50 protein-coding genes (1 of these 50 only partly in view) are annotated in these 57,671 nt (G+C 60.9%); 21 read left to right on the forward strand and 29 right to left on the reverse strand.

The features are described from left to right. A complete protein-coding gene (gene sucD / locus V474_RS20250) occupies nucleotides 1-891 on the forward strand; it encodes a succinate--CoA ligase subunit alpha (RefSeq protein WP_043971047.1) in 891 nt (296 codons plus the stop codon). 134 nt (nucleotides 892-1,025) lie between these two features. Here sucD and V474_RS20255 read toward each other — a convergent pair whose 3' ends face one another. Both V474_RS20255 and V474_RS20260 read right to left on the reverse strand, forming a co-directional pair. Continuing rightward, on the reverse strand, nucleotides 1,026-1,817 hold the full coding sequence (locus V474_RS20255) for a helix-turn-helix domain-containing protein (protein WP_059153212.1): 792 nt from the start codon (nucleotides 1,815-1,817) through the stop codon (nucleotides 1,026-1,028). A 228-nt stretch (nucleotides 1,818-2,045) separates the two neighbouring features. Beyond that, a complete protein-coding gene (locus tag V474_RS20260; protein WP_059153213.1) occupies nucleotides 2,046-3,203 on the reverse strand; it encodes an epoxide hydrolase family protein in 1,158 nt (385 codons plus the stop codon). 128 nt (nucleotides 3,204-3,331) lie between these two features. Here V474_RS20260 and V474_RS20265 point away from each other — a divergent pair, with 128 nt between their 5' ends. From V474_RS20265 to V474_RS20295, 7 genes are all read left to right on the forward strand, one after another. Beyond that, nucleotides 3,332-3,835: a nuclear transport factor 2 family protein gene (locus tag V474_RS20265; protein WP_082699920.1), complete on the forward strand. Its 504-nt coding sequence runs from the start codon at nucleotides 3,332-3,334 to the stop codon at nucleotides 3,833-3,835. Nucleotides 3,836-3,928: 93 nt separating this feature from the next. Then, nucleotides 3,929-4,255, forward strand: a complete 327-nt coding sequence (locus V474_RS20270) for a hypothetical protein (RefSeq protein WP_148649488.1) — start codon at nucleotides 3,929-3,931, stop codon at nucleotides 4,253-4,255. 117 nt (nucleotides 4,256-4,372) lie between these two features. Continuing rightward, nucleotides 4,373-5,527, forward strand: coding sequence for an amidohydrolase family protein (locus V474_RS20275; protein WP_059153216.1), 1,155 nt, complete (start codon nucleotides 4,373-4,375; stop codon nucleotides 5,525-5,527). 87 nt (nucleotides 5,528-5,614) lie between these two features. Next, nucleotides 5,615-6,664 (forward strand): MDR family NADP-dependent oxidoreductase, encoded by a 1,050-nt coding sequence (locus tag V474_RS20280; protein ID WP_082699921.1) that lies wholly within the window; start codon nucleotides 5,615-5,617, stop codon nucleotides 6,662-6,664. 28 nt (nucleotides 6,665-6,692) lie between these two features. Further along, on the forward strand, nucleotides 6,693-8,189 hold the full coding sequence (locus tag V474_RS20285) for an aldehyde dehydrogenase family protein (RefSeq protein ID WP_082699922.1): 1,497 nt from the start codon (nucleotides 6,693-6,695) through the stop codon (nucleotides 8,187-8,189). A 48-nt stretch (nucleotides 8,190-8,237) separates the two neighbouring features. Then, on the forward strand, nucleotides 8,238-9,836 hold the full coding sequence (locus tag V474_RS20290; RefSeq protein WP_059153218.1) for a GMC family oxidoreductase: 1,599 nt from the start codon (nucleotides 8,238-8,240) through the stop codon (nucleotides 9,834-9,836). A 256-nt stretch (nucleotides 9,837-10,092) separates the two neighbouring features. Then, nucleotides 10,093-10,290: a hypothetical protein gene (locus V474_RS20295; protein WP_059153219.1), complete on the forward strand. Its 198-nt coding sequence runs from the start codon at nucleotides 10,093-10,095 to the stop codon at nucleotides 10,288-10,290. A 3-nt stretch (nucleotides 10,291-10,293) separates the two neighbouring features. Here the strand turns inward: V474_RS20295 and V474_RS20300 are convergent, their stop codons facing one another. From V474_RS20300 to V474_RS20330, 7 genes are all read right to left on the reverse strand, one after another. Continuing rightward, nucleotides 10,294-11,847, reverse strand: coding sequence for an MFS transporter (locus V474_RS20300; RefSeq protein ID WP_169795119.1), 1,554 nt, complete (start codon nucleotides 11,845-11,847; stop codon nucleotides 10,294-10,296). 225 nt (nucleotides 11,848-12,072) lie between these two features. Beyond that, on the reverse strand, nucleotides 12,073-12,885 hold the full coding sequence (locus V474_RS20305) for an IclR family transcriptional regulator (RefSeq protein ID WP_059153220.1): 813 nt from the start codon (nucleotides 12,883-12,885) through the stop codon (nucleotides 12,073-12,075). A gap of 146 nt (nucleotides 12,886-13,031) precedes the next feature. Beyond that, a complete protein-coding gene (locus V474_RS20310) occupies nucleotides 13,032-13,913 on the reverse strand; it encodes an alpha/beta hydrolase (protein WP_059153221.1) in 882 nt (293 codons plus the stop codon). 5 nt (nucleotides 13,914-13,918) lie between these two features. Then, entirely contained in the window at nucleotides 13,919-14,743 is an 825-nt protein-coding gene (locus V474_RS20315; RefSeq protein WP_059153222.1) for an SDR family NAD(P)-dependent oxidoreductase, read from the reverse strand. 71 nt (nucleotides 14,744-14,814) lie between these two features. After that, nucleotides 14,815-16,002: an LLM class flavin-dependent oxidoreductase gene (locus V474_RS20320; protein ID WP_059153223.1), complete on the reverse strand. Its 1,188-nt coding sequence runs from the start codon at nucleotides 16,000-16,002 to the stop codon at nucleotides 14,815-14,817. A gap of 249 nt (nucleotides 16,003-16,251) precedes the next feature. Then, nucleotides 16,252-17,283 carry an alpha/beta hydrolase family protein gene (locus V474_RS20325; RefSeq protein WP_059153224.1) on the reverse strand — a complete coding sequence of 344 codons (1,032 nt, stop codon included), beginning with the start codon at nucleotides 17,281-17,283 and terminating at the stop codon, nucleotides 16,252-16,254. A 90-nt stretch (nucleotides 17,284-17,373) separates the two neighbouring features. Beyond that, the gene (locus V474_RS20330; protein WP_236711358.1) at nucleotides 17,374-18,483 is read right to left on the reverse strand and encodes an aromatic ring-hydroxylating dioxygenase subunit alpha; all 1,110 of its coding nucleotides are present in this window, start codon (nucleotides 18,481-18,483) and stop codon (nucleotides 17,374-17,376) included. 192 nt (nucleotides 18,484-18,675) lie between these two features. Between V474_RS20330 and V474_RS20335 the strand changes: the two genes are divergently transcribed. Next, on the forward strand, nucleotides 18,676-20,184 hold the full coding sequence (locus tag V474_RS20335) for a class I adenylate-forming enzyme family protein (protein ID WP_082699938.1): 1,509 nt from the start codon (nucleotides 18,676-18,678) through the stop codon (nucleotides 20,182-20,184). Nucleotides 20,185-20,273: 89 nt separating this feature from the next. Next, nucleotides 20,274-21,248: a phosphotransferase family protein gene (locus V474_RS20340; protein ID WP_169795120.1), complete on the forward strand. Its 975-nt coding sequence runs from the start codon at nucleotides 20,274-20,276 to the stop codon at nucleotides 21,246-21,248. Nucleotides 21,249-21,282: 34 nt separating this feature from the next. On the opposite strand, the gene V474_RS20345 is transcribed toward V474_RS20340, so the two are convergent. The 7 genes from V474_RS20345 to V474_RS20375 form a co-directional block, all read right to left on the reverse strand. Beyond that, complete coding sequence (locus V474_RS20345) at nucleotides 21,283-22,194, reverse strand: LysR substrate-binding domain-containing protein (protein WP_148649489.1); 912 nt, start codon at nucleotides 22,192-22,194, stop codon at nucleotides 21,283-21,285. Nucleotides 22,195-22,295: 101 nt separating this feature from the next. Next, complete coding sequence (locus tag V474_RS20350) at nucleotides 22,296-23,633, reverse strand: alpha/beta fold hydrolase (protein ID WP_059153228.1); 1,338 nt, start codon at nucleotides 23,631-23,633, stop codon at nucleotides 22,296-22,298. 73 nt (nucleotides 23,634-23,706) lie between these two features. Then, on the reverse strand, nucleotides 23,707-24,687 hold the full coding sequence (locus tag V474_RS20355) for an NAD(P)H-dependent flavin oxidoreductase (protein WP_059153229.1): 981 nt from the start codon (nucleotides 24,685-24,687) through the stop codon (nucleotides 23,707-23,709). A 138-nt stretch (nucleotides 24,688-24,825) separates the two neighbouring features. Beyond that, on the reverse strand, nucleotides 24,826-25,308 hold the full coding sequence (locus V474_RS20360) for a glutathione peroxidase (RefSeq protein WP_059153230.1): 483 nt from the start codon (nucleotides 25,306-25,308) through the stop codon (nucleotides 24,826-24,828). A gap of 30 nt (nucleotides 25,309-25,338) precedes the next feature. Beyond that, nucleotides 25,339-25,815: a MarR family winged helix-turn-helix transcriptional regulator gene (locus V474_RS20365; protein WP_059153231.1), complete on the reverse strand. Its 477-nt coding sequence runs from the start codon at nucleotides 25,813-25,815 to the stop codon at nucleotides 25,339-25,341. 7 nt (nucleotides 25,816-25,822) lie between these two features. Beyond that, nucleotides 25,823-26,242 carry an organic hydroperoxide resistance protein gene (locus V474_RS20370; protein ID WP_059153232.1) on the reverse strand — a complete coding sequence of 140 codons (420 nt, stop codon included), beginning with the start codon at nucleotides 26,240-26,242 and terminating at the stop codon, nucleotides 25,823-25,825. A gap of 92 nt (nucleotides 26,243-26,334) precedes the next feature. Further along, nucleotides 26,335-27,279 (reverse strand): GlxA family transcriptional regulator, encoded by a 945-nt coding sequence (locus V474_RS20375; RefSeq protein ID WP_059153233.1) that lies wholly within the window; start codon nucleotides 27,277-27,279, stop codon nucleotides 26,335-26,337. Nucleotides 27,280-27,464: 185 nt separating this feature from the next. Here V474_RS20375 and V474_RS20380 point away from each other — a divergent pair, with 185 nt between their 5' ends. From V474_RS20380 to V474_RS20390, 3 genes are all read left to right on the forward strand, one after another. After that, nucleotides 27,465-28,754: a cytochrome P450 gene (locus V474_RS20380; RefSeq protein ID WP_059153234.1), complete on the forward strand. Its 1,290-nt coding sequence runs from the start codon at nucleotides 27,465-27,467 to the stop codon at nucleotides 28,752-28,754. A gap of 82 nt (nucleotides 28,755-28,836) precedes the next feature. Then, nucleotides 28,837-29,151, forward strand: a complete 315-nt coding sequence (locus V474_RS20385) for a hypothetical protein (RefSeq protein ID WP_059153235.1) — start codon at nucleotides 28,837-28,839, stop codon at nucleotides 29,149-29,151. A gap of 51 nt (nucleotides 29,152-29,202) precedes the next feature. Next, the gene (locus V474_RS20390; protein ID WP_059153236.1) at nucleotides 29,203-29,967 is read left to right on the forward strand and encodes an SDR family NAD(P)-dependent oxidoreductase; all 765 of its coding nucleotides are present in this window, start codon (nucleotides 29,203-29,205) and stop codon (nucleotides 29,965-29,967) included. A gap of 66 nt (nucleotides 29,968-30,033) precedes the next feature. On the opposite strand, the gene V474_RS20395 is transcribed toward V474_RS20390, so the two are convergent. Both V474_RS20395 and V474_RS20400 read right to left on the reverse strand, forming a co-directional pair. Then, a complete protein-coding gene (locus V474_RS20395) occupies nucleotides 30,034-32,730 on the reverse strand; it encodes a glycoside hydrolase family 3 C-terminal domain-containing protein (protein WP_059153237.1) in 2,697 nt (898 codons plus the stop codon). A gap of 94 nt (nucleotides 32,731-32,824) precedes the next feature. Beyond that, nucleotides 32,825-34,543, reverse strand: a complete 1,719-nt coding sequence (locus V474_RS20400) for an alpha-N-arabinofuranosidase (protein ID WP_059153285.1) — start codon at nucleotides 34,541-34,543, stop codon at nucleotides 32,825-32,827. 225 nt (nucleotides 34,544-34,768) lie between these two features. Between V474_RS20400 and V474_RS20405 the strand changes: the two genes are divergently transcribed. After that, a complete protein-coding gene (locus V474_RS20405) occupies nucleotides 34,769-35,488 on the forward strand; it encodes a TetR family transcriptional regulator (RefSeq protein ID WP_059153238.1) in 720 nt (239 codons plus the stop codon). Here V474_RS20405 and V474_RS20410 read toward each other — a convergent pair. The 3 genes from V474_RS20410 to V474_RS20420 are packed head-to-tail and all read right to left on the reverse strand — an operon-like array spanning nucleotide 35,485 to nucleotide 39,879. After that, on the reverse strand, nucleotides 35,485-36,747 hold the full coding sequence (locus V474_RS20410) for an alpha/beta hydrolase (RefSeq protein WP_059153239.1): 1,263 nt from the start codon (nucleotides 36,745-36,747) through the stop codon (nucleotides 35,485-35,487). The two genes, V474_RS20405 and V474_RS20410, sit on opposite strands and share 4 nt — an antisense overlap. Further along, a complete protein-coding gene (locus V474_RS20415) occupies nucleotides 36,747-37,655 on the reverse strand; it encodes a GDSL-type esterase/lipase family protein (protein ID WP_082699928.1) in 909 nt (302 codons plus the stop codon). The genes V474_RS20410 and V474_RS20415 overlap by 1 nt, the downstream gene beginning before the upstream one ends. A 25-nt stretch (nucleotides 37,656-37,680) precedes the next feature. Then, the gene (locus V474_RS20420) at nucleotides 37,681-39,879 is read right to left on the reverse strand and encodes a glycoside hydrolase family 3 N-terminal domain-containing protein (protein ID WP_236711360.1); all 2,199 of its coding nucleotides are present in this window, start codon (nucleotides 39,877-39,879) and stop codon (nucleotides 37,681-37,683) included. Nucleotides 39,880-40,251: 372 nt separating this feature from the next. Between V474_RS20420 and V474_RS20425 the strand changes: the two genes are divergently transcribed. Further along, nucleotides 40,252-40,809 (forward strand): TetR/AcrR family transcriptional regulator, encoded by a 558-nt coding sequence (locus tag V474_RS20425; protein WP_059153242.1) that lies wholly within the window; start codon nucleotides 40,252-40,254, stop codon nucleotides 40,807-40,809. 86 nt (nucleotides 40,810-40,895) lie between these two features. Here the strand turns inward: V474_RS20425 and V474_RS20430 are convergent, their stop codons facing one another. From V474_RS20430 to V474_RS20445, 4 genes are all read right to left on the reverse strand, one after another. Continuing rightward, entirely contained in the window at nucleotides 40,896-41,939 is a 1,044-nt protein-coding gene (locus V474_RS20430) for a phosphotransferase (RefSeq protein WP_059153243.1), read from the reverse strand. Nucleotides 41,940-41,953: 14 nt separating this feature from the next. Next, on the reverse strand, nucleotides 41,954-42,613 hold the full coding sequence (gene npdG / locus V474_RS20435) for an NADPH-dependent F420 reductase (protein WP_059153286.1): 660 nt from the start codon (nucleotides 42,611-42,613) through the stop codon (nucleotides 41,954-41,956). Between the two features lie 4 nt (nucleotides 42,614-42,617). Continuing rightward, nucleotides 42,618-44,993 (reverse strand): 5-amino-6-(D-ribitylamino)uracil--L-tyrosine 4-hydroxyphenyl transferase CofH, encoded by a 2,376-nt coding sequence (cofH, locus tag V474_RS20440; RefSeq protein WP_059153244.1) that lies wholly within the window; start codon nucleotides 44,991-44,993, stop codon nucleotides 42,618-42,620. Nucleotides 44,994-45,212: 219 nt separating this feature from the next. Next, nucleotides 45,213-46,421: a CaiB/BaiF CoA transferase family protein gene (locus tag V474_RS20445; protein WP_059153245.1), complete on the reverse strand. Its 1,209-nt coding sequence runs from the start codon at nucleotides 46,419-46,421 to the stop codon at nucleotides 45,213-45,215. A 442-nt stretch (nucleotides 46,422-46,863) separates the two neighbouring features. Here V474_RS20445 and V474_RS20450 point away from each other — a divergent pair, with 442 nt between their 5' ends. The 3 genes from V474_RS20450 to V474_RS20460 all read left to right on the forward strand — a co-directional run bounded on the left by V474_RS20450 (nucleotide 46,864) and on the right by V474_RS20460 (nucleotide 50,880). Continuing rightward, nucleotides 46,864-49,119 carry a TonB-dependent receptor gene (locus V474_RS20450; RefSeq protein ID WP_059153246.1) on the forward strand — a complete coding sequence of 752 codons (2,256 nt, stop codon included), beginning with the start codon at nucleotides 46,864-46,866 and terminating at the stop codon, nucleotides 49,117-49,119. 619 nt (nucleotides 49,120-49,738) lie between these two features. After that, nucleotides 49,739-50,584 carry an oxygenase MpaB family protein gene (locus V474_RS20455; protein ID WP_059153247.1) on the forward strand — a complete coding sequence of 282 codons (846 nt, stop codon included), beginning with the start codon at nucleotides 49,739-49,741 and terminating at the stop codon, nucleotides 50,582-50,584. After that, complete coding sequence (locus V474_RS20460; RefSeq protein WP_059153248.1) at nucleotides 50,584-50,880, forward strand: UvrB/UvrC motif-containing protein; 297 nt, start codon at nucleotides 50,584-50,586, stop codon at nucleotides 50,878-50,880. The genes V474_RS20455 and V474_RS20460 overlap by 1 nt, the downstream gene beginning before the upstream one ends. A 122-nt stretch (nucleotides 50,881-51,002) precedes the next feature. On the opposite strand, the gene V474_RS20465 is transcribed toward V474_RS20460, so the two are convergent. Further along, nucleotides 51,003-51,449: a response regulator gene (locus tag V474_RS20465; protein WP_059153249.1), complete on the reverse strand. Its 447-nt coding sequence runs from the start codon at nucleotides 51,447-51,449 to the stop codon at nucleotides 51,003-51,005. Then, complete coding sequence (locus V474_RS20470) at nucleotides 51,446-52,552, reverse strand: PAS domain-containing protein (RefSeq protein ID WP_059153250.1); 1,107 nt, start codon at nucleotides 52,550-52,552, stop codon at nucleotides 51,446-51,448. The genes V474_RS20465 and V474_RS20470 overlap by 4 nt, the downstream gene beginning before the upstream one ends. Nucleotides 52,553-53,069: 517 nt before the next feature. On the opposite strand from V474_RS20470, the gene V474_RS20475 reads away from it, so the two are divergent. After that, nucleotides 53,070-53,918 (forward strand): transglutaminase-like domain-containing protein, encoded by an 849-nt coding sequence (locus tag V474_RS20475; protein WP_059153251.1) that lies wholly within the window; start codon nucleotides 53,070-53,072, stop codon nucleotides 53,916-53,918. Nucleotides 53,919-53,925: 7 nt separating this feature from the next. Here V474_RS20475 and V474_RS20480 read toward each other — a convergent pair whose 3' ends face one another. Continuing rightward, the gene (locus V474_RS20480; RefSeq protein ID WP_059153252.1) at nucleotides 53,926-55,287 is read right to left on the reverse strand and encodes an ABC1 kinase family protein; all 1,362 of its coding nucleotides are present in this window, start codon (nucleotides 55,285-55,287) and stop codon (nucleotides 53,926-53,928) included. A 461-nt stretch (nucleotides 55,288-55,748) separates the two neighbouring features. Then, a complete protein-coding gene (locus V474_RS20485; protein ID WP_236711361.1) occupies nucleotides 55,749-56,375 on the reverse strand; it encodes a carbonic anhydrase in 627 nt (208 codons plus the stop codon). 351 nt (nucleotides 56,376-56,726) lie between these two features. Between V474_RS20485 and V474_RS20490 the strand changes: the two genes are divergently transcribed. After that, a complete protein-coding gene (locus V474_RS20490) occupies nucleotides 56,727-57,641 on the forward strand; it encodes a dihydrodipicolinate synthase family protein (RefSeq protein WP_059151119.1) in 915 nt (304 codons plus the stop codon). 10 nt (nucleotides 57,642-57,651) lie between these two features. After that, nucleotides 57,652-57,671: the 5' end (the start) of a 4-hydroxyproline epimerase gene (locus V474_RS20495; RefSeq protein ID WP_059153254.1), read on the forward strand. 979 nt of this gene lie beyond the right edge of the window; only the first 20 of its 999 coding nucleotides appear in the window; the start codon lies at nucleotides 57,652-57,654; its stop codon lies off the right edge, out of view.

The following is a 57,671-nucleotide window of genomic DNA, read 5'->3' on the forward strand; positions in this document are numbered from 1 at the left end:
ATGTCCATTCTCATCGACAAGAATACCAAGGTCATCACCCAGGGCATGACCGGCGCGACCGGCACTTTCCACACCGAGCAGGCTCTCGCCTACGGCACGCAGATGGTCGGCGGCGTCACCCCCGGCAAGGGCGGCACGACGCATATCGGTCTGCCCAACTTCAACACCGTCGCCGAAGCCAAGGCTTCGACCGGTGCGACCGCATCGTGCATTTACGTTCCGCCGCCGTTCGCCGCCGACTCGATCCTTGAGGCGATCGACGCCGAGATGGAACTGATCGTGTGCATCACCGAGGGCATTCCCGTCCTCGACATGGTTCGCGTCAAGCGCGCCCTTTCGGGCTCGAAGTCGCGCCTTATCGGCCCGAACTGCCCCGGCGTCCTGACCCCCGGCGAATGCAAGATCGGCATCATGCCCGGTTCGATCTTCTCCAAGGGTTCGGTCGGCGTTGTGTCGCGTTCAGGCACGCTCACCTATGAGGCGGTCTTCCAGACGACCAACGCAGGTCTGGGTCAGACCACCGCAGTCGGCATCGGCGGCGACCCGGTCAACGGCACCAACTTCATCGACGTGCTGGAACTGTTCCTGGCCGACGAAGCCACCCAGTCGATCATCATGATCGGCGAAATCGGCGGTTCGGCTGAAGAAGAAGCGGCTCAGTTCCTCAAGGACGAAGCCAAGCGCGGCCGCAAGAAGCCCATGGCAGGCTTCATCGCCGGCCGCACGGCGCCTCCGGGCCGCCGCATGGGCCACGCCGGCGCCATCGTTTCGGGCGGCCAGGGCGGCGCCGAAGACAAGATCGCAGCCATGGAAGAAGCCGGCATCAAGGTGTCGTCCTCGCCGTCGCTGCTGGGTGAGACCCTTGTGGAACGCCTGAAGGAACTCGCCTGATACGAAAAGGGTGCCCTCATCTAATGAGGGCACCCCTTTTCAAACTACGCTGCTTCGGGCACCGCCTTGGAGGCCGCAGATCAACGAGAATCCACGAATTTTCCAAGATTTTTAAGGTTGCCCGGCCGAGCCGTTCACGACACGCCTCGCAGAAGATCGACTGGACCGGCCTTGTCGACATCACCCAGGTGAGCCAGCCCGTGCTTAAGCGTCGACGCCAGCGCCGTAGCGTCGATCCGCGCCGTATCCGGATATATGACACCTACTGCCAACCGATGCCTCGATCGTAGATCGGGGATGATCGCCGCGGTAACCTGAGTGCGTTTGGAAAAGCCGAACGTACCCGTTACGCAGCCCTTCTCCGACATCAAAGCCACCTCTTCGGTGACTTTCTTCAAGTCAAACCGGTCGTTCTCCAAGGCTTCAGCTTGCAGGCGCCAGAGCAGGCCATTCGAATGCGCTACAGGCAACGTCGATAACAGGAGCCTTCCTACTGCACTTGCCGATAGCAAGGCGCTTGATCCGGTTTCATGCTCCATCAGCGCTTCGTCAGGCCCATCAATCTTGTGAAACATTTGCACACGGGTGCCCACTATTCCGAACAAGCCCACTTCACAGCGCGTAGTCTGGGCAAGTCTGTTCATATATTTATAGACTTGGCCGTCGCGAATGAAGTCTGGCTGACCGATTCGTCCGAGTTCAGCCAGCCGCGGAGTGGGGGAGTACGAGCGCGTTTCGATATCGCGGTACAGCAGCCCCATTTCGACAAGCGCCATCAGCAGTTCCGAAGTGCTCGATTGCGGGCGGCGGAATTGTCTTACGATGTCCATCACAGTGGCGCGTTCGTGGCCGGCGGCGAAGAACTCGAAGATTTCGATCACGCGCACTGCGGATTTGGCGCGACGCGGTTCGACGACAAATGTCATTATGAAACTCCCTTGCGGTGTTGCATTAATCCGATGCCGGGGCGGTCTAGTCAATGAAAATCTCCGGGGTGGTCCCCCCGGCATCGCCCGTTCCCCCTTCGCGCAACGTGCTCATGCAGGGCCGATGAGGCCTCCGCACGGGCCAAGTATCGGCGTTCGCATCGCCTAGCCGAGTGCGGTGAACGGCGCGACCGCACCCCGCCGAGGCAGCCTCGCCGAGGGCAGGTATCAGCGAAGCGCGCGGCAGAACTTTCGGACGTCGTCCACCAACAGCGCTGGTTGTTCCAGCGCGGCAAAATGCCCCCCCTTCGCAAGCTCGTTCCAGTACACGATATTGTACATCTGCTCTGCCCACAGGCGCGGCGTGGGCCGGATTTCCGCCGGAAAGCGGGCATGTCCCGTAGGCACTTCTATCTTTTGCCATTCAGGGGTGGCAGCCCGGTCGGGGCCGATGGATTCGTAGTACAGGCGCATTGCCGAGTTGATCGTGCCGGTGACCCAGTACAGCATGATGTTTTCCAGCATGCGGTCCATGCCCAGCAGAGCCTCGACATCGCCGTCGCAGTCCGTCCATGTGCGAAACTTCTCGATGATCCAGGCTGCGAGGCCCGCCGGCGAATCCGTCAGCCCATAGGCCAGCGTCTGCGGCTTGGTGCTCTGGATTGACTGATAGCCACTTTCCCGCTCGTCGTAATGGCGCTTCCACTGCAGGGCCGCGGTCTCCTTTTCCGTCAATCCGGCCAGGGGTTTATCGGGATCGGCGGGTTGTCCCAGGATGAAGTTCAGATGCAACCCGATCATACGATCGGGGTGGAGCATCGCCATTCTGCTCGAGATGGCGGACCCGAAGTCGCCGCCTTGTGCAAAGTAGCGGTCGTAGCCGAGTATCTCCATGATCCTGCTGTTGACGGCCGCAGCGCGCATCAAGCCAAAGCCTTTCGTCCTGGTGGGACCAGAGAAGCCGTAGCCGGGGATCGACGGAGCGACGACGTGGAACGCGTCCCGCCTGTCACCCCCGTGGGCAGCAGGGTCGCTGAGTGGTCCGATTATGTCCAGAAACTCGGCCACCGAACCCGGGAATCCATGCGTGATGATTAGCGGCACGGCGTCCGGCTCGGGAGACCGTACGTGATAGAAATGGACATTCTCACCGTCGATCTGCGTGGTGTACTGCGCAAAGCGATTGAATCGCGCTTCGGCCGATCGCCAGTCAAATTCGTCGCGCCAGTAGGCGCACAGCCGATCGAGGAAACCGCGCTCCGTTCCATAATCCCATCCCGCATCGGTCAGCTGGTCCGGAAGGCGGGTCCGTTGTAATCGCGCCTTCAGGTCGTCCAGCATGCTCTGGGGTACATCGCAGCGGAACGGTTCGATGCTCTGGGTCATGGGGTGTCCTTCCTTGCGGTGACCCGCAAAATCGAGATGAAACCGCAACTGGCCGCAACGCAGTGGCATGCAACGGAGGGGCTGGCGCTCGGCGCGCCGAGTCGGTATGCACATGTGCTATTGCATAAATGCGGGCGGTCAAGGCAAGTGCCGGGCACGGCCGCAACGGGAAGAGGGAAGCGGCATTGACCGACCGATCCAATGATGTGAGCGCCATGCTGGATGAAATGGCAATCCGTCGCTTGCTCGACGAATATTGTCTCCGGCTCGAGATCAACCAGTTCGAGGACTGGCTCGACCTGTTCACCCACGACACCGTCTACGATGTATTCCGGCAAAGCCTGCGAGGCCGGGAAGAAGTGGCCGCGATGTTGTCGCAGGCGCCGCACGGCATTCATTTGCCAGGGGCTACCCGCATCGAACTCGGTACGGACACTGCGCAGACGGTTCAGAGCTATCTGTTCCTTTCCGCAAGCGAGGACACCTGGAATGCCGGTTGGTACCAGCGCACGGTCGTTCGGACCGGGGAGGGCTGGAAAATCGCGCACACGCGCGTCAAGATCGGCAGGCTGGGCAACCTCGCGCCGGAAGAGAAAGCGCGGATGCTCGCATTCCCGGTGCAGTTCGCCTGAATTGACGCCATGTCATCGACATAAACAAGGTGGTTCGGCGACGAGCCGTCCGACTGCCGCCAAGGCAAACGAATGTGCGACAGGAGAGAATACATGCACAAGATGGTAGTCCTCGCAAAAGCGGTTGAAGGAAAAATCGAGGAGCTCCAGCGGTGGTACGATGATCGTCACATACCCGATCTTCTCGCCGTTCCCGGATTCGTCAGTGCGGAGCGGCACCGGGTGTTTCCAGTCAAACCACTCGAAGGCATGCCGGCATGGGACTTCATGCTGATTTACGAGATAGCCGGCGATCCGATGCCGGTGCTCCAGTCCATGGGCGGCATGATGGGAACGGAACGCATGCCGGTAAGTGACGCCCTGGCAAGCACGCACACGTTGTCGCTGGTGGGCATCTCGGAGCATCATCAGGCGAACTGAGAGCAGGTTCAGCCGCCTCGCTATATCTCCATGATATCAAGATGAGGCATTTTGATATTTGATAAGAATGCGCGGTGCGCCCAAAGTCGGCGGCAGAATAGAACAAGGAATCGTCAAATGGATGCTATGACCCGGGCCAACCCGATCGTTGACGCCGATGCCCACGTTAATCCTTCGCACGACATGTGGGCCGACTATCTGTCAGAGCCGTTTCGCGAGATGGCGCCCCAGATCGAGCATGGCGAAGACTGTGACTACATCGTCTTCGAAGGGCGCCGCAGGAAGCTCAACCTGATCAGCGCGCAGGCGGGGCGTGACGGCAAGGACTTCAAGATGCACGGTCGTGCAGCGGATGCCCGCGCCGGTGGCTGGATGCCCAAGGCACGCCTGGACGACATGGATTCCGATGGCATCGATACAGCCGTGCTGTTTGGCGGCGGTCCGCTCGGCACCACCAATAACGAACTGTTCCTCGCCAGCTTCGAGGCATACAATCGCTGGCTGGCCGATTTCTGTGCCTACGCGCCGTCGCGTTTCGCCGGTGTCGGCTATGTGCCGATGCAGGACGTCGATGTGGCGATCCGGATGATGCGCGATTTCGCGGCACGCGGGCTCAAGGCCGTGAACATACCCGCTTTCCCGATGGCAAAGGTGGACGTTGCCGGCGCGACGGGCCTGGATGCGCAGACCCGCGCGCTCACCGGCGACGTCAATGGTGACCGCAGCTATGCCGATCCGGAGTTCGACCCGTTCTGGAAGGCGGCGTGCGACCTCGGCATTCCGGTAACGATCCACCTGGGCGGACGCGCGGTGCGCTTCACCGAGCCGAAGTTCTTCCTTTCCGACCTGCTGATGTCGAAGTTCGGGATGGGCGAACCCATCGCCATCATGATCTACGGCGGCGTATTCCAGCGCTTCCCCGACCTCAGGCTGGTTTCGGTGGAGAGCGGCGTGGGCTGGTTCGCGTTTGCGGCCAACTACATGGACGAGACCTGGGACAAGCAGCGCCACTGGGTTAACAGCGTTCTTGAACATGCGCCCAGTTATTTCTGGGAGCGCAACATCTTCGGTTCATTCATTCATGACCGCGCCGGTATTCTGATGCGTGAACTGCCAGGCGCAGGCAACATCATGTGGTCGTCGGACTACCCGCACTCGGAAACGACCTTCCCGCACTCGCTCGCCAAGATTGAAGAGCTTTTTGCGGGCGTTCCGGAAGACGAGAAGAACATGATCATCGGTGGACGGGCCAAGGCGCTGTTCAATCTTTGATCGAATGCGGCAATCGACCAGGGACCGGCTGCGTTGTGCGGCCGGTCCGCGTTCTCTTGCCGCATTCCAGGTAAAAAAGGACAGAGGATGAGTCTCGAAAACGAGGCATCAAGGCGAGTGACGCTTTCGCGCTATCCCGAAGGCCGATTGCGCGCGGACGACTTCAAGATCGAGACGGGCGCCATACCCGAGGTTGCCGAAGGCAGCTTTCTCGTCCGTAATCTGGTCGTCTCCGTCGATCCGATGCTGCGGATTTTCATCGACCGCAAACCGCTCGGCATCAGCAGCATGCCTTCGCTGCCGTTGGGTGCGACCATTCCCGGCGCGGCAGTCGGCGAGGTCGTGGAATCGCGGCATCCCGATTACCAGCCAGGCGACATCGTCGAAGGGCGCTTCGGTTGGCAGGATCATGCCGTGTCCAACGGGCAAGGCGTGAACCGGGTACCCCGGGGCCTTGGCGGGGTCGAGAATGCGCTGGGCATCGGGGGGCTCCCCGGCTTCACCGCATATATCGGGCTCGAGACGGCAGGCGGCGTCAAGCCGGGCCACACATTCCTGGTGAGCGGCGCGGCCGGTGCGGTCGGTTCCGCAGTCGGTTCGCTGATTCGTGCCAGAGGCGGCCGTGCGGTGGGGATCGTCGGCGGCGAGGACAAGCGCCGCTATCTGCTGGACGAGGTCGGCTACGACGCTGTCGCCGACCGGCTTTCGCCCGATTTCCATGCGCAACTGGCACAGGCCCTGCCCAATGGGGCCAATGTATATTTCGATAACGTCGGCGGCCCGCTGCTGGCGGAAATGATGCCTTACGTGGCGTTCGGGGGGCTCGTTCTGATCTGCGGCCTGATGTCGCAGTATCAGGACGGCGGCGCGGGCGGTGACCGCGACAACCTGCCGTCTGTGCTGCATGCGGTCATGGGCAAGGGCATACGTATCGAAAGTTTCAGCCAGTACGGCAGGGATGCCTTGCGCCCTGCGTTCGAGGCGGAGATCACCGATCTGCTGGCAAAGCGCAGTATAAAGCCCCTAGTCCATATCGTGGACGGGCTGGAACGCTTGCCACAAGCACAGATCGATCTTTTCGAAAACAGCACGACCGGCAAGGTCGTGGTCCGCGTGGCCGAAGCCGGCGCCCGCTGAACGAAGCGGAATTAACGGAGTGAATAATATGGCAACGCTCGCACCAGAAGCTGCGGTATCATGGCTTCCGACCAAGCTGCTTGTCGCAGGGCAGCTGGCGGCAGGTGAGGGCCCGGAAATGACGGTGCGCAATCCGTCGTCGGGTGAAGTCACCGCATCGTTCCCAGGCGCGTCGCTCGCGCAGTTCCATAGCGCGATCGCCGCGGCCCGTGCCGCCGCCGACAAGGGCGAATGGGCGAACACGCCGCTGGTGCGGCGCGTTGCGAAATTGCGGGCGTTGCTGGATCTCATGGTCGCCCGCAGCGATGATCTGCGTTCGCTGATCGTCACCGAGACCGGCATACCCATCAAGTCCTTCGCGCTGGAGGCGCAGGTAGGCTCTCCGCTCAAGCAGATGGAGGTCATGCTGGACCTCTGCCTCAAGCTGCCCGAGCTGGAAGAAAACCCCATCTCGCTCGATGAGCGGATCAACGCACAGGGGGGCTTCGTCCAGAGCATCCGCCGCTATGTTCCGGTCGGCGTCGTGGCGGCGATTTCGGCATACAATTTCCCGCTGCACATCAACTTGTGGAAACTGATGCCGGCGCTTGCCACCGGTAACAGCGTGATCCTGCGGCCCAGTCCCCTCACGCCGTTCAGTGCCTTCGCGCTTGCCGAGATCGTCGCGCAGGCCGGTTTGCCCGAGGGAGTCGTCAGCATTCTCGCCGAAGCCGGTGCGGAAGGTGCGCAATTGCTCACCACCGATCCGCGCATCAATATGGTCAGCTTCACAGGCTCGACCGAGGTCGGGGGCATCGTGGCCGGCCAGGCCGCGCCGTCCATGAAGCGCCTTCAACTGGAGCTGGGCGGAAAATCGGCGCAGATCTATCTTCCCGATCGGGTCGAAGCGGCGGCGACTGCGGCGATCGGTGTATGTATGGCGCACGCCGGACAGGGCTGCGTTCTGGGAACGCGCATTTTCGTGCCGCAAGAGCGCAAGGCCGAAGTCCTCCAGGCCATGAAGGCCAGCCTTGCCTATGCCGTCATCGGCGATTCCACCGACCCGGCAACCACGATGGGTCCCGTCATCAGCGAAAGCCAGGTGAACCGCTGCGCGCGGTACGTCGAACTGGCCGTGGCGGCAGGTGCGTCCGTGGTCGCGGGCGGCAAGCGCGCGGACCGTCCGGGCTATTTCTTCGAACCGACGATCCTTGACGTTCCCGACAATTCGAACCCGGCCGCGCAGGATGAAATCTTTGGACCGGTCGTCGCGGTGATCGGGTATCGCGATGTCGACCATGCCGTCGAGATGGCGAACGATTCCCCGCTTGGGCTTTCGGGGTACGTCTACGGCAAGGATGCCCGCCAGGCGCTGGACGTCGCAAAGCGGATTCATACCGGCACGATCAACGTGAATGCCTTCTTCGCCAGCGCCAATTCGTCTTCCGGGGGGCACAAGATGAGCGGTATCGGCCGTGAACGCGGTGTCGAAGGTATCCGCGCGTTCCAGGACGTTCAGGTGATGAACCTGGGTTCCGCCACCTGAGCGCCACTGCCGTATACACGTAGCCGGAAAGAACTGGGCGGAATTGCCATGACTATCGAAGCAGCCGATTACGTGATCGCCGGAGGCGGGAGTGCGGGGTGCGTCCTGGCCGCCCGTCTTTCGGAAGACCCTGGTTGCCGTGTGGTTCTTCTCGAAGCCGGCGGTGAAGGTGATCGTTTCATGGCGAACATGCCATCGGGCTGTTACACCATGCTCGCCAAGCCGGCGGCGGACTGGATGTACATGACCGAGCCCGATCCCTCGCTGGGCGGCAGGCAGGTCATGTGGAGCGCCGGCAAGATGCTGGGCGGCGGATCTTCGATCAACGGCATGATGTACATTCGCGGCTCGCGCGCGGATTACGATAGCTGGGAACGCGATCTGGGCTGCGATGGCTGGGGCTGGGATGCGGTCCAGAGCTATTTCAGGAAATCGGAAGATTTCAACGGGGCGCCCGGGCAATCGCATGCGGTCGGCGGGCCACTTGGCGTCACGCTGCCGCGCCGCGTCCATCCGCTGTCGCGGGCGTTCATCGCGGCCTGCGGCGATGCCGGTCTGCGCAAGGTCGATGACTACTGTTCAGGTGACATCGACGGAGCGTTCCTCTCATTCGTCACGCAACGGGCGGGGCAGCGATCCAGCACGGCCCGGGCTTTTCTTTCCAAAGCCACCAAACGCCCGAACCTGACCGTCCTGACGGGCGCCCTGGTGGACAAGGTCCTGATCGACGACGGACGAGCGACCGGGGTGCAGTTCATTCAGGATGGCGAGGTGAGGACGGTTTCGGCGCGCCGCGAAGTGATCGTCAGCGCAAGCACCATGCAGTCGCCCGCGATCCTTCTGCGCTCGGGCATCGGCCCGGCCGATGCCTTGCAGGCTCAGGGCATACCCGTAGTTGTAGACGCGCCCGAAGTCGGCAAGAACTTGCAGGAACATGCCAGCGTCGCGACCAGCCTGCTGGTCGATATTCCCACCGTGAATACGCGGATGGGGCCGGTGAGGCTGGCGCTGGGCATGGCCGGGTATCTCCTTGCGCGGCGGGGCATCATGACGATCACTCCCGTCGAAGCGATGGCGTTTCTGCGCTCGGAACCCGGATTGAAAGAGCCGGACATCAAGCTGCAGTTCGGACCCCTGGCATTCGATCCAGCCACGCACGGCCCGCACAAGAAGCCGGGCGTGGTGATCTACGCCAACGTCGCCAAGCCGCGCAGCCGCGGGGAAATCCGTCTGCGCAGTGTCGATCCGCGCGATGCGCCGGTGATCGACCACAGGCTGCTTGGCGCGCCCGAGGATGTCGCCGCGCTGATCAAGGGCCTCAAGCAGGTCGACAGTATCATGCGCGAACCCAGCTTCCGGGGCCATCTTCGCGGGCGGATCGCGCCAGCGGACATTCCTCGCAATGATGAGGAGTGGGAGCAGTCGATCCGCAGCAGGGCCGGGATCGGATATCATCCGGTCGGCACCTGCCGGATGGGCGGGGATGCCGCTTCGGTGGTCGATCCGCGCCTGTCTGTCCGCGGGGTTGCAGGACTGCGTGTGGCGGATGCCTCCGTCATGCCGATCATGCCCTCGGCCAATACCAATGCACCCGCGATCATGGTGGGTGAAAAGGCGGCTGACCTTATCCGCGCAGACGCGGCGTGATTGCCGGCGGTGCCGGATAGGGGGCTTCCCGGTCGCCAGATCGCGGCGCCATCCTGCCCCTGCAAAGGCTGTTGCCCCGGTCTTGTGGGAACGCGGATCGCCAACCGTGTCGGGGCGGCCCCGCTGCGAGGTGGCGATTGCGTTCGTTCGCACTGATGCCGCCGCGAACTTTTCCGAACGGACATGTAGACGAGGGGCCGATCCGGCCCCCGACTTGCGACGCCTTGACCATTTACCAGAAGGAACTCGAACTGTGATGGAACCCGATACCGCCCGCATCGAACTGCGCCGGGCAACGCACGATTTCAACGAATCCCTCGTCGATCTTGTTGTCAGGCTGACGCCGGTCGATGGGGACGCGGCGGCGGCCGTGAAGCGGGCCCGGTCGGCGCTGTTCGAGGCATGGACCATCCTGTGTTCGCCGCCGGAAGACGACGACGACCACGATCATTGAGGTTCAGCCCGGGATCGGCTCGCCTGCCTCCACGGCAAGAGCGAGCCGATGCGCCGCGCTCTCGTGCGGCAGCCGCTTTGCCGCCAGCCAGAGCACCAGGAGCGTTAATGGGGCAAGCAGCAGGATGCTGACAATGCCGGTGGCCAATGACCCCGTCATTTCGCTGACCTTGCCCGTCCAGTAAGGACCGATTCCGGAAGCGACCACGATGGCGACCAGCGAGTAGCAGGCCGCGGCCGCGCCCCGCATGCGCGGCAAGACCAGGTCCTGGACAAGGGCGGCGATGCCCCCGCTCCACAGCGATGCGAAAATGCTCAGGAAGAAGTAGGCGCCGAAGAACACTTCCACCGATTTCGTGGTGGCGATGACCGCGATGCTCGGGACCAGGCCCAGCAACGTAATCGCGGACATGTGGAGCGGCGCGCGGGCATCGCTCGCCTTCCACTTGTCGGTCAACCACCCGCCAAGCACGACACCGAGCAGGGACCCCAGGACGAACACCGAGCCAAGGCCGATGCCGATCTTGACCGGAGAGATCGCGAACGTACGCATGGCCAGAGGCGCTGCCCAGACGCTGATCCCGGCGATGATGCAGGCGACCAGCGCGGTCGAGACGATGCTCAGCAAGAACGTCGGGTCGCCGTAGGTCAGCCTGTACAGCGGCTTGTCGCCATAGCTTTGTACCTGGCCCCAGGTGGCTATCGAATATGCGCCCAGACCACAGGCGATCCACTGCGCCGCATCGCCGCTGAGCCATGTCAGCACGCCCGAAACGCAAGCGATGGCGATCATGAGGAGAAAGTTGCGTACGGTTCCCGGCCACCCGGCCAGTTGATGAATGACGATCAGGGTGAACGGCGGCAGGGCCGATGCGATTTCACGCACGATAATCCGCACGATGCCGGTGCGAGCCACATTGGGCCGCGCAGGCTCATGCAGGGTGAGGACCATCAAGGCAAGCACCAGACCCGGCAGGCCGACCGCCACGAGCGCGGCCTTCCAACCGGCCAGCGAACATGCTCCGGCGATCGGAATGGCCGAACAGAACGAGGGCCAGCTCTGAACGAACAGGCCGCCCACGATCATCGCGATCGCGCTGCCCAGGAAGGTGCCGGTCAGGTAAGTGCCGAGCGCCAGCGCGCGGTTGCGCGGCGGGAACACGTCCGCCAGCAGCGAATGCGAGCAAGGGTTGGCGACCGCTTCACCCACACCCACGCCGATGCGGGCGGCACTGAGCGAAAGAAAGCCCGTTGCAGCCCCTCCCAGCGCCGTCATCACCGACCAGAGTGCAAGGCCGAACGCCAGCATCTTCTTGCGCGAGACGAAGTCGGAGATGCGGCCCATGGCGATCCCCACGACCGAATAGAACACCGCAAAGGCTGTTCCCAGCAGGAAACCCAGGTCGCCGTCGCTGAGGTTGAGGTCCACCTTGATCGACTGGGCCAGGATGGAGACGATCGTCCGGTCCAGCATGTTGAACAAGTTCGTCAATACGAGGACCAGCAATGCAAAGTAGGCCGAGCGCGCAATGCGCGCGGAAGGGGGGGCTGCCGTCATGCTAACTACCTTCTCCCAAATCCCAGCCATCGCGTCCCGCTGGCAGTAACGCCGGCCGGAAGCATTCACGCCGCCTGGTTCGCTGTCCCGCAGTTGCGCGAAAGCTGCCATGCCGCCGGAGGCTTGATCCGCTGATGTGTCGGTTCGTGATCTTTAATCGCTTTGGCGCATATTGCATCTAGTGACATGCATTGCAAATACTCTGGTTCAGGTTTCCGGCCCGGTTTACGGAATCGTCTGATCCGCATGATGATGATCGTCCAGCCGCGTGACGGCAGATCGTAACAAGTGCGCCAGTTCCTGTCGTCTTGACCTGATGCGGTCGGCCGGTCCCGCAAGCCCGAGAACGAGCGGAATGCTGGCGTAACGCTGGGGAACGGGGATCGCGACCGACCAGACGGCATCCTGTGCGCTGGGTCCGTCAGCAAAGCCCGCGGTCCGCACTCGCGCGAGCCGAGGCAGCAGCCTTTCACAATCCTCGCCGGATATGCGCGCCCGCTCCGCCAGACGTCTGACTTCGGCGACGGTGATCGTGGAGAGATAAGCCGCCCCGATCGCGGAGCCGAACATCGACACACGCAGCCCCCGTTCGGCGCTGTCGCGGCCGTCCGACGGCAGGGCTTCGTCCGCAAGGTCGACGACTTGCATGAACAGATCGTTGGGCGTGGTCAGCGTCACCACTTCCCCGGAGGCAACATGCACCTCGGCGATGGCTTGGCGCAACGGCACGTTGCTGCCGTATGTCGCCGCCATCCAGCTTCCGAAGCGCGTCAGCCGGGGAGACGGCAGGTAGGTCTTGGTGCTGGCATCGAATGCGAGATGGGCAGATTCCAGCATCGTCTTGAGCAACTGGTTGGCTGACGATGGCTGAAGTTCCAGATGCCGCGCGATTTCCACCGCGCGCAGCGGGCGTCGGACTTCCCCGAAATACTCCAGCACATCAAGCGCACGGGTTGCGGACCGCGAAAGGCTGCGCCGTTCTCCCGAACGGACGACTTTCATCGGCCAGTTGTCTTCAGGCGCGGGCGAATCGGTCAAAGGCAGTCCGAACCTCCCGTTCGCTCTTGCGTCAAAAATCACCTGCTTCGCCGGATCGGTGCAGGCCTGCGCTTGTCTGTGTCCAGACTAGCGTCAGCCTCAACTTGCGTCCAGAGATCTCGCTTCGGTCGCGGTGCCGGTTCGGGTCAGCCGACCAATGGGCGCAGGAAATTCGTCAGCCTGCCCATGACAGGGGCGTTGGCAGGCAGGGTGGGATCGCGCGTAATGGCGACGTGTTCCATTCCTTCCACCAGGTCCAGTTCGATCGTTACACCGGCGTTGCGCAGTCGCCGTGCCATCCCGATCGCGTCGCCGGCGAGAACTTCACCTGATCCTGCATTTATGAATGTCGGCGGAAAGCCGTGCAATCGCCCGTGAAAAGGCGACGCGCAGGCATGATCGGGGGCGGTGCCCTGAAGATAAAGCGCGGCGGCGGCCTGCGCGGCGGCCTGCGAGAACCAGGGGTCAGTTGCCGCATTGGCGGTGTAGCTTTTGTGAGTGACCGTAAGATCCAGCCACGGGGACAGCAGCACAAGAGCGGCAGGCGCCGTATCGGATACAACAGCCATAGCTGTGAGGCTGGCGGCGATCGCTCCGCCGGCTGAATCGCCGGAAATGGCGACTATTCGACCTTCCTGAAGCCGCAATGCCGCAAACACGGCCCATGCATCGACGATGGCTGCCGGGAACGGGTGCTCGGGCGCAAGCCGGTAGGCGGGGCAGACGACGTCGACGTCACACTGGGCGGCCACGGCTGCCGCGAAAGGCCCGACCTGTTCCGGGCAGCCGATCCGCAAGGCTCCTCCGTGGAAATGGAGAAGGGTGGCGCGTGGCTCGCCGTGTCCGGCAAACCGCAAACATCGCACCGCGCCGATGTAGAATTCCTCGGGCTCTGGATCGGTGCGCCATATCCCCGCGCCGACAGCATCACGCAGCCCCGCCCTTTGGGCCGCGAGTTCGCCAGAGGCTGCGAACCCGCTGCGCTGGGCAGGCAGGCCCGGGCAGATGGGGTGACTTGGCGCGACCATCCGGTTCAGGCGGCAGCAGGCGGCAAGTCAGGAACGGTGGCGGCGAGGGGGTCTGCCAGCTTGAAGAAGGGGTTGGTCACGAGCGACCCTCCATCCACGGCCAACGTCTGTCCCGTGACGTAGGGCGAAAGTTCGGACAGGAAGAAGGCGATGGCCTTGGCTATGTCTTCCACCGTGCCGCGCCGATGCATGGGCACGTTGACCATGGCTTCGCGTTCCGCCTCCTCGCCCATAAAAGGGATGCGAGGCGTGATGATCGGCCCTGGCGCCACCACGTTCACGCGCACGCCATAGGGCGACCATTCGGCCGCCATAGTGCTGACGAGATTTATCAGCCCGGCCTTCGCCGCGCCGTAAGCCCCGTGATTGGGGGCCGAGCGCATGCCATCGACTGAACTCACGCAGACGATCGACCCGCTGGCGCGCCGCGCCATCAAGCTGCGGGCGACCTGCCTGGCCGCGAGGAAGAAATACCGCAGGTTGCGGTTCTGGTCCTCGTCCCAGGTGCTCATGTCCATGTCCACGAGTTGCCCCCAGGCTGCCATGCCCACGACAGTTGCCATGCCATCGAGCGGGCCGGAGCGTTCTTCCACCTCCGCGATCCCGGCTACCAGCGCGCCGTCGTCCAGGACGTCGAAGCTGTGGGCGCGGGCTGAACCGCCTGCGCCAAGCACCTCCTCGACGACCTCTTGCGCACGGTGCGGCTCGCGATCGACCACAGCCAGATCAGCGCCCAGCCGGGCCAGCAGTTGCACCGTGGCCCGGCCCATCCCCTGACCGCCGCCAAGGATCAGGATTCGTTTTCCCGTCATTCCGAAAAGTTCGTTCATCCGCGTTTCCCGACATACGCCATGATGGTACCGTACGCCCGGTCCGCTGGCCGCGACCGGGCGTAGAGAGATCAGATCGAAGCGACCGGCTCGTCGACGGCCTTTTCAGCACTGGCAACGGCGCTGCGCAGTGCGGCGACCGAACTGTTTTTCCCGCGTTTTGCCAGGGCCGGGATTACGTACTTGCCCAAAAGTTCGATGGATTTCATCACGGCTTCGTGCGGCAGGTAGCCGAAGTTGAGGTAGCAGAGGAGCTGATCGACGCCCACCTCGTCGTACTTGAGGAACTTTTCGATGCATTCGTCCGGCGTGCCGACGATGACCATGTCTTCCTTGTCGAACTGGGTAATATCGAAATCACCGCGCGCCTGCTTGTCCAGCAAGGGGAAGGCGGCGTTCTGCTGTTCCGGGCTGAGATGGCCGAACTCCCACTTGAGGTGGAACTCGGCCAGACCCTTGTACCACCACCACATCGACTCCCAGAGCTTGTTCTTCTCGAAATCGTCGCGCGATTCGGCGCAATGCACCAGCGTGTAGATGCCGACCTTGTCCGTCACGATGCTGGTGAGGGGGGTCGCGCGCGTTTGCGCCTGCCGGTAGGCGTCGATCATCGGTTTGAGCTTGCTGAGGGGTTGCATGATGCTGAAGCACAACAATCCGCAGCCGTTCTCGCCCGCCATCACCGCGCTCGATTCCGACCCGGCCGCCATCCAGGCTGGCGGATGCGGATCCTGCCATGGCTTGGGAGTGACCATACGCTTGGGAAAGTCGAGGAACTCGGAATGTTCTTCGTAGTACTCCGCTTCCCACATTCCGACGACGGTGCGTGCGGCTGCAAGCATCTTTTCCTTGCTGCGGGCGATGTCGACCCCGAATGCGAGTTGTTCCATGGGCGTGGAACGGCCAAGTCCCCACACGGCCCGTCCGCCCGAAAGCAGGTCGACCGTCGCCACTTTTTCGGCGACGCGCGCGGGATGCACGAACTCGTGCGGCATCAGGGACACACCGAACCCGAGCTTGATGGTCTTGGTGATCTGCGAAAGCGCGCCCAGGACCACTTCATTGCTCGGCATGTGCGAGCGATTTTCGCGGAAATGATGCTCCACGCACCATACCGTGTCGAAGCCCAGTTCGTCGGCAAGGACGATCTGCTCGATGTTCTCCTTGTAGACGCGGCGTTCTTCCATCCGCTGGCCCCACGGATGCGCCCCGTGCCAGGGTTGCGGCACGTCGAACTCGTACAAGAGCCCAAGATCCATTGTTCATCTCCCGACCGTTTTTTTGAAGATCCCGACCTTACCCGCCTGACACGTACAATCGGCAAGCCATTCGTGTCGGAAGACCCGCAAATGCGTAATGCAGGATCGAAATGCGTAATTACGGATACGCGCAGCCTGCGCAGGTCATGGTGTGGCGCGGAACGAGCGGCGATGCCGAAAAGACGATTCTGGCAGTAGCCGGCATAGCCGGTTCAAAATTGGCAGGCCGCGGCCGCCAACGATTTCGGATCAGTCTTCAGTGCGCTGTTCGATTTCCGGGATCGACGTCCCGAGGCGCCGCAAGGCTTCGATCCGAGAGCGGTCGCCCTTGAGATATCCGTCCAGAAAATCGCGAACCGCCGTGCGGGTGATTTCCTTTTGGCGAAGGGGAGCGATGAGCTTTACGCCGGGCTCGCAACCCGGCAGGCTCGCTGCGTTCGGCCCCAGGTGAGTGCAATCGGGATTGCCGCCGTCAGGGAGCTGGTCGTTGGTATCGGTAAACCAGACGTGCACGCCGCCCTTCACCATGATCTCATACTTCGGCTTTTCAAGCCTCGCGAATGCGGCATAAGGTCGGCCGGTGAACCGTGCGAAGGCGTCGTGCTCAGCGGACAGGAACAGGGCTGGAACGGGTGCGGGAACGTGCCAGGCGCCGGCCAGGCCCATGTTGCCTGAAAGTGCAGCCTGAACGGGGTCGCCCGCGCCCAGAAGCACCGTCGCGGCGACACGGGGTTCGCGAACGGTGCTGGCGAAGCTGGCGAAATAGCTCGTCACGGCGCCAAGGGAATGCCCCATCGTCGCGATCTTTGCGGGATCTATCAAAGCTGCCAGCGCCTTGTCGGCAAGCAGGCGGTCGATGACGAAGTGAATGTCACGTGCCTGCTGCGCGACGTCGCCCGGGTCGCTTGCCGTCACTTCGGTATAGGCCGCGCGCGATGAAAGCGGATAGTCCGGTGCCGCCACGACGTATCCGGCGCGTACCAGATCGCTCACCAGATACATCGCGTTGTCGGCTTGGCCGTAGCTGCCGTGGCTATACAGCACAAGCGGCAGCCGTGTCCGGGAAGCGCGCGCGCCATCGGCGACATCGTTGGGATACCAAACTGTGACATCGATGCGACGATCGGTCGAGCCGGCGAACCCATTGGCCGCTCTGACCGCGCGTGTTTCATCAACGAAAGTAAGATGCACGACGCCAATGCCGCGATCACGTTCCCCCGCGATCGCGGCTGTGGCGGCTAACCAGGCGATAACCCCGGTAACAAGAACGCGCAGCAGCATTCGCACACTCGCCCTCCGATGCCTCTATGCCGGCCCCAGGCCCCGACGCTAAAGGCCGTCTGAATTTGCCCAGTCAGCCTTCGAGCGCCACTATTCGGCAGGCTGTAGTACGTCTGCGTTCTTACTAGGCTGTTCCGCCCGGATTTTCTGGCTCATGATGCGTCGTGCCATAACACCCGCCGCGTCGGCCTTGAGAATGATGGGCTTGTGGTCGAGGAAATCGGTGGAATGGCCCATGTCGCGCTGTTGGGCTTCGACCATCGGGCCATCCTGCGTTTCAAAGACGTTTTTCATGGTTGCGGCAGTCGCGGTTGTGACCGCTTCGTTGTCGCGCGCGAAATTGCGGCCGGATGCCCAGAAATAATGGCTGGTCGTTTCCGTTTCTGGAGTGATGAGATGGGCATTTGGGGTGCGTACGCCCTCTTCGAAGCTGCTGCCATGATCCCACCAGGCGGTGTTGACGAACAGCACGCCGGGGGCATCCCAACGCGCATGCCCCTGACCTTCCACGTCCTCGGCATCGCCGGGCATTCCGAAGAACGGCCGCTTTGCAGCATCCACGTGATAATGGTGGCGCCACAACATCGACCAGACAGTATCGCCGTCACGCTGCACCTTGTTGGTGAAGTCCGCGAAGCTCGAACCTTCGTGAATTCCGGGATGCAGATAGTGAATATGGCTGAGATCGAGAAGATTGTCGGAGATCAGTTGGTAATTGCCCTTGATGTGCGAATACCCCTGGCAGCAGGTGTAATTTTCCTGATCCGCCAGGAACTCGAACGCGGGAATTTTTTCTTCGTCCGCCAGCGCGGGATCGCCCATCCAGATCCAGACGACCGAATACCGCTCGACCGCTCTGTACGACTTCACGCAGGCACGGGCCTTCTGGTTGTCGTCGTCGTTGGGGGCATCCACACAGGCACCGGTCCCGTCGAAACGCAGGCCGTGGTATCCGCATTCGAGGCTATCGCCGACTCGGCGGCCCATCGATAGCGGTACGAATCGATGCGGACAGCGATCCTGAATTGCCGAGACTTCGCCGGTAGAGGTACGGAACATCACGATCTGTTCGCCACAGATCATGCGGCTCACCATATCCTGATCAAGTTCCGGAGCGTTGGCAGCAACATACCAAGTGTTCTTGAGGAACGGCATGGCCTTGGTTCTTCCTTCTCTCAATGGCTTGGCCGCCTGGATCATGGGTCGGGCCAGCCGTATAATGTTTTTGAAATGCTGCGTCATGGTAGCGGGCAGCCATCCTGGCGCGCGACCCGCATCGCGACATTTGACAAACGGAATATTCTCCCTCACCCATCATTGCAATGCCTTCCATGCAATAAAATGCTGGGGGCGCGTGAGATGGCCTCGATGGCCGCGACCGGAAGAGGGACGATGAACGAACTGTCACGAATGGCTGCGGCGACTCTTGAGCGTGATACCGCCGACCCGGCGATCGAATTCGAAGGCCGCTGGTATAGCTGGAGCGATGTTCGCGCACTAGCCAACCAAGTCGATGGACTTATTGATGCAAGCGGGGCTGTCGCCGGCGCCCCAGTAGTGTTTATCGCACGTAGTCAGGCTGCAGCTATCGCGGCGTTTCTCGCGCTCATTCGCACAGGTCGGACCATACGCATGGTCTATCCCTTCCAGTCACAGGCAGGCATCGCCCGCGACATCGCGCGATTGAAACCGGCCGTCGTCATAGCTGCAGAACGGGAAATCGGAGACGAGGTCCGCGAAGCGATTCGAGAACAAGGCGCAAGCGTAATCTTGATTTCCGAAATGTCGGCTCAAGCATTAACCGGGTTCGAACGGTCCACCGCAGCGCTTCCAGAAGACCTGTCCGTAGAGCCGCAAATCGAAATTCTCACCAGTGGAACGACAGGAAAGCCCAAGCCGTTCGCGGTTCGTCACGAGATGCTGGCAACCCACTTCACCGGCAATTCCGCCGCGATTTTCGGCAAAGACGACAAGCCGGTCGAGCCGCTTCCTGCTTTACTCTATTATCCTCTGGGCAACATATCGGGCCTTTTCAGCATTTTGCCGTCATTGCTGAACGGGTATAAGTTAATCGTCCAGGATCGGTTCACCGTGAAGGGATGGCGCGACTATATCGTAACGTATCGTCCACCAGCTAGCGGAACTCCGGCTGCAGCCGTCCAGATGATACTCGATGCGGATCTCCCGCCCGAGGATCTGGCATCCATTCAGTATTTCAGCACCGGGGCGGCGCCGCTCGACCCGCGCGTTCAACGCGCGTTCGAGGAGCGTTACGGGATACCGGTCCTGTTGTCTTACGGCGCCACGGAATTCGGGGGACCGGTCTGCGCGATGACGCCACCGCTGTACGAACAGTTCGGCGTCGCCAAATTCGGTAGCGTCGGCCAACCTTTCGGCGGAGCGCGCATCCGGGTCGTCGATGCGGAGACCGGCGAGGAATTGCAGGCAGGGCAGGAGGGCCTTCTGCAGGTGATCTCGCCGAAGATGGGGCCCGACTGGATCCATACCTCCGACTTGGGGATGATCGATGAGGATGGCTTCCTGTTTTTGCGCGGACGGGCCGACGGGGCCATCATGCGGGGCGGGTTCAAATTGCTGCCTGAAACCATCCAGGAAGCACTACTTGGTCATCCTGCGGTTTCCGCAGCTGCTGTGGTGGGAATACCGGACCGCAGGCTCGGGCAGATGCCGGCGGCCGCAATCCAGTTCAAGCCAGGCGTCGAGGAACCAAACGTCGCGGAACTCGAAGCTCACCTGCGTGAGAAAGTGTTGGCAACCCATATCCCAGGTCGCTGGCTAATCGTTGATGAACTGCCCAAGACGGTATCGTTGAAGGTGGATCGGCCAGCCGTGATCGCGCTGTTCTCGAAGGAAGACGCTGGCGGGGCGGCGGTTCAGTGAACGCTGCATCGGCACCGGGCATCGTCGCTCCCGAAACCAGAGATCTTGGTGAGCTTGCGGAGGCTGTCGCGGCATGGCTGTCACTGCGAATGCCGAATGCCCAAGCGATTGAGTTGAGCAATTTCGCCTATCCGCTCGGTGCGGGCATGTCGCACGAGACGATCCTTTTCGATGCTACGTGGCGTCAAGGCGGTATGTCGTCGTCGCTAGGAATGGTCGTGAGGATCAAACCGACGCGCCGGACCGTGTATCCTGACGACCTGTTCGTGCAGCAGTACCGCCTTATCGAACTTATGCATGAAACCGGCGCGGTACGGGTCGCCCGTCCGCTATGGTTCGAGGCCGATGCCGAAATACTTGGCGCTCCGTTCTTCGTTATGGAAAAGGTGGCTGGCCGTGTGGCGGTGAGCTATCCGCCCTATTCCCGCGAAGGCTGGCTGGTCACAGCCGCGCCGCAGGACCGTCGTCGGATCTGGGAGAGTGCGGTCACCCAGCTCGCGTCAATCCAGCACGTGCCAGTTGCCCGCGCCGGCTTCCTTGAGCTGCCAGGCGGGCCCGACGGGTTCGACCAGGAGGTGGATCGCTGGCGCCGCTATGTGGAATGGGTCGACCCGGCGGCTGAGCGGGGACTGTTGCGCGACACGTTCGCAAGGCTAATCGAGGCTAGGCCGGCAGATCCGCCGGAAGGCATCGTATGGGGCGATTCCCGCCTGGGAAACATGATGATCGGCAACACGAACGAAGTCGTTGCCGTCATGGATTGGGAGCAGCCTTCTTTGGGCGGAGCATTGCATGATCTCGGATGGTGGCTGACGAGCGATCACAACCAGACGATCGGCCAGGGCATCACGCCGCTTGAGGGCATGGGCAATCGCGACGAGACGATTGCCCTGTGGTCTCAGGTTTCGGGCAAGTCGGCTGCCGGGATCGAATGGTATGAAATTTTCGCCTGCCTGAAGATGGAATGTCTCGCAATCCGCATGATGGCGCTTCGCGATATGCCGGCGAGCGTGCGGCTGGCAGAACCAGGAGCCCGGACGGCCCGGTTGCTAGATGGACTGTAAACGGTTCAAGGATCGTCAGGTACGCGCAAACCCTCTAGCCGGAGCCGGTCGCGCTTGCATCGGCGTCTAGCAGCAGCGGATTGGCTTGCAGGTGGTCCTCGACGATTTTGATGAAGTTGCGCGCCTGCTCAGTAAGGTGATCGGGGTGCCAAGCCATAGCCATCTCCCAACGAACGTGAGGCAATTCGTCTTCAAGGGGGATGAAGACGACGTTCCTGAAGGTTTGCAGCGCGGCGGTTGCCATGACGAGACTGCAACCCAGACCGGCGCTTACCAGACTTAACGTTGTATTGGTCTGGCTTGCTTCCTGTTCGACGCGGGGCACCACACCAAACGACTTGAAAAGATTGAGTGTCTCGGACTGTTCAGTGTATTTCGGCGGCGGCAGGATGAAGGGCTGCCCGGCTAATTCGATCATGCCAACGGAATCCCTGCCAGCCAGTGGATTATCGGCAGGAACTGCTGCGACGAAGCGGGACCGCTCCACGAGTTTGCTGTGGCACCCCGCATGACTAATGCCGTTGGTAATGAAGCCCACGTCGTAGTCACCGGCAAGGATCCCCTGTATTTGTTGGGGGGTCGAACGCTCAAATAAACGTGTATGGACGTCTGGAACCGCAGCGCGAAACCTTACAAGAACGTCTGGAAGCACCTGATACAAGGCTGGGCCGATGAAGCTGATGCGAACCTGAGGTATTTCGGTCGCGGCGCTCAGGACCATCTTACGCGTCACTTCCGCTTGCAAAAGCGTCCGCCGCGCTTCGACAAGGAACACGCGGCCTGCCTTGGTCAGTTCCACATTACGCTTGGCGCGATCGAACAGGCTGACGCCCATGTTGGCTTCCAGCCTGCGCATCGCCTGGCTAAGTGGTGGCTGGGCCATATTGAGGCGCGCTGCGGCCCGGCCAAAGTGCATTTCCTCCGCGACAGTGACGAACTGGCGCATCTGCCTGAGATCCAAAGGTGTCAACTCCTTGTACGAGCCACATCCCTAGACCGGATCGGGGGCGGGATGCACGCTTTTGTGTGTCATCGTGCCGCGGCAGATCATGAAAAATGAAGGCGCCGATACTTCCCTTTGAAATAGAGTAGCGGATCGCGATGCGGCTCGAACCATGCGTGGTGAACCTCGCCCACGAACATCATGTGATCTCCTCCTTCATGGACCGCAAAGGTGCGGCAGTCGAACGAGGCCAGCGCTGCGGTGAGCACCGGTGAACCTTCCGGCGATCGAATTTCCCAGTCGACGCCTTCGAAGCGTGCTGCCTCCCGACTGGCAAATCGGTTAGAAAGGGGTTGCTGCCCCATGTGCAGGACGTTCACGGCGAAGCGCTGCGATGCGATGAATTTTTCGAGATTGGCCGACCGTTTCGACAGCGAGAAAAGGACGAGTGGAGGATCCAGTGAAACCGAGGTGAAGCTGTTCGCAGTAAGGCCGATCGGATCGCCCGCGTCATCCAGAGTGGTGATGACGGTGACTCCGGTCGTGAAACAGCCCAACGCATCACGCAGGATACGCGGTTCGCACCCTCCGATGTAGCTGAGCGGCGTCAAGGGCGCATGGCGTTCCAGGAAGTCGAGAAGGACAGCATTGAACAGGTCGTCCCGCTCGGCGGTCAGGAAATGTCCGGCACCTTCGATCTCGGTGTATTCGGCTCCAGGGATAGATGCCCTTAGCCGTTGAAGAGTCTCACTCGATATCGTCGCATTTAGTGATCCGCGCAGCAGGATCACTGGCGCCTGTATGCGAGCGGCGGCCGTGGCAAGGCGATCCTGCTGGAGGAACAGGTCGGAATTTTCCAGTGCCAAGGGATCACCGCGCCACCTGAGTTTACCGTCGTCGAGCTTTTCGAAAGAAGCCAGCAGCCGCGCCGTGCCACCGGGCGCTGGTTCGTCCGGGTGAGCGGAAGTCAGGGCGGCTACGATCTCGTCGGAACCGGCTATTCCGGTCGTCCGCTCCAGCAATGCCGCGTGGAGGCGTGTTAGGTCGTTTTCTTCGAACCAGATATTGACGTCCACCAGCGCCAGTCCTGAAACCATATGTGGTGCGCCTTCTCCCACAACCGAAAGGGCGATGATGCCTCCCAGGCCCGTGCCGACGACGAATGCGCGACTGGAAAGCGAACCCAGCACGGCCAGCAAGTCACGGGCGTGGGCATCCAGATCGTACCTGCCATCTGCAGCATGGCCGCTGGCCCCGTGTCCTCTCAGGTCGATGCAGATGGCATAACGTCCGGCCTTCGCCAGCGCGTGGGCCGCCTCGTGCCAGAATTCCTTGGTCTGTCCGCCCGAAGGTATCAGAACGACCGGTGGGGCATCGCGAGAGCCGAACGCATCTGCTGCGATCTTGATGCCGCCGAACCCGAAGAATTCCTGGCTTTCCATTGCGCCCGCTCCCTCCAACTCATTAAAGAATGACTTAGGTGCATTCCATTATAGGGTTATGTGTATAGGATCCTTATCCGTCGTTGCAAGCCGATGACGCGGTGAACGTAGGGGTGGAGCAGGCGAGCAGGTACTCCTTCCTAAGCCTGTCTACCAGTTCAGCAACACTGGGTATATCACAGATCAGGCCGAGTCCTTGTCCGCCGCTCCAGATATCGCGCCATGGCTTGCCCGTACCCGCAGATTCGTCGGACAAACGCCTCTCGGTAGAGGGGAGGTTGTCCGGGTCGAGCCCGGCGCGGCGAAGCGACGGTTTCAGCCAGTTGGCGGGCAAGCCGCTGACGTCTTTGGTATAGATCAAGTCTGTCAAGCCGGCGTCAACCAACATCTGCTTGTACAGCGGCGGGGCCGCAGCTTCCTGCGTCGCGATCATCCGTGTTCCGACATAGGACAGATCGGCGCCCAGAACTTCGGCGGCGCGGATCGCGGCGCCGTTGGCAATGGCGCCCGCCATAACGATGGTTCCAGCGAACATCTCACGGACCTGCGGGATGAAGGCGAGATGGCTGATCGTGCCGGAGTGGCCACCGCCACCGGCGCCGATGCATATGATGCCATCGACCTTCGCCCGCACCGCTTTTTCCGCAAAGCGGATCGTCGTGGCGTCGTGAAAGTGCAACATGCCATAATCGCGGACAAGGGGCGCGTTCAGCGAAGGGTCGCCTACCGATGTCACGATTATGCGTACGCCGTATCGGCGGCATTCCGCCAAGTGCGCGCGAAACTCGTCCTGGCTAAAGTTGGGGGAAATATTGACCGCGAGCGGCGCGATGACCCTGTCCGGGTGGTCTTGTGCAAAACGCGCAAGGGCGTTCGACACGGCCCGGAGCTGGACAACCAGTTCTTCCAAGTTCCGGCAGTGATTGCGCGTCAGGGAACCGATGACGCCTGCCTGACAACATGCGATGGCCAGTAGCGGACCACTGCATAAAAACATCGGCGCCGCGAAAACAGGCAACGACAGTTGATGGCGAATGTCGGCGGGCAAAGGCATCCAGAACTCCCGGTCAACTCGTCTGTGACCTGCCTTAGCTTCCCAGACGTTGCGGCACGGCACAATCGCGCAGCACGATCATAGGCCCGGCATCGAGTAGTCGATGTGGCCCGAAAGACAGGCGCCCGCCGGAACCAGTCAGCCAAGCAAAGCTTCTATCTCGCTGCGCAGTGCCGCCGGCTTGGTGGTGGGGGCGAAGCGTGAAACGGACTTTGCCTGCCGATCCACAAGGAACTTGGTGAAGTTCCACTTGATGCGCTTGCTGCCTAGCAAACCGGGCGCCTCGGCCTTCAGCCATCCGAACACCGGGCTTGCGTCAGGCCCGTTCACATCCACCTTTTCGAACATCGGAAACGTCACGTCGTAGGTCAAATTGCAGAAGCTGGCGATTTCTTCGGCATTGCCCGGTTCCTGCGCGCCGAACTGGTTGCAGGGGAAGCCAAGGACAACGAGCCCTCGGTCGTGAAATTGGCGATGCAGTTCTTCAAGCCCGTCATACTGCGGCGTGAAACCACATTTGCTTGCCGTGTTGACGGCCAGCACCACGTTATTCCGATAGTCGCCTAGTGAAACTTCGCGCCCGGATATGTCTCGGACTGTTAGATCATATAAGGAAGGCATGGTCGAAAATCCTTTTGTATCCAGAAAAATTCAGTCTTTGCAGGCGGTAACGGCATCGCTGAGCCGCCCCACGAGCGTTGTGCTCAATTCGTAAAGTTGCTGCATGTCGGCAGGATCAGAGTTGAAATTCGCGGCCAGCATGATCGGCACCTGACTGGCAGCGCTTTTCAATTTGTCGCCATGCGGTGTCAGGTTTACTAGTACGCGCCTTTCATCAGCAGGATCGCGTTTCCGCGTTACCAGCCCGTCCCGCTCCATTCGCTTGAGCAGAGGGCTAAGAGTGCCTACGTCCAAGTACAGGCAGTTTTGCAGCTCCCCTACCGATACGCTCTTGCGGTCCCATAGCACCATCATCACCAGATATTGCGAATAGGTGAGGCCCAAAGGTGCCAGCAAAGGCCGGTAAAGCCGCTGCAGGAGGTTGGTCGCCGCATAGAGCGGAAAGCATAGCTGTCGGTCGAGCTTTAGGCGGTCATCAGCGTCGGAAGCGCTTCCGGATAGAGGCATTGGGGGTTTACTCGACCCCAACGGTTAACTTGACGTCAATGTTGCCACGTACTGCGTTCGAATAAGGACATGTCCGGTGGGCCTGCTCGACGACCGCTTCGGCGGTTTCCTGGTCGACTCCGGAAATCGTGATGTCGAGGGCCACCGACAATCCAAACGCGGCACCTTCGGGGTGCAGGCCGACTGTGGCGGCGACGACAACCTGATCATCGGTTATTTTGTGGTTGCTGCGCGCGACGTGGATCACCGCGTTACCGAAACACGCTGCATAGCCGGCGGCAAAAAGCTGTTCGGGGTTGGACGCACCGCCCTTGCCGCCGAGGCCTGTTGGCAGCGCCAAGTTCAGGGAAAGCAAGCCGTCATCGCTCAAGACCGAGCCATTTCGCCCGCCGATGGCGGTCACCGAAGTCGAGTAAAGCGCGCTCATGTCGTGTTTCTCCCGTGATTATCGCGTCGAATATATGGCTAGCCATTTATATGGCAAGCCATATATTCGACGCGATAAGATGTTGGCGTGGTTTATCGCGCGGGCCCAGGTCGGCGGAACATCTGCGGAGGCAGTCCGAAATGGCGAAGGAAGGCGCGGCGCATCCGTTCCGGATCGCCGAACCCGCAATCCCGAGCCACTGCATCGACGGACAGTCTCGCGTCCTCGATCCTTGTACGGGCCTCTTCGACCCGCAGTTTCTCGACCGCCTTTGCTGGCGTGATGCCGACTTCACGGGTGAACGTGCGAGCGAAATGCCGCGGGCTCATCGCCGCCTGCTCGGCCAGTTGTTCGACCGACATCGGTTCGGCGAGGTGGTCGCGCACCCAGCACATCAGATCGGAAAAACGGCCGTTCATGCCGGCAAGTTCGAGAAGTGCCGAATGCTGTGACTGACCGCCGGGCCGCCGGTGATCGACTACCAGCAACTGGGCGATGCGCCTCGCCGCCTCCGCCCCGAGGTCGTCCTCGACAAGCGCCAGGGTAAGGTCGATGCCCGCCGTCGCACCGGCCGAGGTCCAGATTGAATCATCGCGAATGAAGATGCGGTCGGCATCCAGCGAAACGGTTGGGAACCGGCGTGCGAAAAGCTGGGTGGCGCCCCAGTGGGTCGTCGCGCGCCTACCATGCAGGAGTCCCGCCTCAGCAAGCAGGAACGCGCCGGTCGAGACACTTGTGGTCCGGCGGGCGCCGGGTGCCTCACGCTGCAACCACTCCACGAGCAGCCCGGTTGTGTGGTAGTCGTCAGCGATTTCGCCGCCTGCAACCATGATCGTATCGAACGGTCCTGTCGCAAGGGGAGCCGTTTCGAAAGTGATGCCAGCGGTACTGCGGATCGCGCCGCCGGTAACAGACAGCAGGCGAATGTCGTAGGCGTGCGGTTCGGATCGGCGAATGAGATCGAAGACTGCGATGGGTCCGGCAGCGTCAAGTAGGTGAAAGCCTGGAAACAGGACCAGCGCTACCTGGCGGATCATGGCAGGTTTCGAGGGATATTTGTCATTGCAGACAATCCTTCGCCTACTATCATCTACCCCGTCAAGGTTTCGGAATCTCCGACGCTGGATAAAGGCGATTTCTGCGCCGACGAGCGACAACGCACGCAGGCTCCAACGCTGCGGCGCAAACGACAGACCGCAAACACGCGGCAGACGAGGATGTCATGGGCGACGATTCGATCATTCGTAAGGATGCACGCTACGACGAGATATTCAGCGTCGAGAAGGAGGTAGCCCATGCGGGCGGGACCCTGATCGACGATCTTTATCCAAGGGTTGCCGCATTGCGCCGAGAGGGCGCGGTCGTGCGCGGCGATCTCGAGGAGTTGTTGACGGGCCGGCCAAACAGTCAGTTCACCCGTGGGCGCGCGCATTTTACCACGCTCAGTTTCGACAGCGGCAGCAAGGCGCTGATCGACAACGCGACATACTCGTCGGAGCACTACCACGAGATGCCGGGCATGATGATGGCGATCGGCCATACCGTGCTTACGATGGTCGGACGCGAGCACAGCCGATATCGCGGCGCGATCCAACCGATGATGACGCGCGAGCAGGCGATGGGCTGGTGGACGCAGAAGTGGATCACGCCATTCGTCGATCAGATCGTCGATGACATCGCGACCCAAGCCGATAGCGGGGTCGATCTTTCGCTCGCGCTATGTGCGCGGCTGCCGATGCATACGGTTACCGCAGCCTACGGCCTGTCCTCGGACGAGGCTCTCGACTTTCGCGACAGCCTGCTGGGCAGCATGGCACCTCAACTTGCTCCGGCCCAGCGCGAAGCAAGCATCGCCAAGGTCCGTGCCGTATTGCTGGCGGCAGTCGCAGACCGGCGGCAGGAGCGTCGCGACGATCTCATCTCGCGCCTGATCGACAGCCCTTTCAAGAACGCAAAAGGCGAAGCTGCCGAATTGTCCGACGAGGATATCCTTTCGTTTTCGCGGCTTCTGCTATTGGCCGGCGGCGGCACCACTTTCCGCCAGATGGGCATCCTCCTCTTCGCGTTACTGAGCAACCGGGACCAACTCCACGACCTGCGCGCCGACCGGACGTTAATGCAGGCGGCGATCGAGGAATCGGTCCGCTGGGAATGCACTGACCCGTTGTTCCATCGATTGGCGACGAAGGATAGCGTGCTTGGCGGCGTGGAGATACCGGAAGGATCCATCGTCGATGTGTGCCTCGGGGCCGGGAACCGGGATCCTGAGCGCTGGAGCGATCCCGACCGCTATGACCTGCATCGGCCGGAAAAGCGGCACATTGGTTTTGCAGCAGGGCCACATACCTGCCTTGGTCGTTTTGTCGCGTCAGCGGAGATGGATGCAGCGATCAACGCTCTTCTGGACCGGTTCCCCAATCTCCGCCTCGACGATCGGGTAGGTCAGCCCACGCGCATCATCGGGGCCCTGCAAGCGCGAGGTGTCAATCACCTGCGCGTCCGCTTCGACTGAAGCTCCGGCGCATGACGATGTCTCCAAGGCATCTGCAACGGCATCCGAGGGACATTCATCCGAGAAAGAGAGGACAGAGCACATGCCAAAATTCCTGCTTATCGCCATCAATGGTCCAACCGACGGCGAAGGGGACGAAGCAGCGTACAACGAATGGTACGATCAGGTTCATGCGGTAGACCTGATGTCCGTCGAAGGAGCGAGGTCGGTGCGTCGTTTCAAAGTTGAAGCCCAGAACCGAATCGACAAGCCTTACGTCAACGTCACGGAAATCGAAGGCGAAAGTGCCGAGGCGGTGATGAAGGAACTGGCGGAGAAGGCGTCCACCTTTTCTGACAAGATTGATCGTAGCAGCTCCGTTTTCATCCTCGGCAGGGAAATCACGAAGTCGGTCTAGTTTGGCCACCACCGCCGATCGTTTTCGCACGCAGCACCGAAAGGAAGAATTTTGACGCTTACAGGCAAGGTCGCGATAGTCACTGGGGGATCGCGCGGCATCGGCCGCGCCTACGCGCAGGCGCTCGCGGATGCAGGGGCAGCTGTCATCGTCGCGGACCTGCTGGAAGAGGAAGGTAATATTACTGCGGCGGCGATACGGGACAAAGGACAAAGCGCCGCTTTCTACAGCGTCGATGTCTCCAGCCTGGAAGCGACGGAGGCGATGGCGAAGTTTGCGGCTGACACGTTTGGCGGCATCGATATCCTGGTGAATAATGCCGCGATCTTCGCGACCTTACGTGGGGGGCCGATGGATGAAATCGCGGTAGAACGCTGGGACCGGACCATGGCGGTGAACGTGCGAGGGCCTTGGCTGTGCATGCGCGCGGTTGTTCCCTACATGCGCCAGCGGGGCGGCGGGGCGATAGTCAACCAGACCTCGATCTCGGCGTTCGGCATGGCAGGGATGCTTGATTATACCGCATCGAAGGCCGCCGTCATCGGGATGACCAAGAGCGCCGCTTCGGAGCTGGGCCGGGACAATATCCGGGTCAATGCGATCGCGCCCGGTGGCACCGCAACGGAAGGCTATGCCCAGATCCTTGGCGGCGACCTTGCCGCAGCCGAGCAACGCGCCAAGGCGACGCAGCTTATCGCCGCGCAGATCACGCCGGAGGATATTTCGGGGACGCTACTGCATCTCGTGGGGCCGGGCGCCAAGTTCATTACGGGTCAGACCGTTGTCGTCGACGGCGGTAAATACTTCTTGGGCTGAAAAACAAGGTATATCGATCCCCGTGGCTTCGGCCACGGGGATAATCAAGCGAAAAAGCGCATCCGTTCAGTTGGGTAAGACCGTAGTTCTACCGACCTTGAACGCTGACGATACACCCGGTAGTCCGCTATCCGGCTGCCCTCCACCCACGAACGCCTTGTATGCGCCTGCGACCACTTGCACGCTGCCTTCCGGTGAGACGGAGCTTATGTCGCGGGGCGTCAGTTCAAAGCGAACTTTGCGCGTCTCGCCCGGCTTGAGCGAGATTCGCTCGAACCCCCGCAGCGCGATTTTCGCAGTGCCCGGCACCGATGGGAAGGACAGGTACAACTGTGCGACCTCATCGCCGGAACGAGCGCCCGTATTGCTGACCTGCGCTTCGATGGTTGCCCCTCCCGACGCATCACGGCCATGCGGGGTAACCTTTACGCTGCGATAGGCGAATGCAGTGTAGCTCAGCCCGTAACCAAATCCGTAGACCGGCTCTCCCTTGAAGTAGCGATAGGTGCGCCCTTCCATGGCGTAATTCTCGAGTGGCGGGAGTTGGGTGACGTCACGGTAGAACGTCACCGGCAGGCGGCCGGCCGGGTTGGCCAACCCGGCCACGGCCCGTCCGACCGCCAGACCTCCGGCTTCGCCAGGATACCAGGCCTGGACGATGGCGCTGGCGTTCTGTTTCGCCCAATCGAGGTCGATCGCGGATCCGCTCATGTTGACTACGATGACCGGCTTGCCGCTGGCCTTGGCCGCCTTGAGCAAAGCTATCTGCTCCGCCGGCAGGTCGAGCGATGTCCTGTCGCCGCCGTTGAAGCCGGGCAGCTTGATCGAGGACTCTTCGCTTTCGAGCGTCGAATTGATACCGACCACGGCGATCACGACGTCGGCGTCCTTGGTCGCTTCGGTCAGTTCGGCTTCGGGTTTGCGCGAAACGCGCTGCCAGTCCAGTTCGCCGAAATGAAGCGCGGGGACCTGCATGGCGAACGTGAACGGGTATCGCTTACCCGCTACGAGATCCACGGTTTGCAGATTCGGCATGACCGCAGGATTGAAGCCGTTCTTGATGACGATTTCCGGCTGATCGGCGAATTTGAAGGCACCCAGAATCGTGCGTGCCCCGATCCGGTAAGTTCCCGTCTCGGGAGCCACGATGTAACCGCTCGCAATCACTTTTCCGCCATCGGGCAAGACCGGCTGGGTAAAGACTTCATAGTTGACCAGCGGCTCGATGCGGGTCAGCAATGGCGCCGATGCAGGAGTAGCAGTGACGGCGCGCATGAACTTTTCCATCAGCGACTTGGGTGCGGGTTTGCCATCGGCCTGGAATGGATAATAGCGCACCGTGACGCCCGGTGTGCCGTCATCGCTCAATAGTGCAGAAGGAGGAATGACGTTCCCGTCGGTGATTGATTCGCCCGCCGGTACGTATGTGATGCGGGCATCGGGGAGGGCTGCCTTGAGCCCGTCCAGGACCGAAGGAAGCTCAGCCGTTTCGCGCGAGGTGTAGTTGCCGCGCAGCACGCGCCGCGAATCCGCGAGGGGGCCGACGACGGCGATTTTCACGCCCTTGCGGTCCAGCGGAAGCACGCCATCGTTCTTGAGAAGAACCAGCGACTGTTCGGCAGCCGTCAGTGCCAGTGCGCGATGCTCAGCGGAGTCGAGCGAACCAGCGGTTGCTGCTGACGGCTTGCCATAGAGCAGTCCCAGCTTGATTCTTGCGGTGAGGCCCCGGATTACCGCCTGATCGAGTTCTGCTTCGGTGAGTTTGCCGGACCTGACAGCGTTCACGTAGTTTGCTGATTGACCAAAGCTGTTTCGATCGAAAAGGCTTTCCGTGGCACATTCGATATCGAGCCCGGCTCGTACAGCCAGTGCGGACCCTGCAGTCGCATCTGCGGCATATTTGTGGGCGGACGATATGTCGCGGATGGCTCCGCAGTCCGAGACGACCACGCCCTTGAACCCCCAGGCCTTGCGCAGGGTGTCCTGCATCAGAAATGTGTTGCCGCAGGCCGGCTGTCCGTTGATCGAGCTGTAGGCGCACATGACCGATCCAGCGTGGCCTTCGACCACCGCGGCCCGGAAGGCTGGCAAGTAGGTGTCTCGCATGTCGTGCAGAGAGACTTTCACGTCAGCGGAATGGCGTGTGGATTCCGGTCCGCTGTGTACGGCGAAGTGCTTGGGCGTGGCGATGATCACTGGCTTGTCCGCATTTGGGCCTTGGAGTCCCGTGACGTAGGCCACACCCATTCGGGCGGTCAGGAATGGATCTTCGCCGTATGTCTCCTGCCCGCGTCCCCATCTCGGATCGCGGAAGATGTTGAGGTTGGGAGACCAGTACGTCCGTCCGGCCCCAAGCTCCAGCGGCCGGCCAGCAGCAACCATAGCATCGCTTGCCTCAATGCCTTCAACCGCGATCGCGGCGGCAATGTGCTTGAGCAGGGGCGCATCGAAGCTGGCGGCAAGGCCGATCGGTTCGGGAAAATTGGTGGCGTGCGGCGCGAAGGCGAACCCGTGGAGTGCCTCGCTCCACCATTGATAATCTGGCAGATTCAGCCGCTCGATTGCCGGCGCCGAATTGATGATCTGGCTTGCCTTCTCCTCCAGCGTCATTTTGCCCACCAGATCTCTGGCGCGTTGTGCGGGTGCTACTTCGTCCTGCGCAGCGGCTGGATGTGCCAGGCCAAGTAGGGCCAGCGCGGTTACCCACGAGGTGCTGCCCCGTAGCAGGGATCGAAGGGAAAGGTTCGTCGCTGAATTGTACATCGTTGCCCTGTTCCATCTGTTGCGAATGAGTAGTTGTCGACCCGGGACGGGAAGGGCGCGAAAAGAGTGATCCTCGGCCCTTCCCGTAGTGTCCTCAGGGCTGAAGACGAACGACCGTGACCGAATGCGGCGGCAGGTGGAGCATCAGCTTGCCGTTGCTGGCACTGGCACTGAACGGCTTGGGTGCAACGGCTGCAGGTTTGCTGTACGTGTTGACGGAGTTGAACGAGGGCGCTGTCAGAACCTCGCCGTCGGCACGGTTTGCGGTGATGCCTGCGACGCTTGCGTTCACGTCGGCGGCGGCGTTGGGATCGAGATTGACGAGCGAGAGCCAAACCTGCCCGTCCTTGCCACGCGCGGCCAGCGCATCGACCTTGGGTAGGGTGATCTTGTCGAACTTGTATTCGCCTGCGCCGAAGGTGACGGGAAGATACGTGGCATCCTGGAACGGCACGTACATCTTATAGACGTGGTATGTCGGCGTCAGGAGCATCTTGCTGCCGTCTGTCATGATCATCGACTGCAGCACGTTGACCATCTGCGCGATGTTGGTCATACGCACGCGATCGGCATGACGGGCGAAAATGTTGATGTTCATGGCGGCGGCAATACCGTCGCGCAGGGAGTTCTGTTGTTCCAAGAACATAGGTTCGGTGCCCTCTGTGGGCTTCAGCCATACGCCCCATTCATCGACGACCAGCGCGATTGCCTTGTTCGGGTCATATTTGTCCATGATTTCAGAGTGCTTGGTGATCGTCCGGTCCATCAGCTGGGTTTGCATCAGGACCGTCGCATATTCCTTTTCGCCAAAGTTTGTAGCGGGTTCGGCGAAGGGCAGCGATCCCCACGTGTACTGGTGCAGCGATATGCCATCGATGTCCCAATAGATTGGACTGCGTGTCTTCCAGGCCTTCATGATGACTTCGGTGTAGGATGGGTCGGCGCTGTTCGGGCCAGCGGCGATCCGCCGCATGCCGTTGGGATTGCGGGGCAGGCCGTCCATCGGCTTGCCCGTCATCAGATCCTTGGCAATCTTCGCGAAGTCGATCGGAGGCGCCGCCTGTTCCGGGTTCTGGTTGTGGACGAAGTGAGCGAACGTCTTCATTTTCGTGACGTATTCGTCCGGGGTGAGCGGGCCGCCGCAACCCCACATCTCGTTGCCCAGGCCCAGATACTTGATTCGGTAGGGCTCCTTGTGCCCGTTGAGGGCGCGTTCGCGCGCTGCAGAGGCAGGCGCTACCGAAGTCATGTATCCCAGCCAGTCACCGGCTTCCTGGACGGTGCCCGAGCCGACGTTCACAGAGAGATAGGCTTCCGAACCGATCTGCCGCGCGAAATCCATGAATTCGTCGGTCCCGAAGGTATTGGGTTCGACCGCGTTCGCCCAGTTGGTGTTCACCGTCGTGACGCGCTTTGCGGCTGGGCCGACCCCGTCGCGCCAGTGATATTCGTCTGCGAAGCAACCCCCGGGCCAGCGCACGACGGGCACCTTGATCGCGCGCAGCGCATCGACAACGTCAGTGCGGATGCCCCGCACGTTGGGAATCTTTGAATCTGGGCCGACCCATACACCCCCATAGACACCGCGTCCGAGATGTTCTGCGAACTGGCCGAAGATATCCCGATTGATGACCGGTCCGGGCCGGTCGGCTTGGATGGTGAGTGGGCCAGGATTCGCTGTCGCAGCCGATGTTGCAATTGGACCGGAAGCCGGCGCCGCAGACTGCGCGAGCGCTGGAACTGACGCAATCAGCGCAACGCAACCCGTAAACTTGAGGAAACCAGCGGCACGCCCCGTTCGTATGTTCGGCATCGAAAACATCTCTCCCTCGCAACCGGCCTCATGCATCGATCAGCGAACCGTATTGCTTTGATTCAAGCGTATCTCATTCCTAAAAAGTGTTCAATTGACATAAATATGTCGTGTGAATAATTTTCAACGAATGGGTTCAGGCGTGGGGCATGGTCGGAACATGCTGCTATGCGGCCACATGCGAGGCTGAAAGTGCCTTGGTGTTCGCCCGAATGGAGTGTTTCGATGATGCGCCGAACCGTGGAAGCACCGTACTCGAGGGGGGAGGCGACACGCGCACGCATCCTTGACGTCGCTGTCGATCTGTTCGGCACCAAGGGCTTCGACCGCGTGTCCACCAGGGAGATCGCCAGTGGCGCTGAAGTGCCGCAGGCCTCGCTACGTTATTACTTCGAAACCAAGCAGGGACTTTATGTCGCTTGCCTCGAATATATTCAGGCGCGCATTTACCAGCAAATGGAGCCTGCGCTGGAACGTGCCGAGCACTTGCTTGCAGACCGGACGACCTCGATAACCCAGTTGATCGACAGCTTCTGTTCGCTGCAGGACGCGATGGTCGATGCCATGATCGGCGCGGACGACAGCGGCACAGCGGCGTTGCTACTGGTACGCCACGATCTGCCTTCCGAAGGAGGCGCGGGCGCGCTTTCCGGCGATGAGTCGGACGTGCGACGCATGGCCTCCTGTTTCGCAGGCATGTTAATGCGGATCAGCGCAGATCGGCTGGACCAACAGTCGGCCTCTCGCGTCGCCGGCCTGATCAACGGGCAAATTACTAACGTCTACCTCCGCAGAAATCGGCTGCTCGAGGAGGGCTGGGACCTCACGACCAAGCGGGTGCTGTGGATCAAAGGCATGATCAGGATGCACACCATGGCCATATTGCAGGCTCACGGGGGACAAACGGAATTGTCGGTGCCTCCGCCGGCCTCGCTGGGAAACTAGTGCGCGATCGGTTCCGGGTCGGCGCTGACGCCGTTGCGTCTCAGGAATTTCAGGGTAGCTTGACGCACGAACTGGTTTCCGATGCTGCCGCTCATCTGGTCGAAGCTGTGCTCGCCGAAGGGGTAGGCGATCATCTCGATATCCCCGCCCGCCGCCCTGGCCCTGGCGACGAAGTCGAACGCAATGGGTGCAGGAAGCAGATGGTCGGCTAGGCCGGGCAGTATGAGCGTTGGTGGTGTGCGATCGCCGATATGCGTTCCCGACGAGACTTCGGCATAGCGGTTGGGATAACGGGCGGGAGTTCCACCGGTATAGCGGACGGTCATCTGGCGACCGAAGGGGCCTGCCACTGGGTCCGGGTTGTTATACATCCGTACCGCATCGAGAACGGGATAAGGGGCAACGACGGCGCGGATGCGTGGTAGCTGGCCTGGGCACGATGGCCGAAGCGAACCAGCCGTGATCCGGTAGGCGACGTTAAGGACGAGATTTCCACCGGCCGACTCGCCCAGAAGCGCCAGATGTCCGGTATCGCCTCCCAGGCGACTGGCGTTCGCCGTCACCCAGTTGAGAGCACAGCCCACCTGGGGTTCAGCAACATCCCATGTCGGTCGCCCTTGGGACGACAGCGTATACTGCACCGAGATGACGAGGTATCCGTGATCTGCGTACCAGCGCATATCCGGCTGCTTGTCATGTTGGGTGCCGCCACCCCAACCGCCACCATGCACGTAGACAAGGACTGGCGCCCTTGATTTTCCAGGCCCGGCTGGGGGTTGATAGATCGCAAGCTTGAGGGGACGTCCTCGATCGCTGGCATACTGTACGGATACAGGCAGCGCACTGGCATGCGACACCGAGCCAAGCCAGAGCGTCCGGGCCAGGTCGATGTTCACCCCGTGCGCCCGGGCGGCGGCGATCTGCTGCGCTTCGACTATCACCGTCCCGATCGCAGCGATTGCGGCAAGCATCGACATGAATACCGGCACTGCGGCGCGAAGTCGGCGCCAGCGCAGGAAGTAGAACGTCGATGCCGCGAGCGAGAGGATGATGATCCATGATCCGAATGCAGAGATCAGAATCGGACCCAGCGATCCCAGCACCGGGAGCGCGGGCAGGAAGCACCCGGCCACCGCCAACGTAAGCACAACGATCAGCGTATAGCCTATGAACAGGAAGATTCGCTTAATCCACACTGGCATCTTCCCTAGTAGCGTCTGGCCCTTGCGCTCTACGGGCGAGATCGATTGAGCCGTCATCACCTGTTGGAAGCTGCCACGATCACCGACCGGGCTAGCGGAGCCATGGCAGCGTATCCAGTCCGATTGGGATGAACTCCGTCATTGCCGAGATCGGTCCGCAGGCGTCCGTCAGCATCTTTCAGGACACTGTAGTAATCGAGAAACTTCGCTTTGCGCGACAAAGCAAGTGCCTTTAGACGTTGGTTGAGCCGGACCACTCTTGGCCCCGGCTTCAATTGGGGTTGCCAGGACCTTTCGGAAATCGGCAGGATCGAGGCGATCACGACATTTATCTTATGAACCTGAGCGAGGTCGAGCATCGCAACGAAGTTGTCGATGATGGCGTCGTCGGAAGTTGGCCCGAGGTCCTGCAGGATGTCGTTCGTACCCGCCATGATATGGACAGTGCCTGGCCGCAGGCGGATTACGTCGGCTTGGAAGCGCAGCAGTATCTGGGCGCTGGTCTGCCCACTGATACCACGGTCGAGCACCTTGGCGCTGAACAGCGAAGGGTCGCCGTAAATCCAGTTATCGGTGATCGAATCGCCTAGAAACACGACGTCTGGGGCATCCTTGCCGCGCTGTTCGGCATTTGCCGCTCGATAGCGGCAGAGCCCGGCCCAGTCGATCTTCTGACGCTGCTTCTCCTTTTCGGAGACCTGCGCGATCAGTTTCGCCATTTCCGGGTCCTGCATCAAGGTCGCCGGATCGATTCGGCCGCCCGGCTTTAGTCCCAGTTCGCGCATACGGGGTATCAGAGGAGAATCCGGCATCTGCGCCGCCGCGCACTGGGTGTCGGCGGAAGACGCCGCCGTTTCGGTTTGCCCGGACGTCGCCCCCGCCGCGAATAAACCCGCGCACACAAGTGCGGCAAGCCGTGACAGCCGCAATGCCAGGCAATTCAAAGCATCGGTATTTGTCGTCATGGCAACTTCTCCCCCGAAGTATCGCTCAGTTCGCCGGACGCGGAGCGCCACCTACATTGAAGGTTCCGTGCGCATCCGCTGTTGAACTGTTCCCCACCCAGACGTCGAACGTGCCGGGATCGATGACCCATGTCCGCTCGATCGAGTTCCAGTACCGGACATTGGATTCGTCGAGCGTAAACGTGACCTGGCGACTTTCGCCGGCGGCCAGGGATACTCGCTGGAAGCCCTGTAGCAACCGGATTGGACGCGACTGTCTGCCAGCGCGCTGGTGGATGTAAAGCTGTACGACCTCATCACCTGGCCGGGCGCCGGTATTGGTGACAGTCGTTGATACCGCAATCCGCCCGCCGGGCATCAGTTCGGTCTTGTCCATGGTTGGCGGTGCGATGGTGAACGTCGTGTAGCTGAGGCCAAAGCCAAAGGGGAACATCGCGGTGGACGGCGCGTCCCAGTACCGTTTGTCGGCTGTGTCCGGATTGTGCGTCAGATTATGCGCGTAGTAGATTGGCACCTGGCCGACGCTGCGGGGCCAGGTGATCGGCGTCTTGCCACCAGGATTGACGTCGCCGAACAGCGCGCGGGCAATCGCGGTCCCGCCTCGCATGCCGCCGTGCCACCCCTCGAGCACCGCCGGAACCTTGTCATACACGCCCGTCAGGTCAAGCGGACGACCGTTGATAAGCACCACCACGACCTTTTTGCCTGTGGCGAGTACTGCGTCGAGCAGCTGGCGCTGGTTCCCGGGCAACGCAAGGTCCGCCTGTGACCCCTGTTCGGAACTCATGCTCAGCGATTCGCCCAGTGTCATGACGACGACGTCAGATCGCTTGGCGAGGTCGACCGCTTTCTGGATCTCGGCAGCCGCCTGCTGCTGGCTCCAACGGGCAGGGGGCTTGATCAGTCCGGCGAGCGGCCCCTCGTTAAGGCGAAACAACTGTACGCCCGGGGTGGTTTCCACTGTCGCGGTGCCCTGAAGGCGCTCGCTCACGCCCTTAAAGACGGAGACGGTGTTCGCGGCCTGCTCGGGATAGGCAAGCGATATCGTCATGTCCTTGGGCGAGTCAGCCATGGGGCCGATTACAGCGACATGCTTCAGCGCTCCGGGATCGAGCGGCAGTGCCTTGCCGTCGTTCTTGAGCAGCACCAGGCTTCGCTCGGCTGCGGCCTGCGCCGCCGCCGGATGGGCGGGGTCGTCCAGTGCCTGCTTTGCTGCGGTCTCGTCAACGTACGGGTTCTCGAACAGGCCCATGCGGAACTTGGCGATGAGAACACGCCGGACTGCCTCGTCAAGCCGTGCCATCGGAACCTTGCCTGCCTTCACCGAATCCACCAGCGTCGCAAAGGCATTCGGTGCCATCGACATTTCCATGTCGACGCCTGCCGTGATCGCGCGGATCGCCGCATCGGCCTTGTCGGCTGCGAAACCCTGCTTGACCAGATTATGAACGGCGCTGGCATCGGTAACCACCCAACCCTTGAACCCCAGCTCACCGCGCAGCACGTCCTTGAGCAGATATTTGTTCGCCGATGCCGGAACGTCGTTGAAATCCATGTAGGCGCTCATGACATTGCCGGCGCCGGCATCCACCGCCGCCTTGAAAGGCGGCAGATAGACATTGTGAAGCTCGCTTTCCGACATATAGGCGGAATCGTAGTCTCGCCCGCCAACCGATGCACCGTAACCGACAAAATGCTTGGGGCCGGCAATGATGTGGCCGGGCGCGCCGATGTGGTCTCCCTGGAAACCCTTTACCTGCGCGCGGGCAATCGCGGCTCCCAGGTACGGGTCTTCTCCGGCGCCTTCGACGATGCGGCCCCAGCGCGGATCGCGCGCGATGTCTATCATCGGCGCGAAGGTCCAGTGGATACCCTGCGCGCGCGCCTCCGCCGCCGCGATTGCCTGATCATGCTCCACCCCGGCAGGATCGAAGCTCGCTGCGTTGGCCAAGGGCACCGGGAACATGGTGTGAAGGCCCCATACTACGTCATAGCCTAGCAGCAGCGGGATCTTGAGTCGCGTCTTCTCCACGGCCAGACGCTGATACCGGTTGGCGATGGCCGGATCGTGGACGAACAGGACAGCCCCGATTTGTCCCTTGCCGATCACGTCGTCCAGGGGTGTGATTGGCGGCATTCCCGGTATTGCCGGTGCGCCTGCAGGGAACAGCGACGCGATGTCGAAGCGCTGGCTGATCTGGCCAACCTTTTCTTCGACAGTCATTTTGGCAAGAAGCCGGTTGGCGCGCGATAGCGCTTCCTTTTCCGACATTCCGGCGGCTGATGCAGAAGCCTGTGCAGTGGGCGCGGAAGGTTCAGATAGCGCCGGCTGCGTAAAGGCCAGAACCAGACCAAGGGCCGGAATTCCCTTAAGAATCGACTTACGCATGTTTTTCCGCTCCCGATACAGGCAATTTTCGGCGTCGTCGTAAATGCCGGCAGCTACTCCACGCGACCCGACGATCTAAAGAGACTCTAAACTGACACTATGTCAGTATCAAGGGTGTCACACCGCAGGCTGGTTTAAATCGACCTGGCGTATTGATTGCCGGGCGGGCAAGGGCCGAAAGCGGAGCCCCAAGGACCTGAGAGTACGATGCACCAACCAGAGGAATCCGAGTACCGCGAGCGCTTGCTTGATGCAGCCGCCGGAATTATCGCGGCTGATGGCCTGGAAGGGCTTACCGCGGGTAAGTTGGCAAGGCACGTCGGCCTGGGCCGTACGGTCGTCCATTATCATTTCGGGACGATGGATCACCTGCTTGCTGCACTATTGCGACGCTCTTCGGCCGAGATCAGGAAGGATATCGCTGCCCGCTTCGATTTGTCACGGTTGGGGGCGGACATCTGGGGCGAATACACGGTCAGCATTCCTGCTGCCGAAGCAATCCGAGCGCGCGCGTTGAGCAGCAGCGTCGTGGCAGATGCCTACCGCGAGGTATTCGAGGCGCTCCAGGTCATGATTGCAGATATGCTCGACGAGGCCCACCGTCTGCGTTCGATCGAGCCGGAAATACCTACCGGAGTGATGGCCTCTATCATGCTGATGTCGGCCCAGTTCGTCGGCACCCAGCGCGCACTGGGCGCGGACGTCGGCCTCGATGCCGTGGAGTCCTACATGAAATCGCTTTTCGCGATCACGACGTCCAGCTGAGGTTCTTCGGTCGGCAGCAGACGGTTTGGTGTTTGATGACTCCCATTCATATCCCAACCTGGACTGTACCCCCCTCGAACGCGGCTTTATTCCTCCAGCAGTTCCATGCTGCCGAGATCATCGACCGCCGTGCCTAGGCGATGGACGAAAAGGTTCGTGATTGCGGGTTCCACCTTCTGGGTGATCGACCAAAGGTAATAACCGTAGATCAGTGCCACGCGATACCGGCTCCACGCTGCTTCGGCCGTGATTTCCGGCCCGCCCATCTCTGCCAGCCGAATGCGGTAGAAATCGAGCAAGGCCCCTTCATGCATGCGCCGTTCCTCCGGAGAGAAGATCGCGGCAATGTGGTAGGCGATGTCGAGCGCCCACTCGCCTCGCTGGAAAATCTGCCAGTCGACGATGCCGATACCGCCTGCATCGCGATAGATATTGCCGGCATGTGCATCGCCGTGCAGAAGCAACGCGGGCTGTTCATGACCTTGCCGCGCCAGCGCGGCCACGGCGCGCTCCAGCCGGCCTGCATCCTTGATCGCATGGGACAGGGCATCGCCGCGGGGACCGTCCAGCAGCAGCTGCAGTTTTTCCGTGGGCATGATCGGGCGGGAACCGATCTGGTCGAGGAAGCGGGGAACCCAACCGAAGCTATCAGCGCGCGGGTCGTTCCAACTGAAAGCATGAAGCGCGGCCAGTTGCGCGACCGAGCGCATTGCTTCGTCGAGCGTAACCGGAGAGAGGGCCGAAAGGAATACGCCGCCCGCCGCTTTGATATCGTGCATGACGATTACGCCTCTTTCGGCATCTGCCGAAAAGCCAGCATGAATGCAGGCGGGCGTCTGAACCGGAAGATATTCCGCGCCGTCACGATAGAAACGAGTTTCCACCAGCGAACTCGACGCCATAGCTCCAGTGTCGGTAAGCACCCCCTTAATGCAGATTGCGCGCGGCATGGTCTCGTCACCGCCTGACGTCTCAAGCGCGAGCCGTACTTTCGTAGCCTGCGTGGCGAGCAGCTCCTTGACCTCGACCGCTACTACCCGCGCGTCGGGCCACCGCTGCCGAAGCATTGCGGTGAGCCATTCGGGACTGACGACGACATCGAGGGTGGAAGGGGCGGGGTCAAAAGTCATCGGGTGTGCTCCCGTCAGGCCGCCGGTTCGGTTAGCGTTCCGGTGATCTGGATTCCCGCTCCGTCAGCAGCGTAGGTCTTGTTCAGGAAGATCAGGATCGAAGTCAGCGCCTCGGCGGCGGCCGAATTCACCAGTGCCCCTGCATGCAGACCGCGCAGGCCGCAGTCCGCCGCTAATGCAACCACCTTGGACCGCGCCGCCTTGTCGTCGCCGAACACGAGCACATCGCAAGCGACATCCTCCTCCTTGATCAGCTTGTGGGCGGCGACGTTGTGGAAGGCTGACACCACAGTCACGCCTTCGCCAAGCAACTGCTGGGCACGCGCCGCAGCAGAGCCTTCGACGGGCAGTTGGACGCGCATTACACGGGGAGGGACCAGCGGGACGGTAGTATCGACCACGATCTTGCCCTGGACATGAGGCTGGATGGCAGCCAGCGTGCCTTCCTGCGCGGAGAAGGGCACCGAAACGATGATGAGGTCCGCCGCACTCGCAGCATCCTCGTTGTTCATTCCAGTGAGCCCGAAACCCAACCGCTCTGCGGCCTCTGCCGCGCTTTCCGCCGAGCGCGATCCAACGATGACCGTACGTCCAGCCTTCGCTAGACGACGGGCGATGGCAGACCCCAGATCGCCCGTGCCGCCGATCACTGCGATTGTCCCAATGGCCGTCATCAAATTAAACTCCTGCTGTTTCGAGACACGGTGTCGGAACCGCGCCGTACGTCGTGGTGCGTTGGCGGGCAGGGCGCCCGGCGCTGCGCGCGAGATTGTGCATCTGTTCGACCCCGAAGACCTGCCCGTTTCGGCCGCCGGCGGCGCGCGTGATGGATTCGTCCATCAGGACGCCGCCCAGATCGTTGACGCCGGCCGCCAGTGCGGCCTGCACCCCTGCGGCGCCGAGCTTCACCCAGCTTGCCTGGATGTTGGAAATCTGGCCATGAAGGGCGAGCCGCGCTACCGCGTGCATCAGCAGCGCCTCTCGAAAGCTGGGGCCTGAACGTGACCGGCCCTTGCGCCACATCGGCGCTTCCATGTGGACGAACGGGAGCGGCACGAACTCGGTGAAGCCTCCGGTTTCGGCTTGGAGATCGCGAATTAACAGCAGGTGGCGCGCCCAGTGCTTGTAGCTGTCGACATGGCCGAACATGATCGTCGCGGTGGAACGTAGCCCGACGCCATGGGCGGCGCGCATGACGTCAATCCACTCCGATGCGGTGATCTTGTCCGGACATATGACGGCCCGCACTTCCGGATCGAGAATTTCGGCAGCAGTGCCGGGCAGGGTCGAAAGGCCTGCATCCTTGAGCCAGGTCAGATATTCCGGCAGCGACTGCCCCAGCGTCTGTGCGCCATGCGTGATCTCGAGAGGGGAGAACGCGTGGATGTGGATGTCGGGCGCGGCTGCTCGCACCGCTTCGAGCACGCGATGATAGGTGTTTCCGTCGAAGTTGGGATGGATGCCGCCTTGCAGGCAGACTTCGGTTGCGCCGCGTTCCCATGCTTCGGCTGCGCGGCGCCCAATCTCTTCGCCGTCGAGATTGTAGGCGGGGCCCCGCAGGTCCTTAGTTCCACCCTTGGAAAATGCGCAGAAAGTGCAGCGATAAAGGCAGATGTTGGTGTAGTTGATATTGCGATTGACGACATAGGTCACGGCGTCGCCGGATACCTCACGACGCAGCGCATCCGCGGCATGAGTGATGCGCGCGACATCTGGCCCATCTGCAAGGAAAAGCGTCTCGATATCAACGACATCCAATCTCTCACCGGCGCTTGCCCGCTCGATTATCGCGTCGATCCTGGCAGATGACAGGGTCGCCCCCCCGTGCAGGACTTGCGGCGGATTGATCTCTCCACCAGCCCGCCAGGGCTCGACTACCGGAAGTCCACGCGCATCGATCGCGCGCAGTACAGGTGTCACGAGCGAAGGATCAAGCCAGCGGTCCGGTGCGCGAGCGTATGCGGGGCCAATGGCCAACCGCTCGGTCAGAACGCGTCCGCTTTGCGATGTCGCCTGCGCCAGAGCGTCGAGATGGGGCCAAGGCGCTTCCGGGTTGACGTGGTCCGGTGTGACGGGTGACACACCGCCCCAGTCGTTGACGCCCGCCGCCAGAAGTTTGGCGAGATCTGCGGGCTGAAGGTTTGGCGGCGCCTGAATCACCATGTCCGGCCCCAGAACCAACCGGGCCGCGGCGATGGTCCAGAGGTGTTCGTCCAGTGGCGGCTCTGGCGCCTTGGCCATGCGTGTAGCCGGCTTGGCCTTGAAATTCTGGATTATGACTTCCTGGATATGCCCATGGCGCGCGTTGAGATCGCGGATGGCCACCAGGGCCTCGATCCGCTCCTCCCGCGTTTCGCCTATGCCGATCAGCACGCCAGTGGTGAACGCGACGGCCGCCCGACCCGCTTGCTCGATGGCTTCGAGCCGGCGCGCCGGGTCCTTGTCAGGCGATCCGAAATGGGGACCGCCCCGTTCGGAAAGGCGCGACGAGGATGTCTCCAGCATCAGACCCATCGAGACCGCTACCGGGCGTAATGCCGCATAGTCGGCACTTGTCATCAGGCCGGGATTGAGGTGGGGAAGCAGCCCCGTCTCTGCGAGAACGGCAGCTGCCATTTCGCGCAGATAGGATAGTGTCGTCGCATGGCCCATCGAGGCAAGTGCCTCGCGCGCTGCCGGATGCCGCGCTTCGGGCTGATCGCCCAGAGTAAAAAGGGCCTCGCGACAACCCGCAGCCACACCGGCGCGGGCGATCGCCAGTACTTCTTCGCGGTCTAGGTAAGCCTTGCCGACCGCGCGAGGTGTGCTCGCGAATGTGCAGTAATGGCAAACGTCCCGACACAGGCGAGTGAGCGGGATGAAGACTTTGCGCGAATAAGTGACCACGGGCCCATGCCGGTCGAGCGTCATTCGCTCGGCGACGTTCATCATGTCGACAAGGGGCACGCCCTCCAGCTTCGCCCAGATCGCGTCGGCTGGATCGTCCAGTGAAATTGCGGGCAGGGTGACTGCCTTGTCGACCGGCTTGCCGCCCGGAGGTCTCAAATGAATCATCTCTGCCGTCCGCCTTTCAGACTGCTGAAGGGTCAAGATCACGATACCGCCGGCCTTCCCCGTGGCGCGGCGACAACCCCGGACTGGCGCCGCTCAGCGAACATATTCATTTGCGAAACGATTTGCCAATGATCCTCGAATGAAACAGCCATGCATCAATTGCTGTTTCGCCCGGGCGCTTATGTCGATCGGTCCCTGCTGCCACTGGCGGCCGCCGTGCTACTGTATCGTGCGACGCGATTTCATGTCGGCGATTTTATCGGCGGAATACCCCACTTCTGTCAAAAGAGCGTCGGTATGCTCGCCCATGCCGGGAGACGGCTTGGGATCGATAGGTTTCGCATGTCCATCGAAAGTGGCAGGGCCGGATACCAGCTGCACCGGGGCACCGTTCACATCCATGGTGAAAAGCATCTCGTTGGCGTGGGCCTGAGGGTCGACCGTCACATCGAAGATCGTGCGGATCAGCTCCCAAGGCGCGTCCCAGGCGTAGAAGATCGGTTCCCATTCAGCCCAGTCACGTGCGGAAATGCGATCGCCGATCAAGGCGGCGAGTTCGTCGCAGTTGGTCTGTCGTGCGCTGTTATCGGCGAACCGCGCATCGTCAATCCACTCATCAGCGCCTAGCAACTTGCACAGACTGGGCCAGTGAGGGCGGGGGTCGAGAAGCATCAGCTGGATGATGCGATCATCCTTCGTCCGATATCCCGACATAAGGGGGAACCGGTTCGAGGATTCGCCATGAATCTTGTATCCGGGGACTTGCGAATACGTAATGTCTGACGAGAGGATCCAGGTTGCGGTCTGGAGGAGCGAGGTTTCGACGACCGAGCCCTCGCCGGTTACGGAACGCTTATAAAGTCCACCTGCGATCGCGAAAGCGAGAGAAGTTGCACTGGAATGATCGCCGAACGCGGCTCGCGGCGGGGTCGGGGCATTGCCTGGCAGCGTGAACGCGTGTGACAGTCCACCGCGGGCCCAGAAGGCCGATGCATCGAAACCGGCCTTGTCTGCTTCCGCTCCGCGAAATCCGTAGCCGTTGCCCCGAGCATAGATGATCCGGGGGTTGCGCGCTTGCACGTCTTCTACGTCAAGTCGCAGCGCGCGAAGCGCCTTGGGCCGCAGGCTGGTGATAAAAACGTCGGCGGTTTCAATCAACTTGAGCAGTGCCTCGCGGCCTTCATCGCTCTTTAGATCGAGTGCGATGCTTTTCTTGCCGCGGTTGTTCTGCTCCATCGCTAGATTGGTAGCGCCGACTTCACGACCATCGCCGACTTTAAGGGTGCGATAGGGATCACCCAGCCCAGGCGTTTCGATCTTGATGACCTCCGCCCCCTGATCGGCGAGGAGCACACTTGCGCCCGGGACGAAAACGAACTGCGCAAGTTCAATAATACGTACGCCCGAAAAAACTCCCGTGGCCGTCATCCCGAATTCTCTCCTCGTGTTCCGCCAGCATACCCGAACGTGCCATGTTCGCCCTGAAAGGGCTACGAAATCGCACATTCATGCCTTCCGTTGGAAAATGTCCTCTGGCGGGTTTTTATTCATAATCAGAGCGCTAGCTGCCACTTCATGCTAAATCAAATATCAAAAATGCATCCGTTGAGACCAAAAAGATATGAAGATGTTTTGCCAAACCTGCGCATATCGTCCACGCGATGGCTGTCATCGTTCCATCTTGGATAAACCAAAAAGGAGGCGCGCGGTCGCCGCGATCACCGGCACGAGCCCATCTTTCTGTATTGCAATGCGCTGCTATCATTCGAATCGTATTGCATCTCTCGCAAATAAAAAATACGCTTCCGTTCGTAATGGTTTGAATGAACCGAAAACGACCCGAGATTTGTCGGGCAGGGGGAGAAAATCCGTGAGCTATTCAAGCGCGATCCGCGCTGTATTCGCTACGGGAGTGGCAGTGCTTGCGCTGGCTCCGGACGCCGGCATGGCGCAGCAAGCCGTCGACGACAAAGCGGAAGCGGGCGGTAACGAGATAATTGTAACAGCGCAACGTCGAGCAGAGTTGCTCGAGCGAGTGCCGGTCGCCATCGTAGCGCTCACTTCCAACACGCTGGAAAAGGCGGGCGTGCAGCGAATGGACGATCTCGGGCAGGTTGCTACCGGAGTGCAGATCAATCGCGGTGGATCCTTTACACAGCCCGCAATTCGCGGGATCAGCACACTTACCCTAGGCTACGGCTTCGAGAACAACGTCGCTGTCTATGTGGATGGCTTCTACCAGCCAGACATGGTCACCATCAATGGCGACCTCGCCAACCTGGCTAGCGTTCAAGTCCTCAAAGGACCGCAGGGGACGCTGTATGGGCGGAACGCCACAGGTGGTGCGATCGTTATGGAAACGATGACGCCTTCAAAGGTTTTCACCGCCAACGGCCAGATTTCATACGGCAGGTTCGATGATCGGCGGGCGCAAGCCTACGTCTCAGGTCCACTCAACGACCAGATTTCGTTCGGCGTCGGCGCCTATTACCGCAGCAGCGACGGCTACATCCGCGATATCGGCGCAGATCCTTTATCGTCCGCAGACGATACCGATGCAGCGCCCCTCAAAAACGTATCGATACGGGCCAAGGTATTGTGGGAAGCCACGGACGATCTTAAAGTGACCTTCGGATACAACCATGGCTTCGTTGAAGACGCGCGCGGCATTGTCTATCGCATAGACAAGTTCGCTTCGCCAGCTCTACCCATGCCGCCGGCCCGCGCCGATCGCCGTGACACTGCTTCTCTTTCCATCCCTGCGGACTCCTCTGCGAAAGCCGACGAGGTTACTGGAAAGATCGTCCTCGAAACCGGGATCGGCACTTTGTCGTCGTACACCGGGTTCGCAAAACGACACAGTAAATCGGTTTTTGATTTCGATGGTAGCAAGCCTTTTATATCACAATCTAAATCAACGAATATCCGGCAAAGAACGTTTCAGCAAACCCTCGATTATTCAATCAACGCGATCCAAGGTTTGGATCTCATTTTGGGCGCTTTTTACTATAACGACAAACTAAATGTTAATGACGCTCGGACATATTCTGGTGGTGTCGAAGAGTCTAACCGCCTACGTAGCCAGTACGATCTGTTGACGTCGAAGTCTTACGCGTTTTATCTCGATGCCACATACCTCATAGCGGACAAGCTGTTCCTGACAGGAGGCGTTCGCTACAGCCACGAAAAACGCCGTATTGCATATTTTGAATTGCCTGGGATCGTTACCGCAATTGTCGCGCCTGCTGACAAATCCGCTACTTTCAGTTCCGCAACTCCTCGAGCGGTGTTAAGGTACGAACTAGGTGCGCGGACCAATATATACGCATCGTTTTCAACCGGGTTTCGTTCCGGTGTATTCAACCCGACCGCCGTACCTTCACCAGCACTGGTCATTCCGATCAAGCCGGAGAAACTAAAGGCTTACGAGCTGGGATTTAAGACAGCTTCGTCGATTTTTCGTTTCGACACTGCAGCTTATTACTATGACTTCCGCAACTTGCAGGTCGGCGTCAGTGTCCCCAGTCCTATCACTCCGGGTAGTGTAGTTCAGCTCATCAGCAATGCTAAAAAGGCGGAAGTCTACGGTATCGAAGGGCAGGTCGCGGTGACGCCGCTGGAAAGTCTCAACATGCGCGCAGGAGCATCTTGGACGCATGCCCGCTACAAAGATTTCAAGAATGCTACTGGCACCGGCCTCAACTCAGCTACCGGACTTAATGCGACAGGTCAGGTACAGGATTGGTCCGGCAAGCAGATGGCGCGTGCACCTGGCTTCACGGCGAACCTTGGGGCAGACTACTCGATCGACTTTGCTGGCGGCCGCCTCTCAATGGCTGCTAACGGCAGTTATACATCTTCGTTCGTTGTCTCGAATCCATCCCTTTACGGTCCGCTTGCGGGCTCTGCCTTGGCGAACCGCCAGCGCTACCGTCAAAAGGCCTACGCGCTGGTTAATGCCCAGATCAACTGGACTGATCCGAGCGATCATTTCACCTTCGGAATTTATGGGGAGAACGTGACAAACACGCGGTATGCGATGACTCTGTCAGGCGGTGTATTCGGAGACTATTCTCAGGGTAATCAGCCAGCCACTTATGGTGCACGAGCGGGTTTCAAGTTCTGACGCCGGCGTTAGCGTAAAGACAGCGTTACTGAAAAGTCGCGCTGGCGTCAGGGCATGCGAAATGCCTGAAATGAACAAATGCTGCGGCGAATTGGGCGACCGCCCGTTCGTCGCAGTGCCCCGCACCGGAACTGCCGGATGCCATTAGTGTTGAATTAGGCTGCCAGTAGTCCGTTGTCCGGAAAGGTCTAGTAGCGCTGCTTAGTTTCGCCGGCGGAATGTTGCCAATCGATTCTAAGAGCGCGTTTGAGAGGGCCGATGCGGCGGCTTGGGGATGATTCAAGCGTGGGATGTGGGCCTGAGCAAGCCGTAGCCGGATAGCTGGATCTGAAAGCGATCGAAGCGTAGCAGACCGATCTGACGGACGACGAGTGGCGGTTGATTCAACCGTTTCTGCCGTACGTGGCCTTGCGCGGTTGCAAGCCGGCGACAGGCATACTCGATGCTCTTCGTTATCTGGCATGAACAGGTAGTAGATGGACTCCCCGCTGGGCTGAACCGAAGGTCTCCTCGGTTTCAACGCACCTGAGGGCGTTACGCCGCCCGAGCCAAGGGTCTGAGCACGCTTTGCCAAGTCAAACCCGAGGAGCCATAGCGATGGCGGCACGTTGAACTGGGTATGAGCGAAGGCAATCGCACAACCAACCCGATCAAACGGGTCATCCGGAACCAGGTTGTTGGCATGTTCAACGACAGCCAGCGAGGAGAGGTGCCGGTCGTCAGGAGCCGGAACGCCTTGTTCACGCCGACGTCGGTCGCCTGGCGGGTCCATGGCGACGTCGCCTCGATGATGGCGGGCGGGATCGCCAGCCTTCTGCTGCAGATGCTGCATCCCAGCGTTCTTGCAGGGGTGTGGGATCATTCGAACTTCCGTACCGATATGCACGGCCGGTTGCGCCGCACCGCCCGTTTCATTGCCACCACCACCTATGCCGATCGGTCCGAGGCCGAGGCCATGATCCGGCGGGTCCGGTCCGTCCACGACGGCGTCAGAGGTCACTTGCCCGACGGCACCGCGTACGATGCGAACGACCCGGCGCTGCTGGCCTGGGTGCATGTCACCGAGACCCGCAGCTTCCTCGATGCCTGGATCCGCTATGGCGAACCGTGGATGTCGCGCGCGGATCAGGAACAATACTTCGCCGAGATGGCCCTGATCGGCGGGGCGCTGGGGGCAGACCCCCTGCCGCGCACGCGCCGGGAGGCGGACCGCCTGATAGCAGGGATGCGTCCGGCGCTGAAGGTGGACGCGCGAACGGCCGAAGTCGCCAGGCTGATCCTGCACCCAGCAGCAACGAGCCGGCTCGCCGCCATGCCGGGTAGACTTGCCGGCCAAGCAGGGGTCGATCTGCTGCCACGCTGGGCACGCGCTCTTCACGGCCTGTCTCCCTCGGCGCTTCGAACGCCGCTGGTGCGCGCTGGAACGCTCGGCGTCGCGCAGGCGCTGCGCTGGGCATTCAGGTGATGGAACGCGACGAGGAGCAGCTACAGGAACTGCAGCGCGCCATGTATGAGGCCGCAGCGCGGGGGGATTTCGAGAAAGCGGCACAACTGCGCGACCGGATTAGCCTGCTGCGTGGCATGCCGCTTGGTGAGCCGGCACAGGATTTCGACCCCTCCGGCCTTGTGCGTCAGCAGCCGGGAACGATGGGGCTGGGCACAAGCCGCCAGCATGTAAAGCCGCCTTCGGGATGGCAACCGCCGAAGAAGCCGGACCCGATGACGAAGGGGCGTGGGCGAGGTCGCCGGAGCAACCCTTAGGTTATACAAAGGATGTCGGCGAAAAGCGAAAACGCCCCGGCCTGACCCTTATTCGGGCGCAAAACGACGCGTCACCGCGCGGTGACGATCCGACGGCATGACAAATTGCAACTTGTGTACGATTACGCCGCCGCCCATCGCCTTTCGAGATGCGACGACGTGACCAAACTAGCCGGCAACGGTTGGCTCGGTGGAGGGTTGAACACGCCATCGGCAAGGTATTTGAGGGCGTGTTTGATACCAGCGTGAGAGAATGGCTTGGCAATTACCCCATGGGCGCCAGAAAAGTCCTCCGGGATTTTTGCGACATTGGCGGTGACGTATATGATCAGCGCATCGGGCCAACGCATTTGGATAACGCGAGAAACGTCAAGTCCATTCGATCCATTGGCAAGGTGAATATCTACGAAAGCCAATTGTGGATCGATGTCGTCGGGCAGGTTTTCAACGTCTTTCAGGCTGGCAGCTTCCGCCAGCACCTGGTGTCCGCAGTCTTCGACAATCGCCTCGATATCCATGGCCAGGAGAATTTCGTCTTCGACGATCAGGACATTCATCGCGGTGGTCATGCTTCCGTCTCGCTGCGGGGAAAGGTAATCGTCACACATGTGCCGGGAGCGTTATCGCTCCAAATAGCTTCGGCCCGCGCCTGCCGTGCAAGGCGTGTGATCAGCGAAGTGCCGATGCTTTTGGTACGCTGGGTAGAGGCAATACCTGGGCCGTCGTCGCAAATTCTGATGAGTCCGCAGTCGGCGTCCTCGTCCACGACAACGCTTAGTCGGCCTGCTCTCCCATCGGCAAATGCGTGCTTAATCGCATTTGTTAGAATTTCGTTGAGAATCAGTCCAAGCGCCGAGGCATGTGCGGCATCAACAAGCAAAGGCTGTGCGTCTAGGCGCAGTTCAATATCGGTTCGGCCGCTAGCTCCGACGACATCGGCAGCCATGTTGCGCGCGAAGGTGCCGAGGTCAAACCGAGCGAGGTCGGATGATTGATAGAGCTGTCGGTGGACAACGGCCAAAGCATCGACGCGCTCCAGCATAGAATCAAGTTTGGCTGCGACCGCCGGGTTATCGATCGTGCGGACCTGAAGACGAAGCAGTGAACCAATCATTGTCAGATTGTTTTTGACCCGGTGGTCGACCTCGTGAAGCAGAAGGGTTTTCGCCTCGAGGGCGGCTTGCAATTCGGCGGTCCGCCTGCCGACCTCTCGCTCGACCAACAGCTTTTGATCATTGATGATCTGTTGAGCCTCGATGCGTTCTGACACGTCCATCTGAGAGGCGAAGAAGAAGCGTATGACACCATTTTTGTCGCGGACTGGAGATAGATAGAGAGCATTCCAGAAAGTCGAGCCGTCCTTGCGGTAGTTCAACAGATCGACGTCGATGTCATTACCCTGGGCTATCGCATCGCGAACACGGGCAACGGAACTGGCATCTGTTTCTGGCCCTTGAAGGAAGCGGCAGTTGCGGCCCACGATCTCGTCTCGGGTATACCCGGTCAGCTCTTGAAAGGCCTCATTGCAAAACACGATCGGATTGTCCTGCTGCGCTGGGTCTGTGATGACCATGGGCATTCGCGTGGCGCGCACGGCCGCAGCAAAGGGGTCGCCTCGGCCGTGTTCATAATCCAAAATGTCCGTTAAATGCCAGTTGTCGCTTTGCTTCAATTTTGCCTCCGGCGAAGGCCAGTGGGCATCGCATGTTTGAAAACCGCCCCCGACAGCGTTGGTTCCCCTGGATAACCAACACTTCTATCGGCAGTCTACCAACCGCCGATGGAGCCCATCGCTGGCGGCTTCGAGAGAACAAAAGGCTGAACTGCTGGCGCGCAGTATGACGCAGCAGCCGCTATCACACCAGACCGGCCGAATTTTCGACAAAGGCCGTGGCGCTGGGCCAGGGCAGGACGTAGGCGATTGTTGGCGGCCCTCTCCCGCTCAAAAGCCGCTCGTCGATGCACTATGCTGGCCGGCTGATGGTATTGCTGTTGAGTTCGGTAAGTGGCTGGTCTTGTGGCACCGCGATGCGGATTTTCTAGCCGGAAGGGACAGGCACGCGGTGCGATTTTTGCCGCGCATCCAAAGTATCCACTCACGCCGTGAAACTAACTCGCTTGCTTGGGCATTCAGGTATCAGATTCGGCAGATGCGAATTTGGCCGCCCAAGAATTTCGAGAGGTTGACGATGCTAATTCGCGCTGGTTACCAGCTGGCCTTCGAGGCTTGTGCCTCCACTCCGTTGGTCCTCATGTTGAACGTAAGACCCGAGCGTTTTGCCGACCTGAAAACGCCGCACAGGATTTTGAACGACCGATCTGTTCCCTCATACGATTTCCGGGATGCGTTCGACAATGTCTGTACCCGAATGACGTTGCCATCCGGAGTGACCACGCTGTCGTGCGATTTCACGATCGAGGATACCGGCCTTGTCGATCGCCAGAGCCCATGGGCGGTGCAGCATGAGATCGCGGATTTGCCAAGTGATGTGCTGATGTATCTGGTGGGCAGCCGCTACTGCGAAACTGACATCTTGGGCAATATTGCCTGGGGCCTTTTTGGGCATATCGCGCCCGGCTGGCAGCGAGTGCAGGCGATCGTCGATTTCGTGCATAATCACCTGACCTATGGCTACCAGTATGCCCGCGCCACCCGTACCGCCTGGGAAGCCTATTCTGAAGGGGTCGGCGTTTGCCGCGATTTCGCGCATCTGGCTGTTGCACTGTGCCGGTGCATGAACATCCCGGCCCGCTACTGCAGCGGATATCTGGGTGACATCGGTATTCCGCCCGTTGATGTTGCAATGGACTTCCATGCCTGGTTCGAGGTTTACCTGGGCGGCGAATGGCACAGTTTCGATGCGCGTCACCGAGTTCCCCGGATCGGCCGCATCCTGATGGCTTGCGGCCGGGATGCGGCAGATACCGCGCTTACGACGGCTTTTGGCTCCGTGCGTCTCGCCAGCTTCCTTGTCCACACCGACGAGTTGCAGACGGTACAGCATTCGTCCGTCGCACAGACACGTCTTGCCGCCTAGGATTTTATCATTGTTTGGGGCTGAAATCCGTCATCGCGGCTGGGCCTCGATCGCGATAACTGGCGATCATCCGATTGATATCGACATGGGCTTTGAGCCTCGCGGCGAGCAAAGCCGTGCCACTGATTTTGCGCTGGACGAAAAGGGTGTCGGTGGGCGGCAGATGCCATGTCGTACGGTCGCCTGCCAATATCGCCGCCTGTTCGCGGAGTAAGCCTAGGAACGCCCGGTCGCCAAAATCAAAGGGGCCCGGTTTTCCCAATTCCGCGAGGATCACATCTATCATTTCGTCGATCACGCGGCGGTGCTTTGACGCCGCAGCACTTCCAAGAAAACCTGCATCGACCGCTGCGGTTCTAACCTCGTCGCGATTTCCATCAAGGGCCGCCATCAGCAACCTGTGATAGCCCCCCGCTGTCACCGACGGTACTTCGCGTGCTGCGCCGAAATCCAGCAGGACCAGTCGTCCTGTCGTCTCTTGCCAGCGATAGTTGGCAAAATTGGGGTCGGTCTGCATGACGCCCCATTCGAACAGTTCGCGCAGCACGAGCTGGGCAAGAGCCTGGGCCACCGCGTCCCGCGTTTCTTGCGGAGCGAAGGCGACCGCCTCGATCGGCGTGCCCTCCACGTAATCCATGGCCAGAATACGCTCTGTTGTGAGAGTAGGAATTGGCAGGGGCACCAAGTATGCCCGATCTTTGCCCACCAGTTCGCCGTAGCGCTCCATCATCCACGCTTCGCGTAAGTAATTGGCTTCCTCATGGAGCTGATGCTTCGCTTCGATCAGGAGCGGGCCGAGGTCCAGTTCGCGTGGAAGCAGGCCCGTGACCCGTAGCAGGGTGGCGACGTTATCCACGTCAGCGTCGATGCTGCGGGCGATACCGGGATATTGAATCTTGATCGCGATTTCACGGCCGTCAGGCAGCCGCCCGCGATGCACCTGCCCAATCGAGGCTGCGGCGATCGGCGTGCCCTGAAAGCCCGAGAGGCGCGCGCGCCATTGAACGCCCCATTCAGCGGTCAGAACCTCGTCGAGCTGCCGCGCGGTCATGTGATGAGCCTGATCGCGCAGGCGGGCGAGAATTTGGGTGAATTCGGGCGGCAGGATGTCGCCAGCATCCATGGAAATCATCTGCCCGAGCTTCATGGCCGCCCCGCGCAAATGGGAAAGCTGGTCGGCAAGGCGCGCCGCATTGCCCGGTGTCAGGAGAAGATCATTAAGGCGAGGTCGTTGCCCCGATGCCAGTCGCCGGGCACCCTCGGCCACGACCCCTCCAGCAATCCCGCCTGCCAGCCTTCCGAAACGGCTCAAACGAGAAAGTCGCCCGGTGGGGACCACGCGCCCACCGCGCTTTTCATCTTCTGTCATCGCAATCTCCGAGGGACCGGCACGGCACCGTTTTACTTCTGTTACGAGGCCGGCCGTTCCGCCCGATCTGTGAGCCACTGAGCGAGCATTTCGTTCCCTCGTATCCCGAGCCAATGCCGCGACAGTGTTGCCCGCCGCGTTGACGGCCTCGATATCCCCCCGGGCCAGGGCAAATAAAAGACCAGCTCATCGCGGCCAATCCTAGCGGCACCGACGACACCGGCGGGACCATTTCGGACGGTCAGGTCGATAAAGGCCAGATTTGCTTTCCCACCAACTCGCAGGACTTCCTGGCGGTCTGCGAGTGGTGGCAACGACGCGGTAGCGGTGCCGTATTCAAAATGCGCTCTTCCGCGCATTTTCAAACGGTCTCTGAGAATTATGATAGGCTTTTCGGCCGGGCGGCGGGGTGCCTGGACGGCCGAAAAGATTTACTCGTGCGGCTTTGTCACGGTTGCCCCTCAGAGCCAGCGAACCTTACCCGTCGCAAGTTCGTACACGGCGCCTACGACTTTCAACTCGCCGCGCTCCTGCGGTTCAAGAAGCATGGGCTCAGAAAATTTCTGTAGCCGCTCGACCATGCGCCGGACGTTTTCCTCCACGGCCGCGTCGACAAGCTGTTCCTCACCCACATTGCGCTGCGCCGCCAGGACGGCGGGAACGATAGGCTCAATCATGCGCGCTATGCTGCCAGGGAACCGCGCGTCCTTGGTCACCACATCAGCAGCAGCGGCAACTGCTCCGCATTTCTCATGACCGAGTACCACGATCAACGGTACCTTCAGCACGGCTACCGAGTATTCGATCGATCCCATGCCTGCGGTATCCACGTTGTTCCCCGCGGTGCGCACTATGAAGAGCTCGCCAAGTCCAGCCCCAAACAGCTGTTCCGGGCCTACGCGCGAATCTGAGCACCCCACGAGGGTTGCGAATGGCTGCTGGCCCTCAGCAAGAGCCAATCGCCGCTCGCGCGACAGATCCGGTGGTAGCGGCTCGTCGGCGACGAACGCGTCGTTGCCGCTGACCAGACGTTGAAGGGCCTCGTCAGGCGTTGGCTGCCTGGCAATTGCGCTGGCGGATGTTGCCAATGATATTCTCCTCATCAGGTAAAGCGTTCAACGCCAAAGTGGGCATCGTGGAGCAAGTTCCCATCACTCGTTTGTGACGTTTGGTTTCTGGATAGGAAATTATCCCGTTTGCCTCACTGATGATTTTCGCGCCCGCCTAACGATCGCTGGCGGCCTGAGGCGCTGCTTCCAAGGTCGGTATGTTGATATGAAATCTGCCGCGTAAACACCGTTTTGCGCTGGGCTCCGGCTCGTACGGCGACCGTATCTGCGACCCCCTGCAAGATGTGAAACCCGCAAAAAGGACCATTGATCGCGAGGAAATAATATCGTATACGATATCTCAAGTTAACGTATAACAGGACGAAATTCATGGCAATCGGTTGGAAGGGTGTTTTCCCGGCAGTCACCACGCAGCTCCGCGCGGACCTGTCGATCGATATCGCGGACACCCAGCGCGTCGTCGACGATCTGATCCGTGACGGTGTGACCGGCGTGATCGCGCTCGGCACGGTGGGGGAAAACAACTCGCTGGAATACGACGAGAAGGTCCAGGTTCTCTCCGCCATCGTCGAAGTGGTGGATGGCCGCGTACCCGTCATCACCGGCGTTTCGGAATACGACACCCGCCGCGCGGTGCGCTATGCGCAGGCCGCTGAGAAGGCCGGCGCGGATGGCCTGATGCTGCTGCCGCCGATGGTCTACGTGCCCAAGGCGCATGAACTCGTCGCCCACTTCAAGGGCGTGGCGGAACAGACCGGCCTGCCGATCATGCTTTACAACAACCCCCCGGCGTATCGCACCGTGATCGACCAGGAAGTGCTGACCCAGCTGATCGATGTGCCGAACATCGTCGCGGTCAAGGAATCGGCTCCCGATACGCGCCGCTTCACTGATTTCCGCAACGCCTTCGGCGATCGCTATGTCTTGTTCGCCGGTCTCGACGACGTGGCCCTCGAAGGCCTGTACCTGGGCGCGCAGGGCTGGGTTTCCGGCCTTACCAACGCTTTCCCCAAGGAATCGGTGGAGCTGGTTGCGGCGTTCGCGCGCGGCGATCATGCCAAGGCCATGGAAATCTACCGCTGGTTCATGCCGCTGCTGCACCTCGATGCCGAGCACGACCTTGTCCAGTCCATCAAGCTGGCCGAAGAAGTGATGGGCCGCGGTTCGGAGCGCGTCCTGCCTCCGCGCTATGTTCTGCAAGGCGAGCGCCGCGCCGAAGTGATCGCGATGGTCGAGAAGGCCGCCGCTACCCGCCCGGACCTGTCCGTCGCAAAGGCAGCCTGAAGGAGCATCGATGCGGCACACATTCTTCTG

The sequence above is a fragment of the Novosphingobium barchaimii LL02 genome (assembly GCF_001046635.1).
Lineage (GTDB): Bacteria > Pseudomonadota > Alphaproteobacteria > Sphingomonadales > Sphingomonadaceae > Novosphingobium > Novosphingobium barchaimii.

Excerpts from the sequence above, each read along its gene's own strand:
- V474_RS20370 (WP_059153232.1), bottom strand. The coding sequence starts at position 26,242 with ATGAGCGCGCTTTACTCGACTTCGGTGACCGCCATCGGCGGGCGAAAT.
- V474_RS20420 (WP_236711360.1), bottom strand. The coding sequence starts at position 39,879 with ATGACTGTCGAAGAAAAGGTTGGCCAGATCAGCCAGCGCTTCGACATC.
- V474_RS20260 (WP_059153213.1), bottom strand. The coding sequence starts at position 3,203 with ATGACCCAGAGCATCGAACCGTTCCGCTGCGATGTACCCCAGAGCATG.
- V474_RS20355 (WP_059153229.1), bottom strand. The coding sequence starts at position 24,687 with ATGCCTTTGCCCGCCGACATTCGCCATCAACTGTCGTTGCCTGTTTTC.
- V474_RS20300 (WP_169795119.1), bottom strand. The coding sequence starts at position 11,847 with ATGACGGCAGCCCCCCCTTCCGCGCGCATTGCGCGCTCGGCCTACTTT.
- V474_RS20425 (WP_059153242.1), top strand. The coding sequence starts at position 40,252 with ATGCACCAACCAGAGGAATCCGAGTACCGCGAGCGCTTGCTTGATGCA.
- V474_RS20475 (WP_059153251.1), top strand. The coding sequence starts at position 53,070 with ATGCTAATTCGCGCTGGTTACCAGCTGGCCTTCGAGGCTTGTGCCTCC.
- V474_RS20445 (WP_059153245.1), bottom strand. The coding sequence starts at position 46,421 with ATGACGGCCACGGGAGTTTTTTCGGGCGTACGTATTATTGAACTTGCG.
- V474_RS20375 (WP_059153233.1), bottom strand. The coding sequence starts at position 27,279 with ATGATCCGCCAGGTAGCGCTGGTCCTGTTTCCAGGCTTTCACCTACTT.
- V474_RS20465 (WP_059153249.1), bottom strand. The coding sequence starts at position 51,449 with ATGACCACCGCGATGAATGTCCTGATCGTCGAAGACGAAATTCTCCTG.
- V474_RS20270 (WP_148649488.1), top strand. The coding sequence starts at position 3,929 with ATGCACAAGATGGTAGTCCTCGCAAAAGCGGTTGAAGGAAAAATCGAG.
- V474_RS20330 (WP_236711358.1), bottom strand. The coding sequence starts at position 18,483 with ATGATCCAGGCGGCCAAGCCATTGAGAGAAGGAAGAACCAAGGCCATG.
- V474_RS20410 (WP_059153239.1), bottom strand. The coding sequence starts at position 36,747 with ATGACGGCTCAATCGATCTCGCCCGTAGAGCGCAAGGGCCAGACGCTA.
- V474_RS20255 (WP_059153212.1), bottom strand. The coding sequence starts at position 1,817 with ATGACATTTGTCGTCGAACCGCGTCGCGCCAAATCCGCAGTGCGCGTG.
- V474_RS20275 (WP_059153216.1), top strand. The coding sequence starts at position 4,373 with ATGGATGCTATGACCCGGGCCAACCCGATCGTTGACGCCGATGCCCAC.
- V474_RS20480 (WP_059153252.1), bottom strand. The coding sequence starts at position 55,287 with ATGACAGAAGATGAAAAGCGCGGTGGGCGCGTGGTCCCCACCGGGCGA.
- cofH (WP_059153244.1), bottom strand. The coding sequence starts at position 44,993 with ATGATTCATTTGAGACCTCCGGGCGGCAAGCCGGTCGACAAGGCAGTC.
- V474_RS20320 (WP_059153223.1), bottom strand. The coding sequence starts at position 16,002 with ATGGATCTTGGGCTCTTGTACGAGTTCGACGTGCCGCAACCCTGGCAC.
- V474_RS20345 (WP_148649489.1), bottom strand. The coding sequence starts at position 22,194 with ATGCGCCAGTTCGTCACTGTCGCGGAGGAAATGCACTTTGGCCGGGCC.
- V474_RS20280 (WP_082699921.1), top strand. The coding sequence starts at position 5,615 with ATGAGTCTCGAAAACGAGGCATCAAGGCGAGTGACGCTTTCGCGCTAT.
- V474_RS20265 (WP_082699920.1), top strand. The coding sequence starts at position 3,332 with ATGCGGGCGGTCAAGGCAAGTGCCGGGCACGGCCGCAACGGGAAGAGG.
- V474_RS20430 (WP_059153243.1), bottom strand. The coding sequence starts at position 41,939 with ATGACTTTTGACCCCGCCCCTTCCACCCTCGATGTCGTCGTCAGTCCC.
- V474_RS20460 (WP_059153248.1), top strand. The coding sequence starts at position 50,584 with ATGGAACGCGACGAGGAGCAGCTACAGGAACTGCAGCGCGCCATGTAT.
- V474_RS20395 (WP_059153237.1), bottom strand. The coding sequence starts at position 32,730 with ATGTACAATTCAGCGACGAACCTTTCCCTTCGATCCCTGCTACGGGGC.
- V474_RS20380 (WP_059153234.1), top strand. The coding sequence starts at position 27,465 with ATGGGCGACGATTCGATCATTCGTAAGGATGCACGCTACGACGAGATA.
- V474_RS20490 (WP_059151119.1), top strand. The coding sequence starts at position 56,727 with ATGGCAATCGGTTGGAAGGGTGTTTTCCCGGCAGTCACCACGCAGCTC.
- V474_RS20385 (WP_059153235.1), top strand. The coding sequence starts at position 28,837 with ATGCCAAAATTCCTGCTTATCGCCATCAATGGTCCAACCGACGGCGAA.
- V474_RS20365 (WP_059153231.1), bottom strand. The coding sequence starts at position 25,815 with ATGCCTCTATCCGGAAGCGCTTCCGACGCTGATGACCGCCTAAAGCTC.
- V474_RS20340 (WP_169795120.1), top strand. The coding sequence starts at position 20,274 with ATGCCGAATGCCCAAGCGATTGAGTTGAGCAATTTCGCCTATCCGCTC.
- V474_RS20400 (WP_059153285.1), bottom strand. The coding sequence starts at position 34,543 with ATGCCGAACATACGAACGGGGCGTGCCGCTGGTTTCCTCAAGTTTACG.
- V474_RS20360 (WP_059153230.1), bottom strand. The coding sequence starts at position 25,308 with ATGCCTTCCTTATATGATCTAACAGTCCGAGACATATCCGGGCGCGAA.
- V474_RS20295 (WP_059153219.1), top strand. The coding sequence starts at position 10,093 with ATGGAACCCGATACCGCCCGCATCGAACTGCGCCGGGCAACGCACGAT.
- V474_RS20285 (WP_082699922.1), top strand. The coding sequence starts at position 6,693 with ATGGCAACGCTCGCACCAGAAGCTGCGGTATCATGGCTTCCGACCAAG.
- V474_RS20415 (WP_082699928.1), bottom strand. The coding sequence starts at position 37,655 with ATGACGACAAATACCGATGCTTTGAATTGCCTGGCATTGCGGCTGTCA.
- V474_RS20290 (WP_059153218.1), top strand. The coding sequence starts at position 8,238 with ATGACTATCGAAGCAGCCGATTACGTGATCGCCGGAGGCGGGAGTGCG.
- V474_RS20310 (WP_059153221.1), bottom strand. The coding sequence starts at position 13,913 with ATGGTCGCGCCAAGTCACCCCATCTGCCCGGGCCTGCCTGCCCAGCGC.
- V474_RS20455 (WP_059153247.1), top strand. The coding sequence starts at position 49,739 with ATGAGCGAAGGCAATCGCACAACCAACCCGATCAAACGGGTCATCCGG.
- V474_RS20405 (WP_059153238.1), top strand. The coding sequence starts at position 34,769 with ATGATGCGCCGAACCGTGGAAGCACCGTACTCGAGGGGGGAGGCGACA.
- sucD (WP_043971047.1), top strand. The coding sequence starts at position 1 with ATGTCCATTCTCATCGACAAGAATACCAAGGTCATCACCCAGGGCATG.
- npdG (WP_059153286.1), bottom strand. The coding sequence starts at position 42,613 with ATGACGGCCATTGGGACAATCGCAGTGATCGGCGGCACGGGCGATCTG.
- V474_RS20315 (WP_059153222.1), bottom strand. The coding sequence starts at position 14,743 with ATGAACGAACTTTTCGGAATGACGGGAAAACGAATCCTGATCCTTGGC.
- V474_RS20325 (WP_059153224.1), bottom strand. The coding sequence starts at position 17,283 with ATGCTGCTGCGCGTTCTTGTTACCGGGGTTATCGCCTGGTTAGCCGCC.
- V474_RS20335 (WP_082699938.1), top strand. The coding sequence starts at position 18,676 with ATGAACGAACTGTCACGAATGGCTGCGGCGACTCTTGAGCGTGATACC.
- V474_RS20350 (WP_059153228.1), bottom strand. The coding sequence starts at position 23,633 with ATGGAAAGCCAGGAATTCTTCGGGTTCGGCGGCATCAAGATCGCAGCA.